At 34.1% G+C, this 57,671-nt stretch carries 47 protein-coding genes and 1 tRNA gene (2 of these 48 cut by a window edge); 14 read left to right on the top strand and 34 right to left on the bottom strand.

The annotated features are described in order from the left end of the window. From IPN31_15045 to IPN31_15015, 7 genes are all read left to right on the top strand, one after another. Positions 1-650, top strand: partial view of a class I SAM-dependent methyltransferase gene (locus IPN31_15045; protein ID MBK8683191.1) — the 3' portion only. 163 nt of this gene lie to the left of the window's left edge; the window shows 650 of its 813 coding nt (coding positions 164-813); the start codon falls outside the window, past its left edge; the stop codon is at positions 648-650. Positions 651-657: 7 nt separating this feature from the next. After that, positions 658-1,689, top strand: a complete 1,032-nt coding sequence (locus IPN31_15040) for a glycosyltransferase (protein MBK8683190.1) — start codon at positions 658-660, stop codon at positions 1,687-1,689. 88 nt (positions 1,690-1,777) lie between these two features. Then, the gene (locus IPN31_15035; GenBank protein MBK8683189.1) at positions 1,778-2,704 is read left to right on the top strand and encodes a c-type cytochrome; all 927 of its coding nucleotides are present in this window, start codon (positions 1,778-1,780) and stop codon (positions 2,702-2,704) included. Positions 2,705-2,804: 100 nt separating this feature from the next. Next, positions 2,805-4,310 carry a B12-binding domain-containing radical SAM protein gene (locus IPN31_15030; protein MBK8683188.1) on the top strand — a complete coding sequence of 502 codons (1,506 nt, stop codon included), beginning with the start codon at positions 2,805-2,807 and terminating at the stop codon, positions 4,308-4,310. A gap of 1 nt (position 4,311) precedes the next feature. Continuing rightward, positions 4,312-4,956: a methyltransferase gene (locus IPN31_15025; protein MBK8683187.1), complete on the top strand. Its 645-nt coding sequence runs from the start codon at positions 4,312-4,314 to the stop codon at positions 4,954-4,956. A 346-nt stretch (positions 4,957-5,302) separates the two neighbouring features. Then, the gene (locus IPN31_15020; GenBank protein ID MBK8683186.1) at positions 5,303-6,262 is read left to right on the top strand and encodes a nucleotidyltransferase domain-containing protein; all 960 of its coding nucleotides are present in this window, start codon (positions 5,303-5,305) and stop codon (positions 6,260-6,262) included. Beyond that, complete coding sequence (locus IPN31_15015) at positions 6,255-7,715, top strand: B12-binding domain-containing radical SAM protein (GenBank protein MBK8683185.1); 1,461 nt, start codon at positions 6,255-6,257, stop codon at positions 7,713-7,715. Before IPN31_15020 ends, IPN31_15015 begins: the two co-directional genes overlap by 8 nt. A gap of 289 nt (positions 7,716-8,004) precedes the next feature. On the opposite strand, the gene IPN31_15010 is transcribed toward IPN31_15015, so the two are convergent. Continuing rightward, on the bottom strand, positions 8,005-10,824 hold the full coding sequence (locus tag IPN31_15010; GenBank protein MBK8683184.1) for a gliding motility-associated C-terminal domain-containing protein: 2,820 nt from the start codon (positions 10,822-10,824) through the stop codon (positions 8,005-8,007). A 135-nt stretch (positions 10,825-10,959) separates the two neighbouring features. On the opposite strand from IPN31_15010, the gene IPN31_15005 reads away from it, so the two are divergent. Beyond that, positions 10,960-11,349 (top strand): RidA family protein, encoded by a 390-nt coding sequence (locus tag IPN31_15005; protein MBK8683183.1) that lies wholly within the window; start codon positions 10,960-10,962, stop codon positions 11,347-11,349. 283 nt (positions 11,350-11,632) lie between these two features. Here the strand turns inward: IPN31_15005 and IPN31_15000 are convergent, their stop codons facing one another. From IPN31_15000 to IPN31_14970, 7 genes are all read right to left on the bottom strand, one after another. Continuing rightward, on the bottom strand, positions 11,633-12,517 hold the full coding sequence (locus IPN31_15000) for an EamA family transporter (protein MBK8683182.1): 885 nt from the start codon (positions 12,515-12,517) through the stop codon (positions 11,633-11,635). A gap of 51 nt (positions 12,518-12,568) precedes the next feature. After that, complete coding sequence (gene galE, locus IPN31_14995) at positions 12,569-13,609, bottom strand: UDP-glucose 4-epimerase GalE (GenBank protein ID MBK8683181.1); 1,041 nt, start codon at positions 13,607-13,609, stop codon at positions 12,569-12,571. A 4-nt stretch (positions 13,610-13,613) separates the two neighbouring features. Then, entirely contained in the window at positions 13,614-14,474 is an 861-nt protein-coding gene (gene rfbA / locus IPN31_14990; protein MBK8683180.1) for a glucose-1-phosphate thymidylyltransferase RfbA, read from the bottom strand. A gap of 53 nt (positions 14,475-14,527) precedes the next feature. Then, positions 14,528-15,556, bottom strand: a complete 1,029-nt coding sequence (locus tag IPN31_14985) for a COX15/CtaA family protein (GenBank protein MBK8683179.1) — start codon at positions 15,554-15,556, stop codon at positions 14,528-14,530. 53 nt (positions 15,557-15,609) lie between these two features. Continuing rightward, positions 15,610-16,071 carry a hypothetical protein gene (locus IPN31_14980; GenBank protein ID MBK8683178.1) on the bottom strand — a complete coding sequence of 154 codons (462 nt, stop codon included), beginning with the start codon at positions 16,069-16,071 and terminating at the stop codon, positions 15,610-15,612. Between the two features lie 117 nt (positions 16,072-16,188). Then, positions 16,189-18,162, bottom strand: a complete 1,974-nt coding sequence (locus IPN31_14975; protein ID MBK8683177.1) for a tetratricopeptide repeat protein — start codon at positions 18,160-18,162, stop codon at positions 16,189-16,191. 79 nt (positions 18,163-18,241) lie between these two features. Beyond that, a complete protein-coding gene (locus tag IPN31_14970) occupies positions 18,242-23,731 on the bottom strand; it encodes a S8 family serine peptidase (protein MBK8683176.1) in 5,490 nt (1,829 codons plus the stop codon). A gap of 588 nt (positions 23,732-24,319) precedes the next feature. Between IPN31_14970 and IPN31_14965 the strand changes: the two genes are divergently transcribed. Genes IPN31_14965 through IPN31_14955 form a run of 3 tightly spaced genes read left to right on the top strand, consistent with a single transcriptional unit; the run spans position 24,320 to position 28,004 of the window. Next, on the top strand, positions 24,320-26,032 hold the full coding sequence (locus IPN31_14965; GenBank protein ID MBK8683175.1) for an FAD-dependent oxidoreductase: 1,713 nt from the start codon (positions 24,320-24,322) through the stop codon (positions 26,030-26,032). A 26-nt stretch (positions 26,033-26,058) separates the two neighbouring features. Next, a complete protein-coding gene (locus IPN31_14960; GenBank protein ID MBK8683174.1) occupies positions 26,059-26,739 on the top strand; it encodes a hypothetical protein in 681 nt (226 codons plus the stop codon). Continuing rightward, positions 26,736-28,004, top strand: a complete 1,269-nt coding sequence (locus tag IPN31_14955; GenBank protein ID MBK8683173.1) for an adenylate/guanylate cyclase domain-containing protein — start codon at positions 26,736-26,738, stop codon at positions 28,002-28,004. Before IPN31_14960 ends, IPN31_14955 begins: the two co-directional genes overlap by 4 nt. On the opposite strand, the gene IPN31_14950 is transcribed toward IPN31_14955, so the two are convergent. The 3 genes from IPN31_14950 to IPN31_14940 are packed head-to-tail and all read right to left on the bottom strand — an operon-like array spanning position 27,994 to position 31,857. Beyond that, positions 27,994-28,485 carry a cyclic nucleotide-binding domain-containing protein gene (locus IPN31_14950; GenBank protein ID MBK8683172.1) on the bottom strand — a complete coding sequence of 164 codons (492 nt, stop codon included), beginning with the start codon at positions 28,483-28,485 and terminating at the stop codon, positions 27,994-27,996. The genes IPN31_14955 and IPN31_14950 overlap by 11 nt on opposite strands. Then, a complete protein-coding gene (locus tag IPN31_14945; GenBank protein MBK8683171.1) occupies positions 28,482-31,223 on the bottom strand; it encodes a hypothetical protein in 2,742 nt (913 codons plus the stop codon). Before IPN31_14945 ends, IPN31_14950 begins: the two co-directional genes overlap by 4 nt. Positions 31,224-31,251: 28 nt before the next feature. Then, positions 31,252-31,857, bottom strand: coding sequence for an HD domain-containing protein (locus IPN31_14940; GenBank protein MBK8683170.1), 606 nt, complete (start codon positions 31,855-31,857; stop codon positions 31,252-31,254). Between the two features lie 431 nt (positions 31,858-32,288). Between IPN31_14940 and IPN31_14935 the strand changes: the two genes are divergently transcribed. After that, positions 32,289-33,398 (top strand): DUF5005 domain-containing protein, encoded by a 1,110-nt coding sequence (locus IPN31_14935; GenBank protein MBK8683169.1) that lies wholly within the window; start codon positions 32,289-32,291, stop codon positions 33,396-33,398. A gap of 272 nt (positions 33,399-33,670) precedes the next feature. Here the strand turns inward: IPN31_14935 and IPN31_14930 are convergent, their stop codons facing one another. After that, entirely contained in the window at positions 33,671-35,809 is a 2,139-nt protein-coding gene (locus IPN31_14930; protein ID MBK8683168.1) for a hypothetical protein, read from the bottom strand. 562 nt (positions 35,810-36,371) lie between these two features. Next, on the bottom strand, positions 36,372-37,217 hold the full coding sequence (locus tag IPN31_14925; protein MBK8683167.1) for an AraC family transcriptional regulator: 846 nt from the start codon (positions 37,215-37,217) through the stop codon (positions 36,372-36,374). 501 nt (positions 37,218-37,718) lie between these two features. On the opposite strand from IPN31_14925, the gene IPN31_14920 reads away from it, so the two are divergent. Both IPN31_14920 and IPN31_14915 read left to right on the top strand, forming a co-directional pair. Then, positions 37,719-38,036 (top strand): helix-turn-helix transcriptional regulator, encoded by a 318-nt coding sequence (locus IPN31_14920; GenBank protein ID MBK8683166.1) that lies wholly within the window; start codon positions 37,719-37,721, stop codon positions 38,034-38,036. 3 nt (positions 38,037-38,039) lie between these two features. After that, a complete protein-coding gene (locus IPN31_14915; GenBank protein ID MBK8683165.1) occupies positions 38,040-39,293 on the top strand; it encodes a HipA domain-containing protein in 1,254 nt (417 codons plus the stop codon). A gap of 109 nt (positions 39,294-39,402) precedes the next feature. Here IPN31_14915 and IPN31_14910 read toward each other — a convergent pair whose 3' ends face one another. The 21 genes from IPN31_14910 to IPN31_14810 form a co-directional block, all read right to left on the bottom strand. Beyond that, on the bottom strand, positions 39,403-39,657 hold the full coding sequence (locus tag IPN31_14910; protein MBK8683164.1) for a type II toxin-antitoxin system RelE/ParE family toxin: 255 nt from the start codon (positions 39,655-39,657) through the stop codon (positions 39,403-39,405). Beyond that, complete coding sequence (locus tag IPN31_14905) at positions 39,657-39,866, bottom strand: hypothetical protein (GenBank protein ID MBK8683163.1); 210 nt, start codon at positions 39,864-39,866, stop codon at positions 39,657-39,659. Before IPN31_14905 ends, IPN31_14910 begins: the two co-directional genes overlap by 1 nt. A 32-nt stretch (positions 39,867-39,898) precedes the next feature. Then, positions 39,899-40,102 carry a hypothetical protein gene (locus tag IPN31_14900; protein MBK8683162.1) on the bottom strand — a complete coding sequence of 68 codons (204 nt, stop codon included), beginning with the start codon at positions 40,100-40,102 and terminating at the stop codon, positions 39,899-39,901. A gap of 99 nt (positions 40,103-40,201) precedes the next feature. Continuing rightward, complete coding sequence (locus IPN31_14895) at positions 40,202-40,771, bottom strand: hypothetical protein (GenBank protein ID MBK8683161.1); 570 nt, start codon at positions 40,769-40,771, stop codon at positions 40,202-40,204. Further along, positions 40,761-41,684, bottom strand: coding sequence for a hypothetical protein (locus tag IPN31_14890; GenBank protein MBK8683160.1), 924 nt, complete (start codon positions 41,682-41,684; stop codon positions 40,761-40,763). Before IPN31_14890 ends, IPN31_14895 begins: the two co-directional genes overlap by 11 nt. A 59-nt stretch (positions 41,685-41,743) precedes the next feature. Further along, positions 41,744-42,406 (bottom strand): hypothetical protein, encoded by a 663-nt coding sequence (locus IPN31_14885; GenBank protein ID MBK8683159.1) that lies wholly within the window; start codon positions 42,404-42,406, stop codon positions 41,744-41,746. 5 nt (positions 42,407-42,411) lie between these two features. Further along, positions 42,412-43,431 (bottom strand): hypothetical protein, encoded by a 1,020-nt coding sequence (locus tag IPN31_14880; GenBank protein ID MBK8683158.1) that lies wholly within the window; start codon positions 43,429-43,431, stop codon positions 42,412-42,414. Between the two features lie 143 nt (positions 43,432-43,574). Next, complete coding sequence (locus tag IPN31_14875) at positions 43,575-43,787, bottom strand: hypothetical protein (protein MBK8683157.1); 213 nt, start codon at positions 43,785-43,787, stop codon at positions 43,575-43,577. A 173-nt stretch (positions 43,788-43,960) separates the two neighbouring features. Continuing rightward, positions 43,961-45,466: a hypothetical protein gene (locus tag IPN31_14870; GenBank protein ID MBK8683156.1), complete on the bottom strand. Its 1,506-nt coding sequence runs from the start codon at positions 45,464-45,466 to the stop codon at positions 43,961-43,963. 238 nt (positions 45,467-45,704) lie between these two features. Then, a tRNA-Phe gene (locus IPN31_14865) sits at positions 45,705-45,777 on the bottom strand. A 50-nt stretch (positions 45,778-45,827) separates the two neighbouring features. Further along, positions 45,828-48,095: a hypothetical protein gene (locus tag IPN31_14860; protein MBK8683155.1), complete on the bottom strand. Its 2,268-nt coding sequence runs from the start codon at positions 48,093-48,095 to the stop codon at positions 45,828-45,830. 10 nt (positions 48,096-48,105) lie between these two features. Beyond that, positions 48,106-48,822, bottom strand: coding sequence for a glycosyltransferase (locus IPN31_14855; protein ID MBK8683154.1), 717 nt, complete (start codon positions 48,820-48,822; stop codon positions 48,106-48,108). Positions 48,823-48,827: 5 nt separating this feature from the next. After that, positions 48,828-49,541: a glycosyltransferase family 2 protein gene (locus IPN31_14850; protein ID MBK8683153.1), complete on the bottom strand. Its 714-nt coding sequence runs from the start codon at positions 49,539-49,541 to the stop codon at positions 48,828-48,830. 60 nt (positions 49,542-49,601) lie between these two features. Next, positions 49,602-50,543 carry a lytic transglycosylase domain-containing protein gene (locus IPN31_14845; GenBank protein MBK8683152.1) on the bottom strand — a complete coding sequence of 314 codons (942 nt, stop codon included), beginning with the start codon at positions 50,541-50,543 and terminating at the stop codon, positions 49,602-49,604. Positions 50,544-50,548: 5 nt separating this feature from the next. Beyond that, entirely contained in the window at positions 50,549-51,064 is a 516-nt protein-coding gene (locus IPN31_14840; protein ID MBK8683151.1) for a DUF2480 family protein, read from the bottom strand. 47 nt (positions 51,065-51,111) lie between these two features. Further along, positions 51,112-53,292 carry a peptidylprolyl isomerase gene (locus tag IPN31_14835; protein MBK8683150.1) on the bottom strand — a complete coding sequence of 727 codons (2,181 nt, stop codon included), beginning with the start codon at positions 53,290-53,292 and terminating at the stop codon, positions 51,112-51,114. 92 nt (positions 53,293-53,384) lie between these two features. Further along, positions 53,385-53,600, bottom strand: coding sequence for a hypothetical protein (locus tag IPN31_14830; GenBank protein ID MBK8683149.1), 216 nt, complete (start codon positions 53,598-53,600; stop codon positions 53,385-53,387). Then, positions 53,584-54,105 (bottom strand): LPS export ABC transporter periplasmic protein LptC, encoded by a 522-nt coding sequence (lptC, locus tag IPN31_14825; protein MBK8683148.1) that lies wholly within the window; start codon positions 54,103-54,105, stop codon positions 53,584-53,586. Before lptC ends, IPN31_14830 begins: the two co-directional genes overlap by 17 nt. A gap of 121 nt (positions 54,106-54,226) precedes the next feature. After that, the gene (locus IPN31_14820) at positions 54,227-55,618 is read right to left on the bottom strand and encodes a hypothetical protein (protein ID MBK8683147.1); all 1,392 of its coding nucleotides are present in this window, start codon (positions 55,616-55,618) and stop codon (positions 54,227-54,229) included. A 14-nt stretch (positions 55,619-55,632) separates the two neighbouring features. After that, positions 55,633-56,964, bottom strand: a complete 1,332-nt coding sequence (locus IPN31_14815; GenBank protein MBK8683146.1) for a hypothetical protein — start codon at positions 56,962-56,964, stop codon at positions 55,633-55,635. Next, a protein-coding gene (locus tag IPN31_14810; GenBank protein MBK8683145.1) for a type III pantothenate kinase crosses the window boundary here: on the bottom strand, positions 56,965-57,671 show its 3' portion. Its footprint extends 34 nt past the window's final position; 707 of the gene's 741 nt are visible here — the last part of the coding sequence; its start codon lies beyond the right edge, outside the window; the stop codon is at positions 56,965-56,967.

The raw sequence follows: 57,671 nt of genomic DNA, 5'->3' as shown, positions 1-57,671 counted from the left end.
TAAATGCTGGCACCGGAGAAGATGCAGTGTATTTTGCAAAAGCGGGACATACAATTCATGCAACAGATATTTCGGAAGCAATGCAAAATGTATTGCAACAAAAAATAAAATCATGTGGAGTCGAAGAAAAAGTTACCACAGAAATTTGTTCTTTTAATCAATTAGAAAACCTAAAAAATAAAGGACCTTATGATTTTGTTTTTTCCAATTTCGCCGGATTAAATTGCACTTCAGATTTACAAAAAGTATTACAGGATTGTTCTGCATTAATAAAACAAAATGGTTATTTAACTGTAGTGGTAATGCCTTCATTTTGTCTGTGGGAATTTATGTTGTTGTTCAAAGGAAATTTTAAAACTGCTTTCCGTCGCTTCGCCGGTAAACAGGGAGCTGAAGCACATGTAGAAGGAAAATTTTTTCGTTGTTGGTATTATAATCCCTCTTTTATAAAACAAACATTACAGAAAGATTTTAAAGTAATTGGTTTGGAAGGATTATGTGTGATTTTACCGCCCTCTTATTTCAAAAATTTTTCAACTAAGAATAAAAAACTATTTGCTTTTTTTAAAAAAGCAGAACACAAATTAAAATCATTGTGGCCATTCCGGAATTTGGGAGATTATTACATCCTGACATTACAGAAAAAATAATCCTGCGATGGAAAAAATTCTAATACTGACACCCGGCTTTCCAATAGATGAACAGGATGATGTTTGTATTCCTTTTTTACAAGATTATGTATTGGCACTTGAAGAAAAAATCGGTAAAGAAAATATACATGTAATCAGTTTTCAATATCCTTTTGATAAAGGTGAATATCTATGGAATGGAATAAAAATTTATTCTGCCGGTGGTAATAATAGAAAAGGTATTTTAAAATTAATTACCTGGAATCGGGTAATGCGTAAAGCAAAAGAATGGATACAACCGGGCAAGACGATATTACATATTTTCTGGCTGAATGAAACTACTCTTATCGGAGCTAAGCTTTCAAAAAAATACGATTGCAAAATAATAGCTACCATAATGGGACAAGATATTTTAGCCGAAAATAACTACCTGAATAAAATTCCATTGAATACAATTCATGTTGTTGCTCCAAATACGAAAGCTGCTGAAACATTTAAAAAAAATACCGGAAATAATGTGCAGGCAATTATTCGTCCGGGAGTAAAAAATATTTCAGCAATACAACAGGAAAGAAACATTGATCTGTTATTTGTCGGTGCTTTCATTGCATTAAAACAACCGGAAATATGTATTGAAATTGTAAATCAATTAAATAAAGAATTTCCGAATTTAAATTGCAAAATGATTGGCGATGGAATATTACAAGAAAAATGCATAGCTACATCTCAAAATCTAGAAATCAAGAATATTCAATTCACAGGAAAGCTCGATCGCAAAAAAATATTTGAGTATATGCAACAATCAAAAGTATTGGTTCACACCTCTTATTATGAAGGTCATGCGACTGTATTTGAAGAAGCGATTGCAAGTGGTATGCAAGTAGTTTGTTTTGATGTAGGCAGACCGGAACATCAGGCTGTGCATGTATGTGCAGAAAAAAAAGAAATGTGCTGCACTATTTCGCACCTATTAAAAAAAGATTATAATAACAATCAATTAACTTCTTATTCAATCACTCAAACTGTAGAATTTTATCAGCAGTTGTATACCACACATTGACTATTCACATAATAATTTTGCATATTAGAAAAATACAAAGTAATTTTTCATTCGATATTGAGTAACTGATAACCTAAAACCAATCAATATGAAAAAAGCCTTTAAATGGATAGGTATAATTCTACTTGTCCTGATTGCAGGCATTGTTGTATTTGCATTTGTTATGCAGAGTAAGTACAAAAAAATGTCGAAAGTAACCTATGAAGTAAATGTGCCTAATGTTCCCATTCTCACCGATTCAACATCCTTAGTTCGAGGTGCATCCATTGCAGCATCCATCTGCACGGGTTGCCATGGAGGTGATTTGGCAGGAAGGGATTTTTTTAATGACCCAAAAATTGGAATTGTATATTCTGCCAATCTCACACCCGGTGGTATCACAAAAAATTATACAGATGAAGATTGGATTCGGGCACTTCGATTTGGAGTAAAACCGGATGGTCATGGAATGTTTATCATGCCGGTTGAATATTTAAATTATATGAGCGATCAGGATCTTGGTTCTTTAATAGGTTATTTAAAAACCTTACCACCATCCGATAAACCACAACCAGCAAATTATTTTACATTCATGAGTCAGGTATTGGCTGGTGCCGGAATGTTTGGTACACTTTATAATTGTGAATTATTGGATCTGAATGATGTATCTGTTCACACTGCTCCGGATTTTAGTGAGAGTGTAGATTATGGAAAATATACCATGCGCATTCACGGATGTTTTGCATGTCATGGTGAAAATCTGAATGGTGCAAAATCTCCTGATCCGGTTTCTCCTCCGGGTTCCAATATTACCATGGGAGGAAATTTCGGTAAATGGTCCTATGATCAATTTGCGGAAACAATGCAATCAGGTAAAACTCCTGAAGGCAAAGAATTAGATATGAAATTTATGCCATGGGCCGAATTTCGATTAATGACGGACACAGAAATACATGCAATATATAATTACATTCAAAGTCAACCTGCTGCGGTAGATGCCGAAGTGGTGACGGAATGGAATAAAAAAAATTCTTAATTAGCACTCCATCAATAACTAAGATGCACCGGCAATTTCGGTGCATTTTTTTTACATAGCATTTACTGCTATCACCATCAATAATAAATACCTTAGCCCAATGCATTCAAGCAAAGTATTATTATTTAATCCTCGTGCGGCAAATTATAAAGCCCGTATTCCGAATTCAATTCTATCTATAGCTGCGAGTATTGATGGATTATTTGATTACACAATTATTGATGGCAATCTGGAATCCGATCCTTTGCAAAAAATTATTACTGCATTGCAAACAAATCAATATGCATATTTTGCAAGTACGGTAATGCCGGGTCCGCAATTGAAACAAGCAATTCCATTCACCAAAAAAATTAAAGAACAGTTTCCGCAAATCACTATTATCTGGGGTGGATATTTTGCAAGTAATCAAAGTAAAGTTTGCATGGAATCCGGGTTTATTAATTACATCATTTATGGTCCGGGTGATAAAGCATTTCCGCAATTACTAAATGCAATAAAAAATAATTTGCCCTTAGAATTAATACCTAATCTAATTTGGAAAAATAATGATACCATTCAAAAGAATCATAAAGATGAATTGTATGATCAGGATACATTACCTGCAATGCCTTATGAAAGATTAAATACATTTTATCCTGTAGAAAAATATTTAGGTAAAACATATCTCGGCAAAAAAACAATTGCATATCACAGCAGTATTGGTTGTCCGTTTAAATGTGCTTTCTGTGGAATTGTTCCCATTTTTAATGCAAGATGGAAAGGCAAATCTGCTCAATTGATTTATGATGATATTCTGTACTTAAAAAATAAATATGGTGGTGATGCAATTGAATTTCACGATAATAATTTTTTTGTAAATGAAAAACGCACTGTTGAATTTGCAGATTTAATTGCAAAAGAAAATATGATTTGGTGGGGAGAAGGTCGTATAGATACAATTGATAAATACAGTGATGCAAGTTTGGAAAAAATGCGCAAGGCTGGCTGTAAAATGATTTTCTTCGGCGCCGAAACGGGCAATGATGCAATACTAAAAGAAATGGATAAGGGCGGCACACAAACAGGTGCACAAATAAAAGCATTTGCAGCACGCATGCAACAGTTTGATATAATTCCTGAATACTCTTTTGTACTTGGTACACCAGCATCAACTGAAGAAGAAGTGAATAAACGCATAGATGAAGACATTGCTTTTATCCGCACAATAAAAGAAATTAATCCAGCAACAGAAATTATTATTTATGTATATAGTCCGGTGCCAACTGAAGGTTCTGCATTATTTAAAGCAGTGGAAAAATCGGGCTTTCATTTTCCGCAGAAATTGGAAGACTGGATAAGTCCGCATTGGGAGAATTTCGACTTGCGAAAAAATCCATTAACGCCCTGGCTAAAACCTTACATGATTGATAAGATAAAAAATTTTGAAACGGTATTGAATGGTTTTTATCCAACAGTTTCCGATTATAAAATGCAAACAGCACAACGCAAACTTTTGCGCAACATTAGTGCATGGCGATATAAATCAAAATTGTATAATGCACCTTATGAAATTAAAGCAATTCAAAAATTTATTCGCTATCGCCAACCGGAATTAGAAGGTTTTTAAGATGCAATCGCTAATAAAGAAAATTGCAGAGCATATTTATAAACCGTATGTTCAATGGCGTATTTCAAAACCAACAACATTTCGATATAACGCAATAACATTACATATTCCATCCGGAGTTTTTCATCCCAAATATTTTCACAGCACTTTGTTATTAATTAAGTTTATGGAAACACTTTCTATACAAAATAAAACTGTGTTGGAATTAGGTTGTGGCAGTGGATTATTAAGTTGTGTTGCTGCAAAACAAAATGCACAAGTAACTACAAGTGATATTAGTCGGCTTGCAATTACAACCCTTACTAAAAATGCAACAGAAAATAATTTGCAAATGGAAATTGTATTGAGTGATTTATTTGATAATATACAATACAAACACTTCGATTATATATTTATCAATCCGCCGTATTATTCGAAAAATCCAAATACAGAAGCTGAGAAAGCATGGTATTGCGGAGTGGAGTTTGAATATTTTGAAAAACTGTTTTTACAGATTTCGACATATATGAATTCCAATACAAATGTCTTTATCATTTTATCCGATGACTGCGATAAAAAACAAATTCATTCCATCGCCAAAAAAATAATCTGCAACTCCATTCAATTAAAAAGAAAAATATTGGAATGGTGTGGAGGAGATTTTTAGAATAATGATTCTGGAATGATATTCTTTGCATCGGTTAATTCTTACTTTTTATCTTCCAATACACATTTATACATTTTCTAATTACCCATTTACACTTTTCAGTTCTACAATTCTCCAGTTCTACATTTTTCGATTACACAATTACACGATTCGCCAGTTAGACGTTTCCACAATTCCCTAGTTCTACAATTCTCCAGTTCTACGATTCTACTTTTTCCTATTCGACGATTAAACGATTCGACAGTTACACAAATTCAGTTTTACCATCATTTTCAATTACACCTATTCAAATCACCTTACACAATGCTGACGTTTTTAAATCTCTGTGCTGTAATTTCGTTAGCGCATGCAAATTACCTACGTACATCAACACGAATTTCCTTTGTTGGGAGAGGTACATTCATCAATTCTTAAATCATTGATGTATTTTGATTTATTTCGCTATCCATTAACCTTACCTGAAATAATTCGCTTTGCATCTATTCCAATTCATCATTTGCATATTGCAGAAGACGCATTACAACAATTAGAAGATAACCTGATGGTATATCGCTTTGGTGAATTCTGGTCGCTGAACAGTGATTATGGAAATATTGAAAGACGACAAAAAGGAAACCGTTCAGCAATGAAAATTTGGGATAAGGCAATAATGCGTTCAAAGTTTATTCAGCGTTTTCCTTTCGTGCGCAGTGTAAATATTTCTGGTTCTCTGTCAAAAAACTATTTTGATGCAGAAGCAGACTTTGATTTTTTTATTATCACTCAGCCAAATCGTTTATGGCTTTGTCGCATGTTGCTCACTATCTATAAAAAATTCTTTCTGTTGAATTCCAGAAAATATTTCTGTATTAATTATTTTATTGATACAGAGTCTTTAGAAATTCCTGATAAAAATATTTTTACAGCAATTGAGATTGTTACATTAAAAAATATGTCGGGCGAAAATTTGTATAATAATTTTATGCAAAGCAATAACTGGGTGAAACAATATTTTCCAAATTATTTACCTGAAAAGCAGATGTTACCTCAGAAAGAAAAAGAAAATGTTATAAAACATCATTCTGAAAAATTATTGCAAAATAAAATCGGTGACCGGCTGGATACTGTTTGTTATAAGATCACATTATATTTCTGGAAACGCAAATTCAAGAATATGACAGCTATAGAATTTGAAAATAATCTGCGCAGTCGTAAACATGTTTCCAAACATCATCCGCAGGGATTTCAATTTAAAGTATTGGAAGGATATAAAAACCGCATTCACACATTTGAGCAGCAACATAATGTAACTTTATACAATGGCTGATGTATTTATTGCCAATGCATACTTTTTAAGATTTGATCCAAAACAGGAACGAGCCATGCAGCCCTATCCACCTTTGGGCACTTTGTATGTTGCATCCGTTTTACAACAGGAGGGGTATAATGTAACTTTCAGAGATACCGTATTTGCAAAGTCAGCAAGCGAAATTTTTCCTGCAATTGAAACACTTAACAATGGTATTGTAATAATTTGTGATGATGGATTTAATTATCTCACAAAAATGTGTTTGGTAAATATGCGCAATGCTTGCTTTGAAATGATTCGCTATGCGAAAGAAAATAATTGTAAGGTTATAGTTTCAAGTTCGGATGCTACTGATCATTGGAAAGAATATTTAGAAACAGGTGCGGATTATATTGTAATTGGCGAAGCAGAAAAAACAATTTCAGAACTTGTAGATTATTTATATGATGACCATTCTCAAAAGGAAATAAGCAACATTAATGGCATTGCCTTTAAAACAAAAACAGGTTTTGAAAAAACAACAGTAAGAGCTGTGATGCATGATTTGGATGCGTTGCCTTTTCCTGCATGGGAAGTAGCGGATATTGAAACCTATAAAGAAAAATGGCTGAAGAAAAATGGTTACTTCAGTTTGAATATTACAACCACACGAGGTTGTCCGTTTAAATGTAACTGGTGCGCAAAACCAATTTATGGCAATCGTTATAATGCACGATCAGCGGAAAATGTTGTGAATGAAATTGCAATGCTGATTGATAAATATCGGGTAATGCATTTTTGGTTTTGCGACGATATATTCGGATTGAAACCGGGATGGATAAATCAATTCAGTGCATTGGTGCAACAAAGAAATTTAAAATTTAAATTTAAAATTCAGTGTCGTGCAGATTTATTATTGAACGAACAGAATATAGAAAGTCTGGCCAAAGCAGGTTGTGATGAAGTGTGGATTGGTGCAGAATCCGGCTCACAAAAAATTCTGGATGCCATGGATAAAGGAACTACTATTCAGCAGATTTATGATTGTACTATCCTGATGAAAAAGCACAATATAAAACCCTGTTTCTTTTTGCAATTCGGATATCCCGGCGAAACAAAAACAGATATTGATGCCACTATGAAAATGTTGTTTGAATTAATGCCTTATGATATTGGTATTTCTGTTTCTTATCCTTTGCCCGGAACAAAATTTTATGAAAGTGTAAAATCAGAGTTACAGCAAAAACAAAACTGGAACGATAGTGATGAACTTGCACTTATGTTCCGCAGTACTTATCCTCCGGAGTTTTATAAAGAGTTACACAGATATATTCATAAAAAATTCAGAAGTGCTCAAGGTATGATGGCGATGAAAAAAATATTGCAATTACAATCTCTGGAAACAAAACATCTTAAACGAATGGCTGCGATTCCTTACTTCAATACATCTGCTTTTTTACATAAAAGAAAAATGGAGTTGTTGCAGAAGTAATTAAATATAATTAACCACATAGACATATAGGAAAAAATAGAAATATGCTTAGCGTATTAAATAAAAAATAATACACGGAGTTGCACGGAGATATCACTGAGTTTCGCAGAGAAATAAAAATTTTATTGGTTAAATCCAAATAGGGAAAAAATTTTTAACCACATAGATATATAGGAAAAAATAGAAATCAATTTGAAGAAAAATTAAACCACATTGGAACATAGAAAAAAGAGAAATTAAACCCTATGACTCCTCTGCGAATTCTATGTGGTAAAAATATTTTTTTTAATTAATTAGAAAGTAGAGTTACATTGCCGGCGTGTTGTTTTATTTCACCGTTTTCATACTGCACAGTAATGATGTAAGGATACACACCGGGATTTAATATTTCACCATTAAATGTTCCATCCCATCCGCTTGTAATTGCATCCGGACTTAAATTCTCACGATGGTAAATTATGTTTCCCCAGCGGTCGAATACATCAAAGGATTTTATATTTATAAGTATCGGACTGTACGCAAATAAATAATCATTTATACCATCTCCATTGGGTGTAAATGCATTTGGAATAAATACATTATTTTCCGGATAAGGCAATACATACACATAAATTTTATCGGATGCAATACATCCATTTTCATTTGTAGAAGTGAGAGTAATATATCCTGATGATGTTGGATATGCAGTGCTATTTTCACAAGATGCACAGGTAATAAAATATGCGGGAGTCCAGGCATAATTGCCACCGCTATTTCCCGAAATATAAATTGGATTAGTTGCAATTATTGAAGTATCTCCAAATGCTTCTGCAAAGTTTTGATCTACAGAAATAAATTGAATTGCAGTATCTACACATCCATGCATATCCATATAACTATAAGTAATTTCATACGGTCCGCCCACACCTGCCATCTGTGCATTAAATTGATTTCCACTTATCGCAACACCTGAATAATTTCCACCTGTGGGTATTGCACTTAATGCGATAATACCTTCTTCAAAACACACAATCGGATCAATAGGAAAATCAATTTCAGGATTCGGATGTACTGTAAGATTTGTTGTAATAATTGAATCGCAACCATGCATTGACAGGTATGTATTTACATAAGTATCACTTACTGTTGCAATATTTCCATCAGGTAAAATATATTCTCCACCATCACACATTTCAGGATTAAACACAATATCGTATAAAGGATAATTACCTAATGTTGTATTAATAACTGAATCACATCCATTAATAGAATTCAATGTTGTGGAATACATTCCGGGTGAAGAAACAGATGTGCCATCGGGTAAAATATATGTATCATCCGGACAAATATTTACACTAACTGCTGTAGTAAAAATCGGATGCACAGTAAGGGTCGTATAAACAAGAGAATCACAATCAGTATATGCAGTTAATACAGAAGTATAAGTACCCGCAGAAGCTGTAACCGCACCATCTGGTAAAGTAAAATATTCACCCGAACAAATTTCAGCAGTAACAGAAGTGGTAGGAATTGGATTAACTGATAATGTAGTTGTAACCACCGAATCACATCCTTTAATCGTGGCTACAGTTGTTATATAAGTGCCGGCAATTAAAACAGCACCACCATCAGGTAAGTAAAAAGGATCGCCATCGCAGATAGTTGCACTTTGCGAAGTAGCGTAAACAGGATTCACAGTTATGCTTGTTGTAATTAATGAATCGCAACCTGCAACAGTAGATAATAATACTGGGTATGTTCCTGATGTAGTTACAGAAGTTCCGTCGGGTAAAGTATGCGTTTCCCCATTACATAATTCATAACTCTGAGATAGATCATAAGATGGACTTATAGTAATGCTTGTTGTTGATGTTACTGACGGACAGCCATCGGCAGAATTGATATAATTTGTTACGGTATATGTACCAACGGTGGAAGCACTTAAATCAATAATACCTGTAGCAGATACAATACTTAATCCGGCAGGTGTGGCAGAAAATGTCCCTAACTCTGCATCCGTTCCAAGTGCAGGAGAAGGATCTGTTTCATCTGCACAAAAAGGAGATTCCGGATAAGAAAAAATACCAATAGGAAGAGCAGTAATTAGCACATCTGAAGATGAGGTTACCGTATCCATCACACCACAAGCCAAACCAATTACAGTATTTGTAATTGTATAAGTGCCGGGTGATGATTCGCTGATATCAATAGTACCTGTGGCAGGATCTACTACTAATCCATCTGGTGTTGCAGTAAATTCTCCGATGATTGCCCCGGGAACCATTTCCGGTGTCGGATCCGAACTGCTTGTGCAATAACTTGCAATTCCAAAACCGGTTCCGGGCAACACAAAACTTGCACTTAGTCCAGCTTCTAAACTCCCGGCTCGAAAAAATACACCTGAGTCCCATACATGATCTGACTCATCAGCAATGGCAAATTTTAAATGATAAGTTTCTCCGGGAGTCACTACACTGATTGCCTCAAACACATCTGTAAACCCATCGTAATCTATGTAATAGGGATCAGTGAGGGCAACACCGGCAGAGGGATTATTATTGTAATAAGTAGCATAACTGCCGAGGTTTACATTATCAATTGAAACCGGAGATGTTGTTCCGGGTATCAATGCAATATTTACCGCTCCAATTATTCCGGGCCCGCTAATCCATAATGCAAACACATCATTTATTGATCCCACAAATTCATTGTATTCATCACTACCAAATGCATAATCAAATTTCACAGTATCACAATCGGGAATAAAATCTATTTCCAAAATACATCGGTCATAAGTGGTACCCACACCGGGTAAGGCTTCCAAATCAGCATCGCCGGTGGTACCATTACTATAACCGGTACTTCCGGAATTATTAGGACCTTCGGCATAAACCGCTTTTCCGGTTGTAAGAATAAAACCGCTGTCAATACCGAGGTTACAATCAATACATTCAAATTTCCCATAAGCCTGAGCTGTACAATCTTTTGTAGCATCTACAATTGTTACACCGCCACCCGAAAGCATTTCTGCTAATTCCATTGCAGTATATCCCGTAGTTACATCTAACTGCGCATAGATAATTTGCACAGAAAAAAATAGTAGAAGTAAAGAGGAGTAATAATATTTCATTTTCAACTGTGTATTGTAATAGTTAAAGATATAATAAAAAGTGTTGAAAAAAACATATTTAAATCACCCAAAAAATATGATTATAAATAGCTGAGTAAATTAGCACTACATTAATTTTTAATAATACAATTTAAAATGAAAAAAATTATCTATACAAAGTCAGCACCTGAGCCCATTGGACCTTATAGTCAAGCTACACAAGCAGCAGGGTTTATTTTTGTTTCCGGACAAATAGCAATTGATCCTGCAACAGGTGATTTGTTGCAAACAAATGATATAGCAGAGGAAACAGAAATGGTTTTAAAAAATTTAAAATCAATTATAGAATCAGCGGGATATAACATGCAACATATTTTAAAGTGCTCAATTTTTTTAAAAAATATGCAGCAGTTTGCAGAAGTGAATAAAGTGTATGGAAAATATTTTAATGAAGAACCTCCGGCACGAGAAACTGTGGAAGTGAGCGCATTACCCAAAGGGGTAAATGTAGAAATTAGTGCGATAGCTTATTCAATGGACAATTGACAGTGGACAATTGACAATGAAAAAAACTCATCATTAATTAAATGGCTATTGGCAGTTAGCAATTGGCTGTTAGCAAAATACATAGACTATTGACTTTAACAATGGACAATTGACAGTGGATAATTGACAATGAAAAAAAACTCATCACTCATCACTGATTATTCATCACTCATCACTGCTTTTTCTCACCATTCACCATTCACTATTCACTATTCACTATTCACTATTCACCATTCACTATTCACTATTCACTATTCACCATTCACTATTCACCATTCACCATTCACTTTTCACCATTCACTTTTATATTGATGATATAAACTCCAACAAGTATGAGCAGCATGCCGCCAATGTTTTGTATCGTAATTAATTCTCCATCTAATACACCAAGTAAAACAGCAACTACTGGAATAAGATAAGTAACCAATGTGCCGAACAGTGAATCTGTTTTTTGAATCAACCAATAAAAAACTATTGAAGCTACTACAGTTCCGAATAAGGAAAGTGCAAGTATTGCAGTAGTACTTTCATTAAAATTTTCCATATTAGATTTATTCCAGAACTCTGTGGTTAGTAAATAAATGCTTGCAGGAATTCCAATAAAAGCAAACCCCATTGCTCCCATTACAAGTGGATGCGCATGTTGCAAATAACGCTTTACAATATTTGCACTTGTGGCATACGATAGTGTTGCAAGCATCACTGGTAAAGCATATATAAAACCTATATCGCCTCCACCGGAACTATCAAAGGATACTAAAATTATTGCACCGATAAGTGCAACTGTTAAACCCATCATTTTATATTTCTGAAATGTCATTCCAAAAAACCAAACGCCAAGAATAAAAGTAAAAGCGGGAGTCATAGAATTCAGTACTCCTGCGATGCCACTTTCCAAATGAGTTTGAGCGTAAGTAAAACAAAAGGCAGGTAATCCACTTCCAAAAAAACCGGTCATGAAGTAAAATTTTATTTCACTGCGTTTGATTTTTTTATAATGAAAAAATAGAATAGGAAGTGTTGCGATAAAAGATGTAGTAATTCGCATGGCAGCTACTTCATCCCAGGAAAATGTTTTCAATCCAATCTTCATTAATAAAAATGAAAATCCCCAAACAACAGAAAGTGCAATAAGAATAATCCAGTTCTTCCGTGTGTAATGATTCACATAATAAAATTAGAAATTGTTATTATTCACTAAACAGATTGCGATAGCATGTTATTCCTCGCTTTCCTTTTCCATTTGCTGTTCCCATAGCCAGGCAGATTGCATCATGTCCTTAATACTGCGGGTACAATTCCAGCCCAATTCACTTTGTGCTTTTTTATTATCCGCATAAATAGCAATTACATCACCTGCTCTTTTTTCTGCTATTTCATAATTTAATGGGACCTGATTAATTTCAGTAAATGCATTTACCAATTGCAAAACACTCACACCATTTCCTGAGCCCAGATTAAATATTTCGCAGTTAGAATTATTTTTATTTTCAATTAAAAATTGTAATGCTTTTGTATGCGCATCTGCAATATCCATTACATGAATATAATCACGCACACAAGAGCCATCTGCGGTGGGATAATCATCGCCAAAAATTAAAAATTTATCTTGCTTACCAATTGCAGTTCTTGTAATTGCAGGAACCACATTAGAAGGAACACCCCAGGGAATTTCACCAATCATTCCACTTTCATGTGCGCCCACAGGATTAAAATAGCGCAATAAAATAAATTTTCTTTCTGCAGTTTTTACAGCATGATCTTTAATGATTTGTTCTGAAAATAATTTTGTCCAGCCATAAGGAGATTCCGGCGGCATGAGTTCTGTCAATTCATCAACAGGAAGTGAAGATGCATTTCCATACACAGAACAAGAAGAAGAAAATACAAAATCTTTTACATCAAATTCATCGCAAATCCGCAACATATTTATCAATGCATTAATATTATTATCGTAATAAATTAATGGCTTATCTACTGACTCTCCAACAGATTTAAATGCAGCAAAATGAATGATGCCCTGAATGTCGCCATGCTCTTCAAAAATTGACCGTAACTTATTTAAATCACGACAATCCACCCGATAATTTTGAAATGATTTGCCGGTAATATTTTTTATGCGTTCAGGAACATCTGTGCGAGATCTTGAAAAATTATCAATGGAGATAACTTCAAATCCTTTGTTCAATAAATCAATTGCAGTATGCGAACCGATATAACCACATCCACCGGTAATTAAAACTTTATAAGGTGTTTCCATCTGATTAACTAATAACTTTTAATAAATAACTTCCATAACCACTTTTAACAAGAGGTTGTGCAATTTTTTCTAATTGTGCTGCATCAATAAACTTTTTGCGGTAGGCTACTTCTTCAATACAACCAATATTCCATCCCTGTCTTTGTTCAATTACCTGAATAAATTGTGATGCCGCCATCAGTGAATCGAAAGTACCAGTATCAAACCATGCAGTGCCACGAGGTAACACACTTACTTTTAATTTCCCTTGTTGTAAATATTCTTTATTTACATCTGTAATTTCATATTCACCTCTCGGACTTGGTCTCAAATTTTTTGCAATATGCACTACATCATTATCATAAAAATATAAACCCGGAACTGCATATTTTGATTTTGGCTTTTCGGGTTTTTCTTCAATAGAAATTACCTTATTGTTTGCATCAAATTCTACAACACCATATCGCTCCGGATCGCTTACATGATATGCATAAATAATTCCGCCATCCGGATTATTATTTTCTGCAAGTAACTCACCTAAGCCTGCACCATAAAAAATATTATCACCTAATACCAAAGCCACTTTATCATTGCCGATAAAATCTGCACCTAAAGTAAATGCTTGTGCAAGGCCATCCGGACTTGGTTGTTCTTTGTAAGAAAAACTACATCCGAGACGAGATCCATCACCCAATAATTTTTCAAAACCGGGAAGGTCATGAGGAGTAGAAATTATTAATATATCTTTTATTCCCGCCATCATTAAAGTAGAGAGCGGATAATAAATCATTGGCTTATCATAAATGGGCATCAGTTGTTTACTGATAGCGAGTGTAATGGGATGTAATCGTGTACCAGAGCCACCTGCGAGAATTATTCCTTTCAAAATATAAAAATTTTAGCGCAAAGATAATCAAACACCTTGCAGTAAAATATATTTCAATTTATGAGCGGAGTAGTGTTGCGCTTGCGTGAATAAAACAGAATTGCAACTATGAAAAAAGTACATATAAAAGCAACAGATTGATGCAATACTCCAAGTGTAATAGGAATGCCGCCACTGCCTTCTAATAAAGTGCAAACTCCCAATAAAAATTGAATGCAAATAAATATTCCCAATGCGTAAGTTAATCTGCGCAATAATATATTTTCTTGTTTCCTGAATCTGATTACAAATGTGATAATAGATATAAAAACAATTGCGGCCAATGTGCGATGAATGAAATTTATAGCGATGGTATTTTCAAATATATTTCTCACTAAACCTGTATGATTATTCAATCCATCAGGAATAAATTTTCCTTCCATCAAAGGATAAGTGTTCATTATCATTCCTGCTTTTGTACCTGCCATAAATCCACCGAAAATAATTTGAGCTATCACTAATGCAAGTATGATTTTAATATTCTTATTGATGAGAAAATAATCAACGTTTACTTTTTTATTTGTAATACTTAAAGCGAGCCATTGCAAATAACAAAACACAAGTAATGCAAGCAGCAAATGCATAGTGAGGTTATAAGGACTTACCCATGGCATATCAATTAATCCACTGGCAACCATAATCCAACCCATTAATCCTTGCAAGCCACCCAATAAAAAAACAATCCATAATTTATTTTTCCATGTGCGATCAATTGTTTTTCTAATCCAAAACCAAATAAATGGAAATAAAAAAACCAACCCGATAAGTCGTGCCCAATTGCGATGTAAATATTCCCACCAAAAAATATTTTTAAATTCTGATAAAGTAAAATGTTGATTCACCAATTGATATTGCGGAAACTGTTTATACTGTTCAAACGCATCATTCCATTGCGCTGCATTTGTTGGTGGCACCGCACCCATAATTACACTCCATTCAGTAATAGATAAACCCGAACCGGTAAGGCGGGTAATACCTCCAATTAATACCTGAATAAATACCATAAATACACCCACCCACAACCAAATTTTTACTGCCCGCATAATTATATTCTTTTAGCCAAATAAAACTTCATATGCATTATTATAAAATAAAATTATTTATAAGGTACTGCTACCATTTTTATTTCATTCTTTCTACCATGATCTAATGCAATAGTAAGAGTAACAAATCCGGTTAATGAAGCTACACCACCTACAGCCATTAAGGGTACAGCAACTTCCTGACTGTCGTCGAATGCTGCAGATATCAATGCACCAAATCCGGCAAGAGCAACACCACCTAAAATCAAGCAGCTACCTACAGTAGCATTTTTATATACATGCAACATATTCTGATGATAGCCGCCAAAATCTTTTTCTTCAGGGAATTTTCCGATTGCGTTTGTAACACTTTCGGCACCCATATAAAATAAAGTACCAGTAGTATCCGTGAAATAATATTTATCTACAGATAGAAATAAAATATCTGTCTTTAATGAATTACCATTTTGAAATTGCAAAACATCTTTTCCCGGCTTGGGATTATGTTGTGCCTGAATAGTAAAAAAAGAAATCATGCAAATCGTAATTAATAAAATAAATTTCATACAGTGGTTTAATTGCTGCGAAGCTAAAAAGAAAAGAATTCTGAAATGCAGAATAAGATTTTATAAGAAAAATGGAGGAGAAAAATTTCAAGTAATTACCAACTGAGGTTCCGTAGCGGGTTCTACAAAATACATATCAATTTCACCAATGTTCTTTGCAGAAATTTTACCCCGATGACTACAGGAAAAACTATTTTTAATAATTGAATAGGTATATGAGGAAACATTTACTTTTCCCGGTTCACCGCTACTTTCCATGCGGCTTGCAATATTCACTGTGCTACCCCAGATATCGTATGCATACTTATTTAAACCAACCACACCTGCTACAACAGGGCCTGTATGAATACCTATACGTAAATCCCAACTTGGCAAACCTGCTAATGCTTTGTGTTTATTTTTTTCACGAATATATTCTCGTATTTCCAATGCTGCATGCACTATATCAAATGGATGAGAAGTGTTTATATCCGGAATTCCACCTGCACACATATAAGAATCACCAATTGTTTTTATTTTTTCAAGATGATATTTTTGAATTATTTTATCAAAGGCTACAAAAAATGCATTTAATTCTTCCACTAAATCATTTGGCGTCATACCTTGAGAAAGCATTGTAAATCCTTTAAAGTCAGTAAACAACACAGAAACACTTTCATAATAGCGAGGAGTAGCTTTTCCTTTTTCCTGCAATTCTTTAGCAACAGAAGTAGGCAAAATATTTAATAGCAATCCTTCAATTTGATCTTTTTGTGCATCCAGAATTTTATTCGTACGCACTTTATTTCTATATCCATAATACAGAATAAAAGCAATGATTACAATTAATGTCAATCCGATTAATGATGCGTTTTTTGCAAGCTCTTGTCTTTGAATAACCACATCCTGCAATTCTTTATCTTTCGTCAACAAATCAATTTCTGCTTCTTTCTTTTCAATTTCGAAATTGAATAACAATCCGGATAATTTTTTATCGGTTTCAATATTATAGATAGTATCTTTTATTCCCGAATACAATGTATTATAATCATATGCATTTTTAAAATCTGAAAGTGCAGAATAAGTGTTGGATAAGCCTTCATAAATATCTTTTAATTCATAAGTTGCTCCAATCTCCTGCGCAAGTGTTTCTGCTTTTTTATAATTAGAAAGGGATTGCTTGAAATTTTTCTGACCGGCATTGGTTGCTGCCAAGCCTTTCAGCGATTGCACCATATCTAATTTTGAATCCATTACCTGTGCAAGATCATACGCTTGAATATGGTATTGTAATGATCGGTCGTAATCTTTTTTCTTCAGATATAATTTGCCAATATCATTTAGTGTGTAAGGTAAATTTTCTGAACCTGTGTACGCATCTAACGATTGCATAAAATAACTGAGTGCAGTGGAATCATCTTGATAATATTCCATATACAATTCACCCAGATTTACGGTGACTGTACCAATAGCATCTTTATCATCCAAAGCAATACTTATAGGTAATGCTCTTTCATAATATTCTTTTGCAAGTGGTTTTGTATTGTCTTTATTATTGTAAAGTGCACCTATATTAATACAAGCAGTTGCAATGCGTAATTTATCATCTAATTCTTCTGCAAGTTTTAAAGCACGCAGATAATAATCCAATGCATTTACATCATCTCCCTGATTAAAATAAATACCGCCGATATTACTAAGCATATTTGCAACACCACTTTTGTCGCCTATAGAATCAAATACTATTAATGCCTTTTGCCATTGATCTAATGCTTCTACATAATCTCCTTTATAATAATTTGCAATACCCATTGATTTTAATGCGAGGGCTCTGCCTTTTTTAAATCCCAACTGTATTGATAAATTTCTTGCATTCTCCGCATTGGCTATTGCTGCACTTGGATCAACGCCATAATAATTAGAACTCAACTCAATTAATGTAAGTACCTTATTGGTATCCTCCGGCATAGATTTTAATACCGTTTTCAAACTATCAATTTCATCATCTTGTGCGAATGCATGTAATTGAAAAGTAAAAATTCCAATTACAAAAAATGTGAAATATAAAATGGTTTGTTTCATTGACAGTTTTAAAATTACTTAATTCAAAATATTTAAAAATAAAAAGGAGCGCCGTAGAAGCCCTCCTTTCTTATTATAGTTATTGCTTCACAATTTGAATTGTGGTTGGCTTATCATGATTTATAATTCTTACTACATACATTCCTTTGCTTAAACCGGACATATCCAATTGCACATAATCCGCTCCTTCCCCTAAATCATTTAATAATATCACTCTGTTACCAAGTGCATCAAATACTTCTAAATACGCATCATTACAAAGTGGCTGATTACTTAAAATTGTTAATGATTCAGAAACAGGATTTGGATAGAATCTATACTCCTGTACTTCGTCCATTTCTGCCATTCTTCCTACTTCATAACATGCACCAATATAGTCGCCATGCAAGATGTGAATTACAAATTCCCAAAAAGTGGTAATGGTAATTGTAGTTCCAAAGTGGCACATAAGAACGCTATTTTTAGTTACAGTTAAAGTGCCGTTTAAATATGTAACAGAATAATTTTCCGGGTTTGATAACACAATACCGGAAGCTACAATAGCATAAGTACCGGATGGACCTGTATATGCAGGACTGCTTGCATAATTAATATCAAGAACAACAGATGCATCATCACCATTTACAAAACCACTATATGTAGAAGTAAATAACGGTTCAGGATCATATTGATTAATAGTAATGTTATTTGCAGTTACAATTAATGATGCTGGAGTTACTGTTAGCAATCCGTTTAAATACACTGCATAATAATTCGCCGAATCAGTAAAGGTTACATCATCAATTACTACATCATATACTCCGGCATTTGCACCATCAATATCAGAACTCATTCCCGTATCATTTAATAAACTCAACTCTGGCATTTCGGCAATCACATTACTGTCAGCATCTTCATACACATAACCGTAAATAGAAGAAGCAACTGTTGAATCTGTAACAGTACCATAAACCGCTTCCGCAGTATCTGCTTTAAAATATAATGGAGCAGGAAGTATAGTAAGTGTTCCTAATCCATAAGTTATTTCAAAGTTGTTAGATAAGAAAGCAGCCGGCACTAAGATGTGATTACCCACTTCAAAACCTGTTATCAAATTTATTGGTGTGTAGCTGTATAATGTATCATCAGAATACACATCGTCTTCATCTATAATTACAACCGCATCATCGTTTGATCCTTCTGCAACTGTTTCACTATTTACTAAAGGTGAACCATTGATTAGCGCTTTTGCATTTACAACTGCATCACCATTTATCAATGCTTTTGCATTTATTAATGCTTTGGCATTTATCAGCGGACGAGCATTTGCTAACGTCGCATTTGCAGAATCTTCTTCATAACCAAATAATGATTCTAAAGCGATATCAATTACGTATGTAGTATCAATTTCCACATCACCGTTAATCAATGCTTTTGCATTAATTAAAGGCCGAGCATTTATAAGAGCCTTTGCACTTGTAAGGAAACTTAAATGTTCCAAATCAGAATTAATTAAAGGTCGTGCTCCCACTACATCAGATCCTTTTATATAAGCAACAGCATTCGCAATATTATCGGTATGCTCAGTTTCTAATTCAGTTAAAAATGCATTTGCTTCTACAAGTGGAATTAAAGAATCACTGTATTGATATTCAAAAGCAAACGCAGGAATTGCTTCGCCATAAATAATCGTATCATTTTTAGGAATAATATTCAATGGCATTTTATCAATCGCTAATAATCCATCTACCAAAAAGAAATTATATAGCTCAGCATATCCTGCATCAATACTATCAATTACCGGATGAATAAAATATAATCCCACATTTGAATTATTGTTAGCAGGTGTTTCAAAAGAGAGATAATCTAATCCTAAATCAGAAGCAGTTAAACCAAGCTCACTAATTAATGTAGTGTCTTTAATTATACTTACATCAAATGCAGGAATTGATTCACCAAAATTTTTACTCTTATCATTCGCTACAATAAATACATCTTCTTTTATTGGACTGTAGAAATAAATTGTATCAGATAATCCGCCATCATTTCCATTTAAAGACATGGGAGGAGTATATAAACTAATAGAAGGATTGCCGATGAATACCGGTATTGATGCAGTTAGCATACTATCATTTACATAGACAGTAAGAATAGTATCATCACGGAATATTACCACTGTATTTTCTGTGAGATAATTTCCTTCAATAATTATTTCAAATGGTTCTTCACCCGGAACAATACTATCATCAGGAATTGAAATTCCAGTAATTTCCGGAATAGGTGCGGCAAAAGTTTCCATAGCTGCATTTGCCTGAATAAATCCATAACCGGTGTTATAATCAAAGCCCGGAACATCCATATCAAGTGCAGTACTTCGCATTAATTCACGCACCTCTGCAGGTGTCATATTTACCATTTCATATTTTGCTTTTCCTTCCATTAATAAAGCAGCAACAGCAGCAGCATGTGGTGCAGCAGCAGAGGTACCATAGAAGTTAGGGAAGGCATCGCCATCTACGCTTGGCGCACCAAAATTTACAGTGGTATTTCCACCATTAGCAGCAGCAAAATCAGGTTTGTTTCTAACTACTCCATTTACCGGTGTTCCACCAACAGAAGAGAAGGATGCAATGGTTGGAGAAGTAACACCAAACTCAGGCGTATTTAAATAAAGTACTGCACCCACTGCAATAGCACCTTCTGCATTTGCCTGACCAACTAAAGTAGAGGTGTTAGAATTATATTCATTGATAATTATTTCACCACGGAATACAACATATTTAAATTGTACTGGATTATTTCCTGATGTATTTACTATTAAAATATTTGAAGACTGTATGGAATCCGGAACAGTAAAAGAAAGTACTTCTACAGGATCTCCATTTGTATTATCACGATTCAAACCAAATAGCGTATTGCCATTATCATAAGCAAGATAAATATCTAAATCATTTTGTGTTCCTGTATAAGTTTGACCAATAGAATAAATGGAATCAGACCATTGCAAAACAATTGTGTAAGTGCCTGGAGCAAATGTTACACTTTGAAAAATATCACCTCCACTAAAATCATGTGCATAGCCGGTTAATCCTGCCGGTGGTGCTACACCATTGAAAGTAGATTCATACGCTTTTGATCCAAAATTCCCGGCAGCAGAAAAATAAACAACACCATCATCCACTACTTCATCCACTGCTTGTGCAACAATACCATCTTGAAAAAATGGCTCGTAGATATACGTAATATCATCCACAATTATATCACAGCTATCATCTCTCAATGCTTTTATTCCCACTGAAAAATCTCCTGCAGAAATAAATCCAGTTCTGAAAGCTAATTCTGCTTTTGGGGCTATATCATGTATCAATTGCAACATTGCTCTTCCTTCATCTAAGCGCACACCAAAAGGATAATCTTTTAGCACATGTACAGGTGTTGGATAATCCGGATTTGCAATGCCGGGTAAATCTTTATTTGCAACATCTATTGCCGCAGGGTCTCCTGCAATTTTATTATAGCTATCGGATAACACACCAATTTTAATTCCGTCACCTTCCAAACCATAACCTGTTCTTACAAAATCCGAACGCATTGCTTTATCACCAAGTGTATAGGCAATTCCACTATTGGATAATGGTTGATATAATGGACGAGCATAATTAATAATCTCTGGAAGTTCATTTAATAACGGCAGGTGAGCAATAGGGAAAAGTCCTGTAATAATTAATTCATAATCGCCATTGTCAAGAATATTTGTTAATCCATATTCCGGTGTAGTCAATAAATTTATTACATCATCATAATGACCTGTATTATAAATTATTTCAATATAAATACTATCGCCAGAGAAGAAGAAAATATTTGATAATGGAGAAACATCACCTTCCGGATCCTCGGATAAAGAAAATAATTCAGAGCCGATAACATCTTCTGATTTTCCTCCCTCAGGTGCATTCACAATTGGGAAAATACATGGACCTTCTATTACAGAAACTGCATCTGTTAAACTGATACAACCAGTAATAGAATTTGTAACTGTGAGTACATAAGTGCCAACAGCATCCACTTCCGGATTTGGTGTATCAGCACCTGAAATAATATGTCCACCATCATTTGATTCCCATGCATAAGTTACATCCAGCATATCTGATGAACCATTAAGAGTTGCAATACTGTCAACGCAATTAATAGTTTTATCTGCACCTGCAAAAGCATGTGGCAATGCATTTATAATAAGATTAGTAGTAATCACTGAATCACAACCTGAAGCAGTTTCAAAAGAAGTAATATATGTATCAGTTGTTGTTGCTTCTAATCCGTCAGGAAGAATATAAATTTCACCCTCACAAATTGTTGCTTCCACTGTTGCGCTTGACTCAGAATACACAGTAACAGTTTGCACACATGTTACATCATTACCACATGCATCAATAGCTGTCCAAATAATTTCTGTTGTACCCAATGGGAAATTATAAGTAGTAGATTCCGATAAATTATTTGTGATTGTAATTGCACCTGCACAATTATCAGTTGCAGTTGCAGTACCAAAATTAATTGAGGCATTTGTTGCACCAGATTCAATACAAATATTAATGTTATCAGGACAAATAATTTCAGGATCAGTTTCATCAGCAACAACAGTAAAAGTTGCAGAACAAGTTGTAATTAAAGGAGCACAAGAACTAGTATAAGTGAACGTAACTGTTTTGATTCCACCACAAGCCAATGGAGCACCTGTACTGTTGTTTGTTAATTCAGCAGAACATCCACCCGATGCTGTTGTAGTTGCAAGCCAGGATGCATAAGCTGCATCTACTGCAGTTTGTGTTTGACATGATGCAATCGTTGTATCAGAAGCACAGTTTAATGCAACCAGAGTTGCCAATGAAGCACATCCATCACCGTTATCTTCATCAATTGAATTATTATAATTATAAAAAAGAGATGCACTTCTTGGCGAACGACTTCCACCAAGATTTTTTACTACACGTACACCAAATATTACTTTTGTTTTCACATCATAAATAGCAACACATACACTTGTAGGAGCAACGGTAACATTGCTGTAAACAATAGTAAATGTGCCCGTCTTATTGGGGTACGGTTCATCTAATCCATAAGGAAATAATACTCGTGGAGTTGTAGCATAAATTCCAATCACACCTGATGCAATTCCGATATCTGTATAATCTCCCGAAGGATAGGATGCTGCTGATGCAAAACCATCAATATCTGATGTAGCCATTTGACCTAAGAATTCATCCATCGCTGTTGTACTACCTGCACTTAGATTTCCACCGCTTGTCCAGGTATATGGATTGTCGGATGGTTGTGGTAAAATACCATCGCCATTTAAATCAGCAAATGTTGCAACACCAATTGCTTTATTTGATTTGATACTTGCAAATGACCAGTTAACTGTTAGCGTTAATTCCTGAGTTGCATCATTATAGCTTGCAACTACTCCGGTGGGATAACCACCATCTGCTTTCACTAAAAATTGAATGAATAAAAAAAGAATTACTAAAGAAAAGAGTTGAAGATTTTTAATCCTTAAACTTTTGCATACTGCATTGAAAAAGTGTTCCATAATAATTGGGTTTGGTTCTTGGTTCAAAAAAATTAAATGTGCTTGGTTTTTTGGATGTGAGATTGGAAAGCAGTATTCGAAATGTATTTCTACTTTTCATATACAAAATAGGACCCCACTGAAAAGATATAGTTATGATTAAGCAGACAAAAAATTGCTGAGGAAAGATTGCTATCAGAATGGTAGCAACAATAATTACAAGTAGAATAGAATTGAAATGAATCAACCCCATCCAATTGGTTGCCTTCATATTAGGTTCTTTAAATCGCCAATCAAAGCTAAACTATAATTAACAAAGTACAAATAAGAATGACAGGGTAAACAGGCATACTTGCTGCGTTTACTATTAATGAAAGATTAAAAAATATAATATGACATTTTACAGATAAGTGTGCATTGTATCCGTTAGCTTTCACCTCATCCCACTAAAAATCAGGTGCATATTTTATGTTAAGCAATAGGTTCGATACACCAATAACATTGCTTGCTAAGAAAATTGAATTAATTGTACTTTTAGCTTTCTATTACTATAGTGGGGTATAACGTTCTTTATTGCTAATTAACCCTAAAAACCAACAACCTGAAAATATGAAAAAAGTAATTGTAATAGGAGGCGGAGTTGCAGGGATGAGTGCGGCTCAGGAACTTGCAGAAAGAGGAATGCAAGTGGAAGTTTATGAACGCAATCCCTGGTATGCAGGAGGCAAAGCACGCAGTGTAAATGTCCCGGATACGAACTTGCTTCACCCTGATAAATATTTACCCGGCGAACATGGATTCCGTTTCTTTCCCGGCTTTTATAAACATATTACAGATTCCATGAAACGCATTCCATTCACCAACGAAAATGGAGAAAAGAATGCAAATGGCGTGTATGATAATCTTACGCAATTAGATAGAGTTATGATTGCCGAATACGGTAAGCTGCCTATTATTTCTATAGTAAACTTTCCGCATACCATTAGTGATTTCAAAGTATTATTTCATTCTGCTTTTGGCTCTAATACCGGATTAACCAAAGCAGATATTGAATTTTTCGCTGAAAGGGTATGGCAACTTATGACATCTTGCAGTGAACGTAGAATGAATGAGTACGAACGTTTAGGATGGTGGGAATATATGGATGCAGATGGGCACAGTGAAATTTATCAGCATTTATTAGTAGAAGGATTAACTCGCACTCTGGTGGCGGCAAAAGCAAAATTGGCTTCCACAAAAACAGGTGGAGATATTTTCATTCAGTTACTGTTCAATATTACTAATCCGCATATTAAAGCAGACCGTGTTTTAAATGGACCTACAAACGAAAAATTTATTTATCCATGGATGGCTTATTTAAAATCAATGCAGGTAGATTATCAGCTTGGTTGGGAATGCATAGATTTAAAAATTGAGAAGGATGTAATTACCGGAGTTGTTTTAAAACACCGACAATCACAAGAAGAAAAAACGGTTACAGGAGATTATTATTTATTAGCAACGCCAGTGGAAGTTGCTTCAAAATTATTTCAACGCAATCCGGCAATTATAAATGCCGATTCTACTTTGGCCGACATTGATAAACTTGCTCCCGATGTATCCTGGATGAACGGTATTCAATTCTATTTATCCGAAGATGTGAAAGTAAATCATGGTCATGTAATTTATTCCGACAGTCAATGGGCACTTACATCCATTTCGCAGATGCAGTTTTGGGGAAAATATGATTTGAATCAAAGAGGTAATGGAAAAGTAAAAGGGGTGTTAAGTGTAGATATTTCCGACTGGACAACAAAAGGATTTAATGGCATGACAGCGAATGAATGCACACAGGAACAAGTGAAAGATGAAGTGTGGAAACAACTGAAAGAAAGTTTGAATGTAGAAGGCAAAGAAATTTTAAAGGATGATATGCTGCTGTTTTGGTATTTAGATAAAGACATTCATAAAGTAGGATATGAAAAAGATGTAAACTTCGAACCGCTTTTAGTAAATCTTGTGAATACATGGTCCTTACGTCCGCAGGCATACACACAAATTTCCAATCTGTTTCTTGCTGCTGATTATGTAAAAACATATACCGATTTGGCAACAATGGAAGGCGCTAACGAAGCAGCTCGCCGTGCAGTAAATAGTATTATGGATGCAACAGGTGAGAAATACAAAATTGCTGAAGTATGGAATTTACATGAACCGATATTATTGAGTTATTATAAATGGCTCGACAAGCGCAGATATAAAAAAGGTATGCCATGGAAAATCCATGTACCATGGTTTGCACGAGTGTTGAATTTTATTTTTAAGTTCATTTATAAACACTAATAATTTAAACCTGAAAAAAAATTTAAATGACAATTTGGGAATATGTGAAAGAGCCACATCCATGGTTCGATACCACGAATTACACGCCACTTCAAATAGCATTATTTTTTACCGGTGCTATGCTTTGGATTGTTGCTTACATTGAAATTATTCGCATGGCATGGAAACACAAAACGGTGATAATTCCTGCTGTTGCCGTTGTTTGTAATTGGGGTAATGAAATTGGTGGCGCATTTTTTTGGGTGCCGGATATGGGCAAGGCATTAGTGCTTGCCTATTGGGGATGGTTTCTATTAGATATTTTTATTGTGTACAAAACATTTCAATACGGCTACAAACAATTCACTACTGATTTTTTTAAAAATAATCTCCGCTTATTATTGGTAATGGGTTTAATGGCGAGTATTCCTTTATCCAGTTTTTTTATGGTGCAATACGATCTGCCTATGGGTGTTATTGATGCCTACATTGTAAATGTGGTGATGTCAGTTTCATTTTTAAGTTTACTTTTTGTACCCAACTTCCCTGAACATTCTGTTGTATTGGCTTGGGCAAAGTTTTTAGGTACCGGCTGTATCAGTATTATGTTTCAATCCAAGTATCCGGAAAATCATTTTCTTACTGTAGCATATTTTACTGTAGCTGCTTTCGATATTCTATTTATTATCTTGATGTATAAAAAAAGAAAACGCATGGCTTTAGTATGAAAATTTCACAACTGATAAAATATTTTTTTCCTGAAAATTTAATTGAGGATCAGGATATAATTCGTAAACATGGATTGTTTATCAGTATAAATTTTATTACCGCAATCTTCGGTTTGTTATATGGCGTATTAAGTTATTTCATACACTTTGAAGTAGGTGTTTATACAATGGCTTTTTCATTTCTCTTTTTTATTACTCTACCTTTTTTACTGCGTGCAGGAATTAAATTAAAGAAGCTGAGTTATGCATTTGGCTTTTATACAATTGCACTGAATGCAATTCTTGTTTACTATTCCGGTGGTTTATTTATCTCACCTGTAACTCCCTGGATTATTATTACTTCACCTATTATTTTAATTTTTACAGATCTTCCTTCAGCAATATTTTTTACTATACTTTGTGTATTGTATGTTTTGGTATTTACTTTTGAAAAAGTACAAATTGTAAATTTTCCATTTACTTACGATTCACAATATCACCTGATGTTTCTCACCATAGCATTAAGTGGTTTAGTGGTAATTCTTTTTATGGTGACAAATACATTTGAGCGCACAAAAAATAATGCACTTAACCGATTATTGGAAAAGCAAAAAGAATTAGAGAATGAAAAAGAAAGATCAGAAAATTTATTGCTGAATATTTTTCCTTCTGAAATTGCAGAAGAATTAAAATCCAACGGAAAAGCAGAAGCAAAACAGCATGAATTGGTAACTGTATTATTTGCAGATATTGTCAACTTCACTAAAATTGCAGAAAAACTTTCACCGACAGAATTGGTTGCTGAGTTAGATTATTGCTTCAGTAAATTTGATACGATTGTAAGCGAGCATCATTTAGAAAAAGTAAAAACAATTGGCGATGCATATATGGCGGCGGCAGGTGTGCCTGCAACAAATACGGCAACTGCAGAAGATGCTGTGCTAACCGGATTAGCAATGCAAAAATTTGCTCAGCAGCGCAAATTAGAAAAGTTAGCAATAGATGAATTTTATTTTGAATTTCGAGTTGGAATTCATACAGGACCTGTTGTAGCTGGTGTGGTGGGAAATAAAAAATTTGTGTATGACATTTGGGGAGATACAGTAAATCTTGCAGCCCGCATGCAGCAAGCAGGTGAAACAAGTAGAGTAAATATTTCGGAACACACACATCAGTTAGTGAAGCATAAATTTAATTGCAGTTCACGTGGAAAATTAGAAGCAAAGCACAAGGGTGTTTTGGAAATGTTTTTTGTAGATTCCAGATTGAGTAAACCTATGGCTTAGTTTCTTGTGCCGTTGCCTGATCAGCAGTCATCTGATTTATTTTGCGCAGACGAGAGCATAATATCTTTACAATACCTCTTATAATTTCCGGACGTGATTCAATTAATTCATAAAAGGCCTGTTGCTCAATTTTAAAAATTGTACAATCCGTATTTGCAAAGGCACTAGCCGATCTTGTTTCTGCATCCAATAAAGACAACTCACCAAATACATCATTTTCTTTCAGTATAGCAAGTATTACTTTTCCTTTTGTGATACGCACATTACCACGATGAATAATATACATTGCATCGCCAATATCTCCTTCCTTAAAAATTTCTGTATTCTCTTCGAACTCGATTTCTTCCAGCAGAGAAACTACATCTGCTAAAATATTTTCAGGTGTTTGCGAAAACACGTTGGTAGCTTTTAATATCAGTACTTTCTCCAGAAGCAGGAGTTTTCCTTTGCTGTTGTTTGATGTTGATTCTTTGTTGCTCATGATAATGCAAATATGGCGGTTTCTTTTAATACTGGATGCTGTGCTTTTGTATAGGGTAACACAATGTTCTTTTCTAAATGTAAACTATTCTTCTTTTCTGTATAAAGGGAGCAAGATTTTGTCCAGTCCAGATAACTGAATCTCCTGTTATTTAATACTCCTATCATTACATCTTCTATCTGATGCATCATAATGTTGTCAGGTAACTTAATACGACTCCAGCGATGCTGCAAATCTTCCGTTTCAAAGAGTAGTGAAAAGTGGCGTACATGATTTTTTGAAACATTCATTTCCAATAATTCGAATGCATTTGCCAATGTATGACTTTCATTAATATGAAATGCCAGCCGCACTTCTTCAATATGCTCTGTATTATAAATAAATGTAAACAGATTTAATACCGATTCACGAATAATGTCTAACTCAAGTTGTAAGGCATTCATTAAAATTATATACTTATCCTTTAAAGGTAAAATTGCATGTTGCATATGTAATGATTCATCGGCTTCCGCAAAATAACTTTCAATTAATTCTTCGGTTTTTGCAAGCATGTGTCCTTTTGCTTTATAATTGCAACGCCTTAATGCTTTTATAATTTTTTCCTTATATTCTTTTTTAGTATTCAATAATTCAATCAACAAATTCACCGCATCCACTCCTTTTATTCTACCACATAGCGCAATTAATTTTTCATTGGCAAAACTATCCGCAACATGCATATTTATACATTGCTGAATGTAGGGAAAAGATTTTTCCTTTGCATTTTGAAAAGCTTTAATCACTTCGGCAGTATGTGTAGGATATAATTGCACCAGCGATTCTAATAATTGCGGATGCGCATTTTCTCCGGCAGAATGAATTGCAACAACAGCTACGGAATTATCCGCATCATGCATCAGTGTAATCAATAAATTTCTACCTGAATCATGTACTGCATGCACTAAAGATTTAGCAGCATATTTTTTATTGTTGTAATCATTGCTTGATATATACTCTCGCAATTTTTCAATACTTCTTTTTTGTTGAAATTCATTATTAGAATGCACCAAATTAGCTACTACCACTTTTCGAATTTCTTCATCTGCATGATCCATGAGCTGTGTTACATGTTTGGTATTCGTACTGGTTTTAGAATATAATTCAGCGGCATGTTTGCGTAAATGCGACGAATAAGATTCATTTTCCAAAATGCGTAGCAATTCATTTTCAATGGAAGGGATTGCATTAAACTCTGCAAGTAATAATCCTTCTGCAATCACATTTTCATCGCTATGCGTCAGCGCCATTTTAATAATCGTTTCTACTTCCGGATGATCATTGCCACGCAACATGCGCAATAAATGCACAAGCTCCGTATGTGGTGCTGTTTTTATTTTAGATTTTATCAAACTCAAAGTTTCCGCAGTAACTAAATTAAATTCTCCGGGGTGATAGGTGCGGGCACTCAAATTATTAAACAGCGTAATAAAATATTGTTGGTTCACAGCAAACACCATCGCCATCCATCCAAGTGTTGGAATAATTACAGTAACTAGTATTAACTGCCAGTCAATTTTAATTTCAAAGCTCAACAAAGCAACTATGAAAGCACCAACCAGCAAATATGAAAATGGATCCATGATTCCTTTAATCACATTATGGGCACGCAATCTATCGTGCGCATGCAGGGGTTGAATAAGACTGAGGAAGACAGGTGTATTTACAGAGCTTCTGAATATTTCTATTATAATACAAGTGATACCCAAAGCATAAAAAACATAGGTTGTATTTTGATTTGATGAATGAATTAAAAAGATAGAAGCAATTAAACCCAGCAAAATAATTGGCGTTAATAACAGCGAAAGTTTTACTCCCAGATTTTCAACAATGCGACTGGTAAATATTAATCTGAAGAACAAAGAAAAAAATCTTGCCGTTGCAAGAAATATTGCAATGAATTGCGCAAGTTCCACATCATTATATCCCGCTTTTTTTACCTCACCATAAAATGCAAAGTTGAGCAATAAATCCACCATCATTGCAGTAAAAGATAAGATGGCAATAAACAGAATTAATTTATTTGCTGTAAACTTTTTAACCAGTGTTTTTACCTGACCTGTTGGCGCATGATGAATTGTTTGACCAACAACTCTTTGTATTTTACCTGACTTGCCAATGCTGATTAAAAATGGTATGGATAATAACATGGAAACCACACCTGCCAACATCAAATTTGAAATGCCTATATACACTACAAACAAAGAAGCCAATGTATAACCAATCAATTTTGCAGGAATTTCCCCTGCGCTGATTACACCAAATAATCGTTTGCTTTGCCGCACATTAAATAGCAGTGACGCAATTCCCCAAAATTCAAAATTGTTGTATAAGTACAATACATTAAACCATGCTACAGCCCAATAAAAATATGCTTCACTATGCGTACGCCCTTCAATAATCTGAAACACCAGCATACTTGCCGCCATAAATATTGTAGTGTATATACTGAGTTTCTCAGGAGATATGCGATGTTCGAATTTGGAATAGATAAAACCAAATATCCAAAGTAAAAATGCGGAGAGAATAAATACCCGCCATAATTCTGTTATAGGAAAATGATGCAGAAATTCTGCGTAGGTAGTTGTAAAAAAGAAAGCGAGTGCAATACCTTGAAAAAATTGTAACCAGAACAATCGCTTCACTAACCACACTTCCGCTTGTCTGACATTTAACAGTGTTAAAATTCTTTCAGTTGCCATTACTAATCTTGCCCCCCATTCTTATCACTTATATTTTTTTATTGTTATTTACTAAACCCAATATGCGTTTTGTATGCATTGATTTTCCAAGGTTATGCGAACTCTTCACTGAAGCAGTAAAATAGTGGTGCTTCTGTAAAAATTCTAATTGAATTTTATTCCATTCATCTCTGTCTTTAATCATTCCCAATTCATGTTGCTCTTTAAATAAAGTTTCAGAAACAGTTTCATAATCTGTTCCGCCGAGATAATATAAATCTGCATCACAAATAATTTGCTCTAATTCTGTAGCAGGAGATTGCGGCAAACGAGTAGATATTATCATACTGCAAATTATTTTTATTTGCTCTTCAGTTAATCCAAAATCAGGAAGTTCCGCTCGGGCAATTTCACAGCCACGCATTTCATGACCTTTATACACATCAATAAATCCTAAGTCGTGATACAGGCAGGCAACATGCAACAGAAACAGATCTTCTTTATCAGTAATACCCTCCATTTGTGCTATTAACAAAGCACTTTCCAACACATCTCTTGTATGATGCATACCGTGATAATATAAGCCTTCAGGAAGTTTTTCTTCCAGCTTTTTCCAAACATGTGCTTCTATGGAAGCTAAGTTTCGGGTTATCATAAGTTTGAATTGTATAGCTAAAGTATTTAATTCAAAGTTATAATGTGTGAATTTGTTTTGGAGTTAATAAGCTATCAGTGTCTGATCATCTCTTGCATTTTTTTTTGGCCTAATTTTTGAGCCCTATTATCTTCCTTTGATTCAACTTTACCTGCTTGACAGGAGGACAATCAAAAGCTTGTGCTAGTTGTTATAATAACTCAAAATTGTAGTGTTATAAAAATTTTTTCATTTAAATAACTATATGACTTTTTTAAATCTTCAATATAACTCCGAATTTCAAATCTGTGCGTCATTGCGAGGAAGGAACGCAGAGGATGACAAAGCAATCTCATGTTAAGGAAAATAATTTATCCCTCTATGAAAATTTCCGGTGGTATTAAAATGATTTCATTCTAATCAATATCTTTAATAATTATAAACCATTTCATATGACTAAATATTTACTGATTATCTCAATTGCCTTTGGATTACATGCATGTCAAAATCCGGAAACAATAATTACGGAATTAGATTATAATGCAGAAGAAAATGCCAGCATGAGTAGTGGCGTTTCTGTAACAGATGCAACTCCATTTAATAATTTGTTTACTCGCTATGGAAATGGATGGACTGGAGGTGATGCTACCTATTCTTGTTTGTTGCCGGACGGCAGAACAGTATGGATGTTTGGTGATTCATTTTTAGATACTGTGTATGCAGATAGAAGCAGACCCCCAAGTGGTTTAGTGCGCAATGTATTTATGATTCAAAAAGGAAAAAAATTCAGCACTTTGGTTTCAGGAAGTATTGACGAACCCGAAGCTTTCGTGAATACACCCGATCCGGATAATGCATGGTATTGGCCGGGAGATGCCACCGTGATTGACGATAATTTATTTGTGTTTATGGAATATTTTATTCGCACCGGAACCGGTGCCTGGGATTTTGAATATCAAAGAACTGATCTTGTAAAATTTAGTTTACCTGATATTTCTGAAGTATCACGCACCACTGTTTGGGAAGGTGGTGATGTAATTTTTGGCGCTGCAATTTTAGAATGGGAAGGATACATTTATATATATGGAGCCGAAACTTTTTCATTTACAAAATATGCACAAGTGGCTAGAGTACCTGCCGATGATATCTATGCAGATTGGGAATATTTCAATGGCGTTTCATGGCAAGATACTTTTCCCGAAGATGAAGGCAGATTAGTAAAAGCAAATGGTTTTCCGGTAGATGTATCTGCACAGTATTCTGTTGTGTATTACGATGGTAAATTTAATTTACTTACGCAAGAAGGTTTTCTCGGACCAAAAATTCATTCCTACTTCAGCACATCACCAACAGGACCGTGGAAGCAGAAAACATTAGTATATGAAACTCCGGATTTTGATGGTGATGTATGGACATATAATGCATTTATGCATCCGCAATTTATTAATCCATCTACAGGTGCAATACTAGTTTCGTATAATACTAATGCAGCTAATTTTTTCGATCTGTTTAGCAATGCAGATTATTACCGGCCTTATTTTATTTGGGTAAAATTTTTGTGAGATATAGTATAGGAAATCAGGAAATATTTATTTCATTAATAAATTTATATCAGTTATGATTTAAGTAGATTAGTACACAAACCATCCGATAGAAATAATTTCAATTAGTATTACAAAACACTGTATTGCAATAAAATTTATGTAGGATAAATCAATTGTATTTATTTTTTAATAAAAAATTAAATAAAAAAAATATTCAAATATTCTTTAGAATTAAAAAGAGGCTGAATCACTTTTGAAACAGCCTCTTTTCTTTTACTGATTAAACATATTTAAGATAATACAGCAAACCCCACTGCTTTTGGTCCGTACTGCGGAAAATATCCAGGCGAACTGTTTAGAATTACTCTGGTAGTAGCAATCATTCTTACTGTATAGCCGCAAGGATCAAGTTTCGCAGTGTCAAGCGACCAGGATGCATTTGCATCACCCATATCACCAATTGCATTGTATGGCCTGCTTTGAGGTGCAGGTGTTACACCATTGGTATGAGTGGTCGGTTGCAATTCCAAACTCCATCCACTAAAATATGCATGCACGGCTCTTACCCTTCCATCAATAAGTGATGCTGATTTATCATAACTATGACAGTCACCTCCAATAATAGCAAGATCAAGATCATAGGCAGGATTAACTGCAACACCTGCATCCGGATTAACGGTCATTGGTGTATTATTAATAATCATAGAAAATTCATCGGCTACTTGAATAGCGTTTGTTTCATCAGTGAAGAGCATCTTAATTGTATAGGTGCCATCTGTAAGTCCACCAGTGCTCCATCCTGCCAAGTAATTGGTTTCATTGTATAATTGGATAGCAGGATTTTGCTTGTAGGTGAACCAGCCGTCTGAAACAATTTGATTATCGGTGAATTCTAAGTTTGGATCGGGTGCAAAATCAATCATAGAAAATGTTTCATTGGTGGAAACTGTTGCATAGGTACTATCAGCTGCACCGTATTTTTTATACATAATCTTGTATTTAATTACTCCGTTAAAACCATTTCTATCAATGATTCCATGAAGACTTACCCATCCGCCCCAAGGACGATTATTTGATGCATTAGGTGAAGCACCGTTATAATTAAATAGATGGTGACTAGGATCTATATCATCTCTGTCCACATTGCCTACATAAGTGATAACTGCATCCACATTTGAACCCAAACCCGGTCTTATCTGTACAACTGCATCAACATAATTTCCATAATGATTTAACTGATTTGAATTTGTTGTACTCGGTAGAGACTGCCAGGATAATACCCCACGAATATGAATAATGTTTGGCGAGCTGCATGTTTTAAGTCGATGCGAAAAATCAACCGGTAGAGCAACATTATAATATAATCCGTCAGCAGGAATATTGGATATATCGTGAACATCAACACTTGCTGTACCGAGGTACTGACCATACACCCCATCATTATTCCAGTCGGCCCAAAATGCAACATATTCCTTTGATCCGGTACTGCAAAGGTCACCACCATAACCACCAGAATTTTTAACATGAATAACAGCACCAAGTGTATCCTGTGCCGTATTTAATCCTACGCAATATAATTCTTCATAATTCACATTTGCTTTTGTAACTGGTGCAAGAACAAAATCACTGATATCAGAAATACTGATGTCCAATGAACCTAACTTTTGTAAACTATAAGTAGTGGTCTTAGCAAATTTCATTTCCGATCCTATCTGTGAACCAATAGCCGAATAAAAAACTCTGTTCGGTTCAATTTTTAGTGCAGCATAATTTCTATGCAATACTTCAAGGGATGCAGGAACAGGTTTCGCAATTGGTATTTGAAATTCCATATCAATGGGTGGAAGTTTTTTAATTTCTGTAAGGTGGATAATATCTTCCCAGATAAAAAATTTCTTGCGGTCGAGCTGTATTGAGCGATCGAGTGTATTACCGTAATACGACTGTGTATTTGGATTAGTTGAAGGAATGGTGTTCCAGGAAAGCACTGCCCTTACAGTTGGCACAACAGCTTGATTGCAGCTCAAAAATTTTCTATGGCTTGCATCGTCAATATATAATTGCGACATATAAATTATGGGATGCTGTACACCGGGAGGAGCATCGCTGATGTCTGCAACTTTTGTGCTGGTATATCCCATGTTCTGCCAGCCATTGCCATCATTAAAGTCAATAAAAAAGCGTACATATTCTTTAGATGATGTTGAGCATAAGTTGCCACTATAACCCGACGTTTGCTTAATAGAAATAATCGCTTCAAGCCTTTCCGCCTGCGGATTATAACCCACACATGTCAGTTCTTCCCAATATGTAGTGTTAGTTGTAAGCCCTATCTGTATAAAGGGTGAAAGAAGAAATTTTTGTCGGGTGCCAACAAAGACATTCAGCTGTTCTTCGCTGAACTTCCCCGGAATTTTTAAATAATTCATAGATGGTGATTTTAAGTATTTAATTGAATGATTTTTAAAACCCCTTTTAGCTTTTTGGATTACTATCGTTAAAACAAAAATTATAATTAGGTCTTATTATTTGAGTATGATTTTATGTTTGAGCTTACATGAGTTATTCTATTTCTTCAACATTACACTACAGATGTCATCAGGCTAGTTTAATCGCTAAATTATTTCATCAATTTACTTTATATCAAATCAATGATTTCACAATCCTATAATTAAAAAAATAATAATTGTATTCTCAATAATTCTTTAAAGTTGACGAGACACCAACTGCGAGATACTTATTTTAAGTAATAAAACTATATAACACTTTAAGCAAATGCATTAATAATGTTTGGCAGATAAATTTGAGTTGGGTTAAAAAATGCTATTTCTTTTTTATATATGATTCGCATACAGTGTATTCTTTAACCTACCCAAGTTCTTTCTAGTAATTTAATTAATTCCGATTGTATATATTTTTTTATTAATTATGAATCAAATATATGTTTGGATAAATTTCCAGAATAGTATAAACACGACATTCTGGACTCATTTATAATTCTGAAAAAGAAGCTTCAGCTTCTGATATCTGAAAATGCATAAGCGATTCGATATTATTTTCTTTTAGCAAACCAGGATTAATTCCTGCAAAGAATTTAAAATCATGTATCATGTGCATTTGGTCGTAATAACCACAATTATGAGCAATAGCAGTCCAACTGCATTTTGGAAAATATTCTTTGTACTGATAAGCCCGGGTGAAACGAATTATCCGACTATATAATTTAGGACTTAGCCCTATTCGTTCCAGGCTTATACGTTCTAATTGACGCACACATAAGCACGATAAAGAAGCGAGTTTTTCTACCGATAAATTTCCACCAGAATTTATCAGGTCAGATATTGCCGCATCAAAAGGTAAAAGCGGTTTTAATTTCCATAACTTACTCAATAGATATTGTTGAATAATAATATTTTTTTGATTATTTGAATTTGCATTTCCAAGTTGCTCAATTAATCCATTCACTTCCTTTCCTAACAAAAGACTACCATCAAAATCACGATCTATCATTTCATGCTGTGGTATGCCTGTTAATCTAAACATACCAGAAGGTTTTAATACTGCACTCACACAAAAGTGGATTTGGCCAAAGTTCAATTCAACTGGTTTTAATTGCTGCCCCACAATTATTGATCTGGGACGAAGAGAGTATTGACTATTTTCCTTTTTTACCTGAATCTGGTCGGCGAGGTGGAAGCACAAAAATCTTTCATAAGTAGGGACGAAGGTAGAGATGGAGGAAATGTTTCTTTCACAATCGAAATCAAAATTTGAAATAATTATAGCTTCTACATAATTCTGCAATAATGGATGTGGTTGAAAAAAAACAGGTAACATAACAGTACATTAAAGTTTCTTTAAATTTAACTATGTGTATGTTCAAGTAATAAGTTTAAATTTTTCAGTGAGTAATATTTCAAATGCTCATCCTATAAAAGTAACGATTGCATTGCAATTATTAGAAGAATTTAAAAATTCAATTGGTATTGACATAAACTGTATTTATTTGAAATTTTCTTTTGCATCATCATTCCTCGCAGCAGCCTAAATAGCCCATGATATTTTTTATTTGGGGGGATAATATTCTCTTGCCGCTAAACCTATTCTCACTCACTACGCTCCAATTTTTTCTTGATGTTATCATCCCAGATTGTGGGGGTGAAAAATTGGTGCTATTCGTTAAAAAGATACACTCTTAATATTGATTTAAAGGAGAATTTAAGTGTGAAGGTTTTTCCTTTCATATAATTATTTATAGAGATAAGAACCCTGCGGAAATAAAAATAACGTGTAGTATCATACCCATTTAATCTATGTTTGCGTAATATTATACAAGTTATGGCAAAATCAATTATTCTTCCTTCCGTCAAAAAAGTATTAATTAAGCTGGGTGAAAATATTCGTTTAGCACGTTTACGTCGCAAATTAAATGCAGCTCAAGTTGCGGAGCGAGCCAACATTAGTCGCAAGACATTGTGGGCTGTTGAAACCGGTTCGCCCGGCGTTGCTATGGGTACTTATGCGCAAGTGCTTTTTGTGTTAGGTCTTGAAAAAGATTTGCTATTAATTGCTGAAGATGATACGTTGGGAAGAAAACTTCAGGATGCAGGATTAACAGTAAAAGAAAGAGCGCCTAAGAAAAAGAAATCACTTTAAGAAATGACAAAAGCACAAAAAGAAATACTGGTGTATGCGCATTGGAAAGGCATGGTAAAACCCATGCAGATGGGAATACTTAATGCTACTTCAATGAAGGGTAAAGAAACCTTTTCATTTAAATTTACTGAGTCATGGATCAGTTCTGGATATTCACAAATGATAGATCCTGATTTGCAATTATTTTCAGGTGCATTTTATCCGGCAAATGAAAAATCAAACTTTGGAATATTCTTAGATTCATGTCCTGACAGATGGGGAAGAGTTTTAATGCAACGACATGAATCTGCACTTGCGAAGTTGGAAGGTCGCAACGCTAAAAAATTATTGGAATCTGATTTTTTAATGGGTGTGTTTGACCAACATAGAATGGGTGCATTGCGGTTTAAGATAGATGAGATGGGGCCGTTTTTAAATGATAATAAAAATATGGCTTCACCTCCATGGACTTCATTACAAACATTAGAACAAGCGAGTTTAAAATTTGAAGATGAAAAAGTGGATGACCCGCAGTATTTGAAATGGATAAATCTCTTAATAGCGCCGGGTTCTTCCTTGGGTGGTGCAAGGCCAAAGGCAAGTGTAGTGGATGCAAAAAATAATTTATGGATTGCAAAATTCCCAAGTAAGTCAGATGAGAAAGATATTGCTGTCTGGGAAATGCTAACAAATGATTTGGCGGTAAAAGCAGGATTGAATATGGCGGAAGGAAGAATACAAAAGTTCAAAAATAAATATCATACTTACTTAACTAAAAGATTTGATAGAAACGCAAAAGGTGAAAGAATTCATTTTGCATCTGCAATGACCTTACTAGGATATAGTGATGGTGCGGGATCAGAGGGTGCCAGTTATTTGGATTTAGTAGAATTTATTTCAAAAAATGGAGCTAATATTGAAACGGACCTGGAAGAATTATGGCGAAGAATTGTATTTAGTATTTGTGTAAAAAACACCGACGATCATTTAAGAAATCATGGATTTCTACTCACGGATAAAGGGTGGATATTGTCACCAGCGTATGATATTAATCCAAACGAATTTGGAACAGGTTTAAGTGTGAATATTTATGAAAACGATAATGCACTTGATATAGATTTAGCATTAGAAGTTGCGCCATATTTCCGATTAAATAATTCAACCACACAACAAATAATTAAAAAGATACATGCCTCTGTGAAGACATGGAGAAAGCTATCATCGAAATACGGAATTACACGTACCGAACAAGAAAGAATGGCGAGTGCGTTTGAATAAGAAATTGTTAAAAATTATTCATGGTGAGAATTGAAATAAAGACTTAATCTCAACTTGAATGGCGGCGGGTTGGGACACCAATTGATAGAAAAAAAGTTGTGATTTAAATTTACTCATAAATATTTTTTCTATGTCCTAAGTCAATAACATCTACCAAAAGAGTTGAATCGAATATTTCATAAATAATTCTGTAATCATTAACTCTAATCCGATATCCTTCTCTTCCTTTTAATTTTTTGCAACCTTTAGGCCGTGGATTATTTGCAAGATTGTAAATGGCTTCTTTAATATTGGTGTAATACGGTTCATTTACTTTTTCCAGAATTTTAATTGCTTGTTTCTTAATGGTTACAGTGTAAGCCATTATTTTTCTTTACGTTTTTCTTCAATTATTTTAAACGCATCCTCAATGGGTATTGAAGGTTCATTGGATTCTTTAGACTCATCATAAAGTTTTATATCTTCCAACTCTTCCAATTCTTCTAAAATGGCTTTAAAATCATTAAGCGGAAGTACAACGGAAATCTTTTTACCTGTGCTATCTGTAATATATTGCGGAGTTATTGTAAGCATGTCATTAAGTTATAAAATCAAAATTAATTTCTTTACCAGACAAAACAAATTAAAGGTTGGCAGATGTAGAGTTCACTGAAATTATAGAAAGTATTACCTTCTCCATACGTTTCTGCATCACTCTCTTTTCCATTAAACCCAAACCTGTACTCACTTCCAGCGCTCCAATTTCTTCCCGGCGTTAACATCCCAAAGGGATTGTGATGTAATGCTTTAATGTTTATTACTATTTTCAATTAATAAAAATAATGAAATACAATATTTGCGGGGATATTCTTATTTAATTTTTTTGTTTTGAATCTTGTTAGAATAAAATAAATAAAAAATTCTACTGATTATAATGCTGATAGGATTTGTATTATCTTCTCGTTAAGTATTAAAGAATCACTTAAAGGAATTTTACCAACCTTAGATTCCACATCTATTTTTTCTGCAAAATCATCAAAATAAACACCTCCAAGAAAACCACTATCTTTACTAATTACCATTAATTGATACTCATTGGATTCAACTCCATCTATTCTAAATCTATTAATCATCAAAAAATAATTTATGCTATTAAAAGAATGAATATTAATTATATTATAATTATTTGTTTCTACTAATTCATGTTTTTTACCAAAATCAAAATATTTTTGAAAATTCTCCTTTGTTCCTATATACAAAGCATCATCTTTCCAATAACACTGTACTGTTTTAACTGTTTCATAAGATAAAATTTTTACATTAAATTCATAAAGTATTTTGCTATTCCAAATTTCTCCATAATTTGCTATACTATACCAGTTATTTTCATCGAAAACAACTTTTTCCTTTATATTCTTAAAAAATGACCTTTCAGTATTAGATTCACAGGAAAATAAAGCTGCCATAAAGATTAAACTCAAGAATAATTTATTTTTCAAGATATTCACCGACATTTTTAATTGCTTTATTTGCTTGATTAATATATGTTTTATGAGGCGTTCCTTCTTTTGCATCTTCTGGTTTTGGACTATAATGGCTATAATTACCATGATAATTATAGTGTTCTTGTTTCTCTGACTTCTCATGTGGAGTTCCATCCTCTGATACTGTAGGATTTATTTTAGGTTCAATATGAGCCTTAATTTCATGATATATAGTTTGGCTCAAATCTAAAGGATTTCCATCTTTCGCCTCTTGATAACCTCTACTATTAGTATTTATAACAATAACAGAGATTTCATTTCCTTTTCGTTTTGAAGCCGAAAAATCAATCCCATCAAGTGGTAATAAGTCATCAATTTTTTCATATTTATTACGAATAAGCTTACCATCTTCTGAAATATTAGCCGCAGATAAATGAGTTGTATAGGCTTGACGTGATGTGTTTTTTGAACCATTTGAACTTTCTATAGCACGGTAAACAAAATAAACATCCCTTTGCTTAATTGTTCCTTCAGTACTCCAAATGACCTTCATTATTTCAACTCCCACATCTGTAGCTTGCATAATAAATAAAGCATTTCTACCCTCCTTGCTTTTTAATAAATCACCATAGTAAAATTCTTCTAGTCCATCCAAATCAATCGCTACTATCGGTTTATTCCCGGCAAACTGATAAGGTGTATACCAAGGGTAAGATTGTGTTAATGGATCAACACTTAAAAACTTTCCAAACCGTGAATTATATATCCTAAAACCATAATCATAAATATTTCCTTCTCCATAAGTTTCTGCATCACTCTCTTTGCCGTTAAAACCAAACCTGTACTCACTTCCAGCGCTCCAATTTCTCCCCGGCGTTAACATCCCGAAGCCATGATGATGTGAGGGTGAAAAATTGGAGAGGTACATTTTATAAATGTTAAGTTTGATTTGGGATTTTTTCAATTTAATTAATAGCTGAATGATAGCTAATTTAAGTCAACACAAACAGACATCCGAGTAGAATCCCGTTTGGATTTTTCAATTACTCGAATGGAGTTTTTAATTAAATGCGCATAATCTTTAATTTCATTTAATACAGAATCTTGAGGTGCTGCGCCTATAATATTTATCTTGGCGTAAGTATCATTTAATAAACAAATTAGATCCATATGGTAAAACATTGTATCTGGTTTACCATAAAGGGTTCTATACTCAGTTAAAATAAATTTGTAGCCATTTATATATTCAAACTTATTTTGAAAAAAATAAATTGAATTATAATTAAATTTATAGTCGGTTTCAATATCTTGTAAAATATAAATACTATCTCTAAACTTTTTAACATATTCCTTATACAACCAATCATTAAATCGAATATATATAAAACCCATATTTAATGTAGTATCAAATAAATTACATCTTTCAGAGGTGTAATTAGACTCATTTAGAGGAAAGAATTTAGGCTTTTTATCATTCTCAATATCTTTAAAACTATCTGGCAATTCAAACTGTAACACCAAATATTCTTTCCCCAATGAATCTATTTTTTTATTATCTCTTCCATTATTTTTTAAGTTTTCTTGGCAGGAAATATTACATGCAAAAATTAGAGTAAAAATTGCCCATACTTTATATTTTAAAAAGTGCATATAATTTAATCTTGTGATACCGATTTATTCTTATCATAGTTGTCTGTTGGTTCAAATCCGGAGAACTTTTCTCTATATCTCGGTCTTAAATCTTTTGTATACCCAGAATTCATCCAATCCTCTGCGGAATCATAGCCTTCAATGGATCTGTTTATTAATCCCGGCGTACTATAATTATTTCCCATTAGTCTGGGACCACTTACCATTATAGAATAAGAATTAGGTATGTCCACATTTCGACTATTTAAAGAATTTAAATCATTAGGGTTGATAGGTATAGTTACATCCATCACGTCTGAATAGCCTACATTATGTCCCAATCCGTGAGAAATTAAATATACCCCGGCAGTAACAACTGGATTTGCTGTAGACTCTTCACCAACAGAATTTCTCTTATCTACTAAAGCATCGGAAGATATGCCTACTACCTGACCAAATTTAGGATTAGAGGATGAATGACCTTGTCCAACAGATTCACTTATTTCAGGTGAATTATATGAACCCCAGTTTGCATCCCAAAGGTCAGAATTTTCACTATTTGCAACATTCCTTTCTGCAAATTTACTTACATCATTTGCTGACCCAATTGCAACCACCGCATCACTCATATCTAAATACTTCCCATCAAATTCACCATGTTTTGTTTGATCATATTCCACCACTTGAACATTTAAGTTCAACGCTTGTGTTAGGAATACTTGTGTTTGATATATTATTTGTTCTTTCTGAGTTGTGGTTAACTGCCCTTCACTTGAAGGTAGGAAAACGACATAAATGAAATTCTCCCTTCCATCTACGTCTACAATAAGGACGGGATTGTTACCAAAGCCTGAATACGGACTTAAGTTAGGATACTTTCTTTGAAGAGGATCTACACTCATCCACCTCCCCAACCTTGCATCATAAATCCTTGCTCCAAAGTCATAAGCATTTCCTTCCCCATAGGTTTCCGCATCACTCTCTTTCCCGTTAAACCCAAACCTGTATTCACTTCCAGCGCTCCATTGCCGTCCTGGGATTAACATCCCGAAGGGATAGGACGGTGAGGTTGAAATATGGGATGGAGTCATTTTAGGTATATGTTTAAGATAAGTATATTTTAGTGGTAGTGATTAAAGCCAAAATAATTTTTTTCTTGATCTTCACTTAGCGATAAATTTTAAATTCATTAATAATTGTAAATCCACATACCATTCTTTTTTGGTTGATAAAAATGAAATGTATCGGCAACAAAATATATATCATCATAGGAATATCCAGAATCAATTAGAATCTCATTATAGCCGGTATATTGTCCCTGGAAAGAAACTGTATCATTCAATGAAATTTTTTCTCCACTTATTTCAGCTGAGCCATAACAATCATAAATTATTAATGTCAAATTGAACCCATTTTCAGATCCAATCATATTGATTGTATCAGGTAAATTGCAAGGGGCCCATATATATCCAGTTTCTTCATAAAAAATGAGAATATTGCATTTGCAACTTTCATTTTTGAATTATATTTAAAGTTTGTGATAAGAAAAATATTACAAAATAAAATATCATAAAATTACTCTTTGGGTGTTACGTTAAAATTGATTTTTACTCCAAACTTATAATTCTCATTTTCAAGGTTTTGACTATTAACTACATCATTTGAAATTGATGTATTTATTTTGGTAACAGGATATTGTTCAAATAAATATTTTGTTAATGACGACTCAAAATTTTCCTTCAATTCTTTATCACTAAAAGTGATATCAATTGATACAACATTTACCCAATTCTTATTTGCCTCTCTAATTGATGGGATCGTTGTTTCATTTAACCCTGCCGCAATTAAATCTAAATTAAATTCATTGGCTGAACCATCTGTTAAAAAAAGTAGTCCTTGATCATAGTCTAACTTATTTGTTAGTCTATAGGTATTAGTCCTAATACCTATTAATTGTTGATTGCTCCCATATGGCAGAGTAAACATTGAATTTTTGCCTGAGCCACTTCTATAAGTTTTTTCATTTAAAATACTTTTTTCTCGATTCGATAGGTCATTTTTGCCACTCTCAGAAAATACTTCAGGTGAAAATCGATCTATTACTAGAACTTGGTAAATTGAATAATTAATTGAAGGTTTCGCAACAATGTTTCTAATTTGTAAATTTTGTTCAATATAATCCTCATTAACTGCACGAATAATAGTGGTTTTAGTAAGCGAACCTTCATAATAGTCATTAATAATTATGTATTTTTCTAAGCCCTCAAGCTCAATTGCATCAATAACTCTGTTTTCACTAAATGCATAAGGAGAATTATAGGCAAACTGTGGGGCTAATGGATCAACACTTAAAAACCTTCCTAATCTTGGGTCGTGTAATCGATATTCAAATGCATAGCTATTATTATCACCATATATTTCACCATCTGATTCTTCCCCTCCAAACCCAAACCTATACTCACTTCCGCTGCTCCAATTTCTTCCTGGCGTTAACATCCCAAAGGGATAGTAATCCTGAGCTTGTAAAACATCAGCTTCATAATACTTTATTAGTCCGGTAGTACCTTGCTCTGTACCAAATCTCCTGTCTGTAATTACAGTTAATACATTACCCAAATGATTATTTAATTCATATCTCTTTTTCCCAAGATTTCTTTGTGAATGTCCGTCTGAAGTTATAGTGGTTGACATATCCAATTCCTCAACCATTATTCCTAATCTACTGGAACCATAAATGTGTAGCTCACTTAAAGTTATAATATCATCGGTTGCATCATCTATTCTTGAATAAGTGGAAAGCACATTACCCTGTGCATCCCTCACATAATAGGTGTATATTAATGTACTACCATCATCTACCAATTTCATTATTCGATTTCCCATCGGGTCATAAGCAAATGTAAGATCAGGACCACTTGCTTTATCAATACTGCTAATTTTTCCATACACATTCCAGGTAATATTATTTATTCCTTCTGCATTATCAGAAATCAGATTTCCAATAAGATCATAAGTATAATTCCCGGTGGATTGTCCGCCTGATATATCATCGCTATAGGTGCCATTTGTTCTTTTCCTCATAATTAAAGCAGTTATCTCGGTGGTTGAAATTATCTAATGCTCCACTAAAAATAAATAATTGAATACAAATGTCTGATGTAAGAAATGTATGCCCGGTTTAAAAAATTTAATATACATCAACTCATAGTATCGGCATATCACATTTTTTAAACTCATTCATTATTAGGTTTAAGTAAACCGATTTGTATAGTAATTAAAAAAGCCTTTCAAATTTTCACTTGAAAGGCTTTTTTGCTTGTGGTGTGGGGCGGGATCGAACCGCCGACACAAGGATTTTCAGTCCTTTGCTCTACCGACTGAGCTACCGCACCAATATTTTTCAGAACTCAATTGAGAACGGCAAAGATAAATGTCGCAGGCCTTATTTCCCAATGGTATAATTATTCATTATCAGTTTACCTTCCTGATTTTTATAATACACATCAGCCGCCGTATGCCTTATCAGTACTGCATCAATTAATATATCAGGGTATTCTTCTATAAATATTTGTATGGATTTACATTCCGCCATCACTTCCAAATCTCTGGCCGCCCGTATCCAACCATGTTCAATATCTGAGGATTCCTTGGGATTAATTCCATGTATGGCAATTGTATTCTCATATTCATCTTTAAACTCTAAATGCATTGCAGGATATAAATTACCCGAATTAACTGCCGGTGTCCAGAAAGAAATTTCTATCCAGAATGCCGGATGTTTATCTAATACAATTTCATCTAAATAAAATCCACCGGTAGTATGTTGCAATGCACCTTTTCCCGAATACATTTTTTCTGCATGTAGATTTTCAAATTCATTGCGATAAAAAATTTGTAAGGGTAATTCTGAAAAGTAATTCTGCAATGAATCCATTTGCATTCTATTTTGAAGTGAATCAAAATGCAATACTGCTTCCTTTTTTAAATCTTTAAATGCGGTTACAGGTAATTTATAAAAGGTGAAATTTTTCCATGCTGCAATACTATCTGCTTGTGCAATTAAATTGTTATCTGCAGCAGTAAGTTGAATATGATTTGTAATTAACAGAATAGGTTTTTCATTGAGGTGTTCTGGCAAATGTTTTTCTAATAATGGATTGCTTACCAAAGAGGTAATTGCAATACTTTGTGATAAAGATGTGCGGCTCATCATTGCATCCATTAATGGCAAACCGGTTCTATAAGCTATGCTCATTGCAGTTGCAAAATCTCCGTTGCTGTGGTCAATATATAATTTTTCTGAGCCTTGCATAAACAGCGGAATAAAAAGTATCGCCTGATATTCATCCGTATTTATTTTCCCGATAGCTAAATCAGAATCTTGTTGCAATGTATTATTAAATGGATTTGCTAAAGGGTGTGTGCTATAATTTTTTGCTTCATTAAAAAAATAAGAACTGCTTTCAAATATTAAGGTAAACATCCCTACAAATAATACAATTATTGCAATGCGGAAATGTTTCCTTTTTAAGTGCAAATACAAATTATAGAAAACATAAATTGCATACACATTAATTACATAATAAAATATCCATGCAAATCTTCCCGGTGAACGAAATTGCCGAATGATTGGAATTTTTTCAATCCATTCATCAAACCCCCAGATAAAAGGTAAGCCTAATGCAAAACACAATACTAAAATTGCTGAAAATAAATAACTAAAAATACCCGAAGAAACAGGTAATGAAAACGTTACATTTTTTATTGCGTTAGGAATTTTTGAAACCAGAATAATAAGTGTAATACATATTGCAACCACAGCGAATAATCCGATATATGCATAGCCTTCAAAATCCGCTTTTGGTAACCCGATATTATTAATCCAAAACGCAAATACTCTTCCGTGATCGGGTGCTAATAATGAACCTATTGTTGTGCGATAATTTGTAAATCCATAAGGCACATCTGGCCTGTCAATTACGGTATCGCTTAGTTGCATAAATACCATAACGATGATACATGGAACTGCCATAACTATCATTTGCCATAACAATAATTTCCATTCTATTTTTCTACGAATGCATTGAATGATGATGAAAGAAAAAATAAATAATAAGGCAGTAAGCAGAAAATACAAATGCACAAAACAAAAGAATGTAATTGCGAAAATTAACCACAGCGCAAACTGCAATTTTTTTTCTGATTCCATTAATCTTAAATGCAAATACCAAATGATGGGAATAACACAAACATAGCTTAATGCAAAATGTCCGGTTAATCTTTCCATTTGCGGACTCAATAAAGTAATACCAATTGCAGCAATAGCACTCACCCATTTATTAGCGATATAAGTATTGATAATTAAATACAGAAAAACACCACACAGAATAATGGAAATAAAAATGCATAGATGCATTATTCCAACTGTATGATTAATTATTCCAGGAAAAAAAAAGGAAAGTATTTTTATGGACCAACTTAATATGGGTTGCACATCGGCATAAATAAGATTATCACCATAAGGATATAACATGCCACTGAAATGCGTTCCCGTATCATAAGCCACATTCCAGGCAAGTGTAAAATAGTTTTTAAATCCATCGCCGTTATGAGTTAATAAAAATGCATTGGGATGAAAAAAATAATTGCTGAAAGCAAGTGCAATACAACAGAGCAATATCAGAACAACAAAGAATAATGGTTTGCGCAACAATTGCATTTTAAAAAATTCTGCGTAAAACTATCTTTAAAAAATTAATGCTTTCGGTAAACAATATACGCAGGTTCATAGCTCGGAAATGTATATCAGGTCGCAATTGAATTTCAATTTCAGATAATTGTACTTGTTTGTTTTTGCCGGCGAGATAAATAAATTCCAAATCAAACAGATAACGATTAATTGTAGTTTGCAGAAAAATTGCTTTGCCTTTTTCATTAAATCCTTTTAATCCGCATTGTGTATCTCTCACAGTTAAGCCTAAGAAAACACGAATCATTTTTTGCAACAATTTTGAAATATATTTTCTAACAGGCGGCACATGCGTGTAGTAATCTGCATTTTTTATTCCCACTGCAATATCCGATTTTTCAATTGCCAATACATTCCAGATACTCAACATACTTTCATTGGTATAAGGAAAATCTATATCGGTATAAATACAAATTTCTGCAGTGGATTTTGCAACACCTGAACGCAGAGTAGATCCTTTCCCTTTATTGGGCGCATGTGCATCAATAATAAAAAAAGGTACTGCTTTTTTAATAGCTGCAATTGCATCCGTTAAATCAGTAGAAGAACCATCATTAATAATAATTAAACCGGTTTGCACTTCGGGTAAAGCTTTGCAGAAAAATTTAAAGGTTTCAATTACTTTTTTTTCCCAACCAATTGGTGGATTATAACAGGGTAATACAATATCTAAAGTGGAATATACCAAATTGATTATTTAAATAATCCATAACGCACAATACAGTAAAGTGCCCGCACACCATCTTTCCAGTTTATTTTTTTTCCTTCTGCATAGGTACGTCCGTAATAAGAAATCCCCACTTCATAAATGCGGATGTTTTTAATTTTTGCAAGCTTCTGTGTAAGCTCCGGTTCAAAACCAAAACGATTTTCCTTTAATGGAATTCCTTTTATTATTTCTGCACGCATCAGCTTATAACATGTTTCCATATCCGTAAGATTTAAGTTGCTGAACATATTAGAAATGAAAGTAAGAAATTGATTGCCGAGTGAATGCCAGAAAAATAAAATGCGATGCGGATTGCCACCCATAAATCGTGAACCATACACGACATCCGCACGATCATCTACAATGGGTTTTAATAAGATATTAAATTCATTGGGATCATATTCCAGATCAGCATCCTGTACAATAATAAAATCACCGGTGGCTTCTTTAATTCCTGTATGCAATGCGGCGCCTTTACCTTTATTTACTGCATGATGAAATGATTTAATATCTAACTGCGGATGCGATTGAATAAACGATTGTAAAATGGCAGCAGTGTTGTCTTTGGAGCAATCATTCACCACAATAATTTCCATAGTGATATCTGCAATTAATTGAACAGAAGAAAGTGTATTTAAAATTGTTTCAATAGTGTTTTCTTCGTTATAGGCCGGAACAATTACGCTGAGTTTCTGCATGCATTTTTTATAACAGTACGTTCAAAAATAGCAGAATAAAAGGAAAGTGTTTTATTGAAATTACTTCTGTGGCAAACTATCCGGCAAACGGATAATGTAAGATTCACCTTTACCAACAGTTAATGATTCTTTGCGCAGCCATGGATTAAAATATTTCAGCATTTTATAATTGGTATTATTTGATGCCGCAAATTTTGCTAGGTCGGCAATACTTGAATCAATAATTATAGTATTGTAATGCAATGGATCATATAAATCTTCATCGTCCAACATAAAACCAAACTTTTCTGTATTCTCATAAATCACTTTAAAAGCAAGTATGCGAAATATATATCTCGATGTTTCCGTATTCAGATATAAATCATAATAATTGGATACATCCTGATAAGTGAGATTCTTTTCAATAGCTCCCATACCTACATTATAGGATGCCGCTGCTAAGGTCCAGTTATTAAATTTTTTATAAGCGTTTGCAAAATATTTTGTTGCTGCTTGAGTGGATTTTTCTACATCATAGCGTTCATCTACTTGTTCATTTACTTTTAACCCATACTCTTTAGCAGTTCCTGCAAGAAATTGCCAATAACCTTCTGCAGAAGCAGGAGAAACCACATTGCGCAAACCACTTTCAGCAAGTGCCACAAATTTAAAATCGTCGGGGATATTATTTTCAGCAAGTATTTTTTCGATAGTTGGAAACCAACGATGCGCAAGTTTTAAGTTTTGTAATGTATTGCTATGCCAATACGAATTCACTGTTAATTCACGATCTAATCTTTCACGCACTTCAAAATCTTGCATAGGCACTTTCTCTCCGGCAAATGATAATTCTTTCGGAAGTTTAATTGCATAATATTTTGCCATGCTCACTTCACCACCCAAATTGCGCAATGAATCTGTAGAAGAAATAGTAACCGTGCCACCGGGTTTTATTTCAGGAGAACTGGATAGTACAACCACTAATCCGCCACCAATTAAAATTCCAAGAAATATGTATTGCAATTGTTTCATGAGGCAACAGGATCTTTTCTTTTAAATAATGGAACAGTTGAACAAGGCTCACCATACATAATTGATTTTGCAACAGAGCGCAATTTATTTGTGATGGCAACATAGGCATCCACAGGTACGGGTTTATGACTACAACCTTTTATTACCACTCGTTGATTACGGTAAGGTTCTATATCTACTTGTTCTAAAATTTTTATATAATGCAGACGTAATGCTTCTTCTTTAGTACCGAAATAAATATGTGAAGCATAAGGTTGTGCATATACACTCACCAACATAAAAGCCCATTGCGGAATTATAGCATCATTAGAACAATGAATGGCAAGAATTTTCCCATCATATTTTTTCCAGTCTATAGTAGTAAGAGCAGTTCTGAAATCTTTTTCACGAAGAATTAATTCTTTGAATAAATATTCTTTCAAATCAAAAGATATAATTTCTTCTGCGGGAAATAATTCTTCCAGATTAAAAGTAAGAATACCGCTTTGCGCAACTTTATTTATAATTTCCATAATACAAAGTTTATAACGGTGGCTTACTCCGTAAAGTTTGATATCGCTTAACGGAACATAAATCTGTTATCTACAATATCTGCTTTTGTATTTAAGTTACCCAACACATTTGTTTGATTTAATTTGTTGCGCATACCATACACCATTTGATTGCGATTAAGTGTATAATCTTCTGAAGGTGCAGGTTCTATTACTGAAGTAACTTTTGCAATATATACACCACGATTACCTATTATAATTCCTGTAGTATTACTTGCTGCTGTCGCCATTACGGAACCCACAACTTTTGGTTCAAGACCAATGCCCGGAGCAAATGGAGAACTTAAGCTTGCGTTGGTAGAAGTTTTAACTGATGAATTTACTTTTGGTGCAAGTGCAGCAATATCTGTATTGCCAGCCATTGCTTCTTCCATTTGTTTTTTCAGCATCTCCCCTTTTTTCTCACGAATAGTTTCTAATTCCACTTGGGCTCTTACATCTTCCAAAGAAGGAATTCCTTTCGGACGAGAATCTTTTAAGTATGCAATCACCACTCTATCGGCAGAATTGCTGAAATAATTAAATTGATTTTTTTCTGCATTAAATGCCCATGTAATAATATCTCTTGAATCAGGTAGTCCTGCTATTTCATATTGATTTTTACTCAATGGAGGAGTGGTGCGTTTCAATAATTTTTTTTCTGTTACACCTTGTTCAAATTTTTCAGGAGTATCATAAGTTGCAAAGAATTCAGAGGCCATACGGTCAATAGAATCTGCACTGGCTGTGCTTGCTTCAATAATGCGACTGAGGTAATACACATTTGCATATTCATTGCGCTCCTTCAATTCCATTATTTCAACAACATGATAACCGAAAATTGTTTTTACAATTTCTGTTTTACCTATTGAGCCTGTACTGAATAGATAATTTTTTAATGGTTTTACATAATCCGTTTGAGGAGTACTCCAACCCATATCTCCACCTTGTGTTGCGGAGCTTTGATCTTCAGAATATTGAGCAGCAAGTAATGCAAAATCAGCACCGCCATTTAAAGCAGTTAAAATACTATCTGCTAATGTTTTTGCAGTGGTAGTATCTCTTGTTTGAAGAGATAGTAAAATATGTCTTGCACTCACACTGTCAGGCATTATTTTTCTATCACGAATAGAAACATATTTAAAATAATTATCCTGTTCATACGGTCCTATTAAAGATCCGACAGGTTTGATAAAAATAGAATCTACAATTGCAGAGTCCATACCGTTGGCATAGAAATCAGCACGTTTGTAATAAGCTCTGGAAATACGTTCCGGATCTTCTGAACGCAATGCAATAAAAGAAGAATCATTTTTTGCAGATTGCATATCACTCACTAATGTATTCAAGTTTGTAAGTATAGCAGCTCTATCATTTTCTGTAGGTACAAAATCCCATACGATATATTCTACTATACGACTATCATCCAGTTGCTTAAACTTATTTTTATTCCTGTTGTAATAATCTTTCAAATCAGCATCGGTAACCTTAATAGTGGAATCAGCAACGGTGGTATATGCTATATCAACATAATCAAAATTTGCTCTGCGATTTTTTATTTCATAATCTCTTTTCACCATCCATTCAGGTACATAATCTGCTTTGGAAAATAAGGCAGAATATTTTGTATTGATATAGTCTTTAATAGCAAGATTTTCACGCATCAAGAAATCAAAATACGCTTGTACTGCTTGTGGATTATCTTGTTGGTTCTGCGGGTCTTTTACAAAGGTTACATATTGATTAAATGCAGCCGGATCATATTGACCGGTTTTAGATAATCCGATATAATAATTTTTGATATAAGGATGAGGATCGGGGCCGTAAATCAGATTTGTTTTTTCCTGCTCAGTAACTTGCAATCCCAATGCTTCTAATTGTTTGTTAACAAGAGTTTGTTGTGTCAAATCTTGCCAAGCTTGTTCACGTAATTGAAACTCCGTTGCTTTATCTAAATTAAACTGGCCGTTTTGATAGGCTATTAATTGCCCTGATTGGGAAAGGTATTGAGTAAAGATTTCTGAGAATTTCACATCAAATTGTTCAGGTGTTATCTCTGCACCATCAATAGAAGCAAATGCAGTTCTTTTATTCCCCAGCATACCGGAGTTGGAGTTAAAGGCATCCATTAAAAGAAAGCTCACCAAAGCAAGCGCAATAAATACCAAAATAATCCACGATCTTTTTCGCAATTCGGAAATAATAGCCATAGGAGTGTTATAACATTTTTAAAATAAGCCTGCAAATTTAGTGGATAGCATGTGGAAACCAAAGGAAACCCGCAATATTCCTTGCAGGTGTGCTACTCTTTGTTTCTGTTTTGCAAATCTTTTTGTCTTTTTTCCAGATAAAGCCTGTTGCGTTTCTTAAACCAATACATAAATAAAGCAACAGCAGCCGTAAACAAAGTAATATAAATATAATTGCCATAAGCCTGGCCATTCATAAATTTAGTAATAGCCATTATGAGTGCAATTATGCTGACGCCCAGCCACAACCACTCAAATATTTTCATCATTTTCAGCATCGTTCATTTTTACTTTTATAGTTCCCTGTGGTTTTAAAATCTTATATCGTGTCATTCGTTCATCTGCCTCCAATCCTTCTCCATAAATTACTTCCTGATCCGTTGTAATCTTGACAAACTTGTCAGAAGATATAATATTTTTTCTTTCGTCCCACACTAATTCTTCGGTGTTGAGTTGCTCTCCTTTTTCATTCACCACTATTACATTATTGCGCACAATGGTTTTCAATTCCTTTTCATAGCGAATCCCATAATTTGCGGTAAGCACTGAAGTTACTTTGTTGCTGTCGTTATAAAAATCAACATGTAATCCTTCATTAAACTCCACATACGGATCTTCAATAAGATAACGGGAAAGCACCGGTGCTGCTATTCGAATTTTTATCATGCCGTTTTCGCTGTAAAACATTTCAATATCCGTTCCTCGCTCCACATTGGGTTCTACACTGGAAACTGCCTGCTGCACTTCATCCATGCTGTTTACACAAGCACTCAAGAAAAATACTATTGTTATTATGACGGCCGTGCGAATCATGCTTAAAGATACCCCGATATATAAAAATGAAAACACCCGGTAATCTATTGCCGGGTGCTATTTTATATTTTAAAAAAATTAATTAATTCGTCTTTTTACCTCTCACTGTGGTCGCTTCATTTATCCAACATCCAACAGTATAAGTAGAGCCTTCATCAATGCCTCTATCAAACAAGTCAGTAATTGAAGGCATGTACTGAGAGTACTTCGCAATTTGAGCATTTGCATCATCAGCAACACCAGGGTCAACAGATTTAGCTTTGTAATATTTATCAATTGCCACCCAAACTACCACCTGACTTTCGAAGCCTGTTCCCGAACCGCATAAGGATCCGCTAGACGCATATAAATCACCGATTAACATGTAAGGCGCTCCCCAGTCGGATCTGTATTCGGCAGCTTTATAAGCATAGGTTCTTGATTGTGAAAATTTCCCTTGTGATTTTAAAATCTTGGCAATATTCAAACTCCAGTCTGCTTTTTTACCATTATCAGTTTCAAGACCAATTGCATTGTTAAACATATCAATTGCATCGTTTTCTTTACCTTCTTTATAAAGTGCTACTGCAATTTGTTCTGCTGTTTGAGCAGTGGGTTCGAGAACATACAGTTGACGTAACACTGTAAAATACACTTCCGTATTTGTACAAGTATTACCAAGCGAATCCTTTGCTGAGCGCAAACCATTATAATAACCTGTTACTAAATACAAATCATTTTTTTCGGCTTCCCAATTTTCATTAAATCTGCTTATTAAATATTCGCAGCTCATTAATCTATCGGGCAACATAGATTCAATAGCGGGTTTTATCTTTTCATAATTTGCGGCATCTTCTGTTCCTTCTCTCACATTGTCATTTATAATTCCCATTATCTGATCCATAGTTTCTAATACGGTACCGGGCTCTACCTCACGCAATTTCCACATGATAATAGTGTAATTGAAATAAGGACCCAATAAAAAATACTCTGACTTATCCTTTTCTAAGTCTATCGAAGTTTTGAAAGTGGTATATATAGTTGCGTAATCCATTGGTCGCAATTTATAAAGGCTATATGCTTTGCGTCCTAATACAAATCCCATTTTACCATGACAGTCAATACGTTTATCATACAGCATCATCAACGTATCAATAAGCAAATCACGTTTTACTGAATCTGTTTCTTTTTCAATAAAAGATTCATACATAGTAATTCCATCAAAATATGGTGTTTCTCTGTACCCCGGTGCATTGGCCATTACCCATCGCCAGTGTTTCATTGCATCTATATAATTATCCTGTTTGTAAAACTCACGATATAAGGAATATTGCTCCAGCAGCTTTTGCTCGTCGGCGGGAGTTTTAATACATGAATCCTGTGGTGACCAACTGTAATCTTCAGCCTCTTCAGAATATATTGCAAATGCTTGCAAAAAACTGCTTTGAACAATTAATAATGCTATTACAAATTTTAATAGAGCGTTAATTTTCATTTTCTATATATTGTTTAATTTAATTTACGTTTATAAAACCAATTTGCATCAAATAGGTTGAAGCCTAAATAAAAGTTATAAATATTTTCTTTCAGCAAGTCACCGCTTCCACGGCTTCCATATTGAAAAGCAAGATTTATTTTAGATCCTCTTGCCGGTAGCCCAATGCCAAAAGTTATACCAAACTCCTTTAGCTGCTGATCGTAAATTTCTAAATAGCTGGTACCGTAATAAAAACCTGCTCTGTAAGCAATAGGCAATTTTGATTCACCAATTTTACTTTTCCGAGGAGGCAAAAATTCAGCGCCAAATTTTAAACGATAATTTGCAAGCAATGAATCCGAATATTGAAACCCACGATATTGATCCCAATTTAATTGACTGTACTCCGCAGCTACTAACCAACGGGCAGCATCTAAACCTGAACGGCGATAATTATTCCAGGAAACACCGAAATGGAATTGAGATGGAAGAACAACTACACCTGCAGAGTCCGGAGAAAAATATAATGTATCCGTAATAGTTTCCGCATCACCTGTTTTATTTATATTAAACCAACTCAGCGATTCAGAACCATCCACTTTATAAGATGGATTACCACTCAGCCCAATATTTAATGAATACATTTTTCCAATTTTTGCCTGATAAGCAAGTCCAAAGTCAATAAATCCACCACCCATATCAGTTTCACGCAAAAGTTTTGTGCTTACCGAGTTTACCTCATCAGGAAAAGTAGTAACCGTTTTATTATTTAATCTTCCAAACAAATAGCCCGTATTAATGCCAACACCCAAAGTGTTTTTATATGATTTTTTTAGTGAATCATATCCAAATCCATAGCTATAAGCAAATCCTAAATATGCTTTCAAAATTCCACCATCACCGGTATATTCATAATCCTGAATACCGAGTAAAGTGTCCGTGTTCGCAGATTCTGTTTGAATTTGATATTGATAAAGTGAATAAGGAACTATGCCTAAACTAAAACCATAATCATGGCGAGAGCGACTGTTATCGGGAGAAAAGCCAAATGCCAGATAATTAATATTCCCATCGGTAGTTACAGTGCTTTCATTACCCTGAGATATATCGTTTACACGGAAAGCAATGCCAACATCTAAATTTGTTTTTAATAAAAAACTATAGGAAGCAGGGTTTTGATAGGAAATATCATTGGCAAGAAATAATGAATTTGTAACTCCTGCCATTCCATGCTGACCTGCATAAGAGGGGTAAGTATAATTTCCCAACCCCAAACGGGAATAGGGTGAATTCACTTGCGTAAATGCAAATAGTGATTGCAAAAGCAATCCAATGGAAATTAATACCTTAAAATTTTTCTGCATTTAATTTTTGCTGTTGAATTCCAGTACCGTATTCAGGCCAATCAGTGTTAAATCTGGGAGTGCAAATATCCTGATTTTCAGATGATAATCAAAAAAGGACATATCGCCACCAGTTACAATCACGTTGAGATCATTATATTTTTTTTGATAATCGGCAATAAATCCTTCCACTTCTTTGATAGCTCCTAACGCTCCGCCGGAAATCAAAGCAGCTTCTGTAGATTCACCTGTTAAAAATAATTTGTTTGGCAATGCATATCTGTCAGAATTAATTTTTGGAAGCTTTGCTGTAAATTGATGCATTGCATCAAAACGCATTGCAAGACCCGGCGATATACCGCCACCTATATATTTACCTGCCTGTGATATAACATCATATTTAATACAAGTACCCGCATCTATCACTAAAATATTTTTTCCCGGAAATAATTTCCATGCACCAATTGCATTTGCAAGTCTATCCTTGCCCAGTGTTTCCGGTGTGGTATATAAATTTTCTATTGGTATAGGTGTGGTGTGATTAAAAACAATTCCTTGAGATATATTACTGAGAACAGAAGTAAATTGTGTGTGTGCATTTGTAACAGAAGAAATAATCCATCCAGTAATAGGATTATTATTTATTATTTCTTGTAAAACTTCCTGATTAAGATTTGCTGATTTATATACTTGCAATAATTCCTCTCCTGAAAATAAAGCAGCTTTTT

The organism is Bacteroidota bacterium (genome assembly GCA_016715425.1).
GTDB lineage: Bacteria > Bacteroidota > Bacteroidia > Chitinophagales > BACL12 > JADKAC01.
The sequence above is the reverse complement of the archived record's forward strand: the minus strand, read 5'-3'. Positions and strand labels throughout refer to the sequence as shown.

Coding starts and splice junctions, on each gene's coding strand:
- IPN31_15040 (MBK8683190.1), top strand. CDS start 658: ATGGAAAAAATTCTAATACTGACACCCGGCTTTCCAATAGATGAACAG.
- IPN31_15035 (MBK8683189.1), top strand. CDS start 1,778: ATGAAAAAAGCCTTTAAATGGATAGGTATAATTCTACTTGTCCTGATT.
- IPN31_15030 (MBK8683188.1), top strand. CDS start 2,805: ATGCATTCAAGCAAAGTATTATTATTTAATCCTCGTGCGGCAAATTAT.
- IPN31_15025 (MBK8683187.1), top strand. CDS start 4,312: ATGCAATCGCTAATAAAGAAAATTGCAGAGCATATTTATAAACCGTAT.
- IPN31_15020 (MBK8683186.1), top strand. CDS start 5,303: ATGCAAATTACCTACGTACATCAACACGAATTTCCTTTGTTGGGAGAG.
- IPN31_15015 (MBK8683185.1), top strand. CDS start 6,255: ATGGCTGATGTATTTATTGCCAATGCATACTTTTTAAGATTTGATCCA.
- IPN31_15010 (MBK8683184.1), bottom strand. CDS start 10,824: ATGAAATATTATTACTCCTCTTTACTTCTACTATTTTTTTCTGTGCAA.
- IPN31_15005 (MBK8683183.1), top strand. CDS start 10,960: ATGAAAAAAATTATCTATACAAAGTCAGCACCTGAGCCCATTGGACCT.
- galE (MBK8683181.1), bottom strand. CDS start 13,609: ATGGAAACACCTTATAAAGTTTTAATTACCGGTGGATGTGGTTATATC.
- IPN31_14985 (MBK8683179.1), bottom strand. CDS start 15,556: ATGCGGGCAGTAAAAATTTGGTTGTGGGTGGGTGTATTTATGGTATTT.
- IPN31_14980 (MBK8683178.1), bottom strand. CDS start 16,071: ATGATTTCTTTTTTTACTATTCAGGCACAACATAATCCCAAGCCGGGA.
- IPN31_14975 (MBK8683177.1), bottom strand. CDS start 18,162: ATGAAACAAACCATTTTATATTTCACATTTTTTGTAATTGGAATTTTT.
- IPN31_14970 (MBK8683176.1), bottom strand. CDS start 23,731: ATGGAACACTTTTTCAATGCAGTATGCAAAAGTTTAAGGATTAAAAAT.
- IPN31_14965 (MBK8683175.1), top strand. CDS start 24,320: ATGAAAAAAGTAATTGTAATAGGAGGCGGAGTTGCAGGGATGAGTGCG.
- IPN31_14960 (MBK8683174.1), top strand. CDS start 26,059: ATGACAATTTGGGAATATGTGAAAGAGCCACATCCATGGTTCGATACC.
- IPN31_14955 (MBK8683173.1), top strand. CDS start 26,736: ATGAAAATTTCACAACTGATAAAATATTTTTTTCCTGAAAATTTAATT.
- IPN31_14950 (MBK8683172.1), bottom strand. CDS start 28,485: ATGAGCAACAAAGAATCAACATCAAACAACAGCAAAGGAAAACTCCTG.
- IPN31_14945 (MBK8683171.1), bottom strand. CDS start 31,223: ATGGCAACTGAAAGAATTTTAACACTGTTAAATGTCAGACAAGCGGAA.
- IPN31_14940 (MBK8683170.1), bottom strand. CDS start 31,857: ATGATAACCCGAAACTTAGCTTCCATAGAAGCACATGTTTGGAAAAAG.
- IPN31_14935 (MBK8683169.1), top strand. CDS start 32,289: ATGACTAAATATTTACTGATTATCTCAATTGCCTTTGGATTACATGCA.
- IPN31_14930 (MBK8683168.1), bottom strand. CDS start 35,809: ATGAATTATTTAAAAATTCCGGGGAAGTTCAGCGAAGAACAGCTGAAT.
- IPN31_14925 (MBK8683167.1), bottom strand. CDS start 37,217: ATGTTACCTGTTTTTTTTCAACCACATCCATTATTGCAGAATTATGTA.
- IPN31_14920 (MBK8683166.1), top strand. CDS start 37,719: ATGGCAAAATCAATTATTCTTCCTTCCGTCAAAAAAGTATTAATTAAG.
- IPN31_14915 (MBK8683165.1), top strand. CDS start 38,040: ATGACAAAAGCACAAAAAGAAATACTGGTGTATGCGCATTGGAAAGGC.
- IPN31_14910 (MBK8683164.1), bottom strand. CDS start 39,657: ATGGCTTACACTGTAACCATTAAGAAACAAGCAATTAAAATTCTGGAA.
- IPN31_14905 (MBK8683163.1), bottom strand. CDS start 39,866: ATGCTTACAATAACTCCGCAATATATTACAGATAGCACAGGTAAAAAG.
- IPN31_14890 (MBK8683160.1), bottom strand. CDS start 41,684: ATGTACCTCTCCAATTTTTCACCCTCACATCATCATGGCTTCGGGATG.
- IPN31_14885 (MBK8683159.1), bottom strand. CDS start 42,406: ATGCACTTTTTAAAATATAAAGTATGGGCAATTTTTACTCTAATTTTT.
- IPN31_14880 (MBK8683158.1), bottom strand. CDS start 43,431: ATGTTAATCCCAGGACGGCAATGGAGCGCTGGAAGTGAATACAGGTTT.
- IPN31_14870 (MBK8683156.1), bottom strand. CDS start 45,466: ATGAGGAAAAGAACAAATGGCACCTATAGCGATGATATATCAGGCGGA.
- IPN31_14850 (MBK8683153.1), bottom strand. CDS start 49,541: ATGCAGAAACTCAGCGTAATTGTTCCGGCCTATAACGAAGAAAACACT.
- IPN31_14840 (MBK8683151.1), bottom strand. CDS start 51,064: ATGGAAATTATAAATAAAGTTGCGCAAAGCGGTATTCTTACTTTTAAT.
- IPN31_14835 (MBK8683150.1), bottom strand. CDS start 53,292: ATGGCTATTATTTCCGAATTGCGAAAAAGATCGTGGATTATTTTGGTA.
- IPN31_14830 (MBK8683149.1), bottom strand. CDS start 53,600: ATGATGAAAATATTTGAGTGGTTGTGGCTGGGCGTCAGCATAATTGCA.
- IPN31_14820 (MBK8683147.1), bottom strand. CDS start 55,618: ATGAAAATTAACGCTCTATTAAAATTTGTAATAGCATTATTAATTGTT.
- IPN31_14815 (MBK8683146.1), bottom strand. CDS start 56,964: ATGCAGAAAAATTTTAAGGTATTAATTTCCATTGGATTGCTTTTGCAA.